Origin of the sequence: Actinokineospora iranica (assembly GCF_900101685.1) — a bacterium.
Taxonomy (GTDB): Bacteria; Actinomycetota; Actinomycetes; order Mycobacteriales; family Pseudonocardiaceae; genus Actinokineospora; species Actinokineospora iranica.
On the sequence record NZ_FMZZ01000013.1, the window covers coordinates 115,344 to 171,921 of the forward strand.

Annotated in this window: 57 protein-coding genes (2 of these 57 only partly in view); 37 read left to right on the forward strand and 20 right to left on the reverse strand. The window is 66.6% G+C overall.

All coding sequences use genetic code 11. From position 1 onward, the window contains the following. The 4 genes from BLS56_RS23655 to BLS56_RS23670 all read right to left on the reverse strand — a co-directional run. A protein-coding gene (locus BLS56_RS23655; protein WP_091454977.1) for a benzoate-CoA ligase family protein crosses the window boundary here: on the reverse strand, window positions 1-1,395 show its 5' portion. Its footprint begins 231 nt before the window's first position; the window shows 1,395 of its 1,626 coding nt (coding positions 1-1,395); the start codon lies at window positions 1,393-1,395; the stop codon falls past the left edge of the window. A 49-nt stretch (window positions 1,396-1,444) separates the two neighbouring features. Then, entirely contained in the window at window positions 1,445-2,173 is a 729-nt protein-coding gene (locus BLS56_RS23660; protein ID WP_175483004.1) for a nitroreductase family protein, read from the reverse strand. Beyond that, window positions 2,170-3,504: a salicylate synthase gene (locus BLS56_RS23665; RefSeq protein ID WP_139190941.1), complete on the reverse strand. Its 1,335-nt coding sequence runs from the start codon at window positions 3,502-3,504 to the stop codon at window positions 2,170-2,172. The genes BLS56_RS23660 and BLS56_RS23665 overlap by 4 nt, the downstream gene beginning before the upstream one ends. Before the next feature lie 121 nt (window positions 3,505-3,625). After that, window positions 3,626-4,138, reverse strand: a complete 513-nt coding sequence (locus tag BLS56_RS23670; protein ID WP_139190942.1) for a hypothetical protein — start codon at window positions 4,136-4,138, stop codon at window positions 3,626-3,628. Window positions 4,139-4,536: 398 nt separating this feature from the next. On the opposite strand from BLS56_RS23670, the gene BLS56_RS23675 reads away from it, so the two are divergent. Further along, complete coding sequence (locus BLS56_RS23675; RefSeq protein WP_091454986.1) at window positions 4,537-5,850, forward strand: hypothetical protein; 1,314 nt, start codon at window positions 4,537-4,539, stop codon at window positions 5,848-5,850. 64 nt (window positions 5,851-5,914) lie between these two features. Here BLS56_RS23675 and BLS56_RS23680 read toward each other — a convergent pair whose 3' ends face one another. The 3 genes from BLS56_RS23680 to BLS56_RS23690 form a co-directional block, all read right to left on the reverse strand. Continuing rightward, window positions 5,915-6,475, reverse strand: a complete 561-nt coding sequence (locus tag BLS56_RS23680; RefSeq protein WP_091454989.1) for a transposase — start codon at window positions 6,473-6,475, stop codon at window positions 5,915-5,917. A 9-nt stretch (window positions 6,476-6,484) separates the two neighbouring features. Next, a complete protein-coding gene (locus tag BLS56_RS23685; protein WP_091454991.1) occupies window positions 6,485-6,871 on the reverse strand; it encodes a hypothetical protein in 387 nt (128 codons plus the stop codon). Between the two features lie 90 nt (window positions 6,872-6,961). Continuing rightward, window positions 6,962-7,264 carry a VOC family protein gene (locus BLS56_RS23690; RefSeq protein ID WP_091454993.1) on the reverse strand — a complete coding sequence of 101 codons (303 nt, stop codon included), beginning with the start codon at window positions 7,262-7,264 and terminating at the stop codon, window positions 6,962-6,964. An 83-nt stretch (window positions 7,265-7,347) separates the two neighbouring features. On the opposite strand from BLS56_RS23690, the gene BLS56_RS23695 reads away from it, so the two are divergent. The 4 genes from BLS56_RS23695 (at window position 7,348) to BLS56_RS23705 (ending at window position 10,445) form a co-directional block, all read left to right on the forward strand. Beyond that, the gene (locus BLS56_RS23695) at window positions 7,348-7,614 is read left to right on the forward strand and encodes a hypothetical protein (protein WP_091454995.1); all 267 of its coding nucleotides are present in this window, start codon (window positions 7,348-7,350) and stop codon (window positions 7,612-7,614) included. A gap of 166 nt (window positions 7,615-7,780) precedes the next feature. Further along, window positions 7,781-8,335, forward strand: a complete 555-nt coding sequence (locus tag BLS56_RS30890) for an HNH endonuclease (protein ID WP_139190943.1) — start codon at window positions 7,781-7,783, stop codon at window positions 8,333-8,335. A 987-nt stretch (window positions 8,336-9,322) separates the two neighbouring features. Beyond that, complete coding sequence (locus tag BLS56_RS23700; protein WP_091454997.1) at window positions 9,323-9,841, forward strand: DUF6545 domain-containing protein; 519 nt, start codon at window positions 9,323-9,325, stop codon at window positions 9,839-9,841. 103 nt (window positions 9,842-9,944) lie between these two features. Continuing rightward, window positions 9,945-10,445 (forward strand): phosphatase PAP2 family protein, encoded by a 501-nt coding sequence (locus tag BLS56_RS23705; RefSeq protein ID WP_324187535.1) that lies wholly within the window; start codon window positions 9,945-9,947, stop codon window positions 10,443-10,445. A gap of 11 nt (window positions 10,446-10,456) precedes the next feature. Here BLS56_RS23705 and BLS56_RS23710 read toward each other — a convergent pair whose 3' ends face one another. Next, a complete protein-coding gene (locus tag BLS56_RS23710; protein ID WP_091455002.1) occupies window positions 10,457-10,648 on the reverse strand; it encodes a DUF397 domain-containing protein in 192 nt (63 codons plus the stop codon). A 38-nt stretch (window positions 10,649-10,686) separates the two neighbouring features. Continuing rightward, entirely contained in the window at window positions 10,687-11,568 is an 882-nt protein-coding gene (locus BLS56_RS23715) for a helix-turn-helix domain-containing protein (RefSeq protein WP_091455005.1), read from the reverse strand. 522 nt (window positions 11,569-12,090) lie between these two features. Between BLS56_RS23715 and BLS56_RS23720 the strand changes: the two genes are divergently transcribed. From BLS56_RS23720 to BLS56_RS23760, 9 genes are all read left to right on the forward strand, one after another. Beyond that, window positions 12,091-12,474 carry a hypothetical protein gene (locus tag BLS56_RS23720; protein ID WP_139190944.1) on the forward strand — a complete coding sequence of 128 codons (384 nt, stop codon included), beginning with the start codon at window positions 12,091-12,093 and terminating at the stop codon, window positions 12,472-12,474. Between the two features lie 279 nt (window positions 12,475-12,753). Further along, on the forward strand, window positions 12,754-12,933 hold the full coding sequence (locus tag BLS56_RS23725; protein ID WP_091455010.1) for an albusnodin family lasso peptide: 180 nt from the start codon (window positions 12,754-12,756) through the stop codon (window positions 12,931-12,933). Between the two features lie 82 nt (window positions 12,934-13,015). Next, window positions 13,016-14,833: an albusnodin/ikarugamycin family macrolactam cyclase gene (locus BLS56_RS23730; RefSeq protein ID WP_091455012.1), complete on the forward strand. Its 1,818-nt coding sequence runs from the start codon at window positions 13,016-13,018 to the stop codon at window positions 14,831-14,833. Further along, window positions 14,797-15,600 (forward strand): lasso peptide biosynthesis B2 protein, encoded by an 804-nt coding sequence (locus BLS56_RS23735; protein WP_091455015.1) that lies wholly within the window; start codon window positions 14,797-14,799, stop codon window positions 15,598-15,600. Before BLS56_RS23730 ends, BLS56_RS23735 begins: the two co-directional genes overlap by 37 nt. Next, window positions 15,578-16,168, forward strand: a complete 591-nt coding sequence (locus tag BLS56_RS23740; RefSeq protein ID WP_091455017.1) for a GNAT family N-acetyltransferase — start codon at window positions 15,578-15,580, stop codon at window positions 16,166-16,168. Before BLS56_RS23735 ends, BLS56_RS23740 begins: the two co-directional genes overlap by 23 nt. 120 nt (window positions 16,169-16,288) lie before the next feature. Continuing rightward, window positions 16,289-16,540, forward strand: coding sequence for a hypothetical protein (locus BLS56_RS30895; protein ID WP_139190945.1), 252 nt, complete (start codon window positions 16,289-16,291; stop codon window positions 16,538-16,540). A 150-nt stretch (window positions 16,541-16,690) separates the two neighbouring features. Next, entirely contained in the window at window positions 16,691-17,011 is a 321-nt protein-coding gene (locus tag BLS56_RS23750) for a hypothetical protein (RefSeq protein WP_228771870.1), read from the forward strand. Further along, a complete protein-coding gene (locus tag BLS56_RS23755; protein ID WP_175483005.1) occupies window positions 17,008-17,373 on the forward strand; it encodes a hypothetical protein in 366 nt (121 codons plus the stop codon). The genes BLS56_RS23750 and BLS56_RS23755 overlap by 4 nt, the downstream gene beginning before the upstream one ends. A gap of 504 nt (window positions 17,374-17,877) precedes the next feature. Beyond that, on the forward strand, window positions 17,878-19,245 hold the full coding sequence (locus BLS56_RS23760; protein WP_139190946.1) for a pentapeptide repeat-containing protein: 1,368 nt from the start codon (window positions 17,878-17,880) through the stop codon (window positions 19,243-19,245). Between the two features lie 392 nt (window positions 19,246-19,637). On the opposite strand, the gene BLS56_RS23765 is transcribed toward BLS56_RS23760, so the two are convergent. Continuing rightward, a complete protein-coding gene (locus BLS56_RS23765) occupies window positions 19,638-20,807 on the reverse strand; it encodes a site-specific integrase (protein WP_091455027.1) in 1,170 nt (389 codons plus the stop codon). Further along, entirely contained in the window at window positions 20,804-21,481 is a 678-nt protein-coding gene (locus BLS56_RS23770) for a helix-turn-helix transcriptional regulator (protein ID WP_139190947.1), read from the reverse strand. Before BLS56_RS23770 ends, BLS56_RS23765 begins: the two co-directional genes overlap by 4 nt. Window positions 21,482-21,585: 104 nt before the next feature. Here BLS56_RS23770 and BLS56_RS23775 point away from each other — a divergent pair, with 104 nt between their 5' ends. From BLS56_RS23775 to BLS56_RS23795, 5 genes are all read left to right on the forward strand, one after another. Then, window positions 21,586-21,786: a helix-turn-helix transcriptional regulator gene (locus BLS56_RS23775; protein WP_228771871.1), complete on the forward strand. Its 201-nt coding sequence runs from the start codon at window positions 21,586-21,588 to the stop codon at window positions 21,784-21,786. A gap of 6 nt (window positions 21,787-21,792) precedes the next feature. Beyond that, on the forward strand, window positions 21,793-22,185 hold the full coding sequence (locus tag BLS56_RS23780; protein ID WP_407640549.1) for a plasmid mobilization protein: 393 nt from the start codon (window positions 21,793-21,795) through the stop codon (window positions 22,183-22,185). Beyond that, on the forward strand, window positions 22,182-23,207 hold the full coding sequence (locus BLS56_RS23785; protein WP_091455038.1) for a relaxase/mobilization nuclease domain-containing protein: 1,026 nt from the start codon (window positions 22,182-22,184) through the stop codon (window positions 23,205-23,207). Before BLS56_RS23780 ends, BLS56_RS23785 begins: the two co-directional genes overlap by 4 nt. A gap of 800 nt (window positions 23,208-24,007) precedes the next feature. Continuing rightward, a complete protein-coding gene (locus BLS56_RS23790) occupies window positions 24,008-24,985 on the forward strand; it encodes a PGN_0703 family putative restriction endonuclease (protein ID WP_139190948.1) in 978 nt (325 codons plus the stop codon). A 52-nt stretch (window positions 24,986-25,037) separates the two neighbouring features. After that, window positions 25,038-25,568: an NUDIX domain-containing protein gene (locus BLS56_RS23795; RefSeq protein WP_175483006.1), complete on the forward strand. Its 531-nt coding sequence runs from the start codon at window positions 25,038-25,040 to the stop codon at window positions 25,566-25,568. A gap of 15 nt (window positions 25,569-25,583) precedes the next feature. Here BLS56_RS23795 and BLS56_RS23800 read toward each other — a convergent pair whose 3' ends face one another. The 8 genes from BLS56_RS23800 to BLS56_RS23835 form a co-directional block, all read right to left on the reverse strand. Further along, window positions 25,584-26,423 (reverse strand): class I SAM-dependent methyltransferase, encoded by an 840-nt coding sequence (locus BLS56_RS23800; RefSeq protein WP_091455043.1) that lies wholly within the window; start codon window positions 26,421-26,423, stop codon window positions 25,584-25,586. Between the two features lie 19 nt (window positions 26,424-26,442). After that, a complete protein-coding gene (locus tag BLS56_RS23805) occupies window positions 26,443-27,363 on the reverse strand; it encodes a DUF2797 domain-containing protein (RefSeq protein ID WP_091455045.1) in 921 nt (306 codons plus the stop codon). Window positions 27,364-27,394: 31 nt separating this feature from the next. Further along, the gene (locus BLS56_RS23810) at window positions 27,395-28,090 is read right to left on the reverse strand and encodes a dTMP kinase (RefSeq protein WP_091455048.1); all 696 of its coding nucleotides are present in this window, start codon (window positions 28,088-28,090) and stop codon (window positions 27,395-27,397) included. Window positions 28,091-28,110: 20 nt separating this feature from the next. After that, the gene (locus tag BLS56_RS23815) at window positions 28,111-29,154 is read right to left on the reverse strand and encodes a hypothetical protein (protein WP_091455050.1); all 1,044 of its coding nucleotides are present in this window, start codon (window positions 29,152-29,154) and stop codon (window positions 28,111-28,113) included. Then, window positions 29,151-29,969, reverse strand: a complete 819-nt coding sequence (locus tag BLS56_RS23820; protein ID WP_091455052.1) for a hypothetical protein — start codon at window positions 29,967-29,969, stop codon at window positions 29,151-29,153. The genes BLS56_RS23815 and BLS56_RS23820 overlap by 4 nt, the downstream gene beginning before the upstream one ends. Then, window positions 29,969-30,583: a GTP cyclohydrolase I gene (gene folE, locus BLS56_RS23825; protein WP_091455054.1), complete on the reverse strand. Its 615-nt coding sequence runs from the start codon at window positions 30,581-30,583 to the stop codon at window positions 29,969-29,971. The genes BLS56_RS23820 and folE overlap by 1 nt, the downstream gene beginning before the upstream one ends. Window positions 30,584-30,653: 70 nt before the next feature. Further along, window positions 30,654-31,358, reverse strand: a complete 705-nt coding sequence (locus tag BLS56_RS23830; RefSeq protein ID WP_091455059.1) for a 7-carboxy-7-deazaguanine synthase QueE — start codon at window positions 31,356-31,358, stop codon at window positions 30,654-30,656. Further along, window positions 31,355-32,047 (reverse strand): 6-carboxytetrahydropterin synthase, encoded by a 693-nt coding sequence (locus tag BLS56_RS23835; protein ID WP_091455063.1) that lies wholly within the window; start codon window positions 32,045-32,047, stop codon window positions 31,355-31,357. Before BLS56_RS23835 ends, BLS56_RS23830 begins: the two co-directional genes overlap by 4 nt. A gap of 265 nt (window positions 32,048-32,312) precedes the next feature. On the opposite strand from BLS56_RS23835, the gene BLS56_RS23840 reads away from it, so the two are divergent. The 3 genes from BLS56_RS23840 to BLS56_RS23850 all read left to right on the forward strand — a co-directional run bounded on the left by BLS56_RS23840 (window position 32,313) and on the right by BLS56_RS23850 (window position 34,459). After that, on the forward strand, window positions 32,313-32,846 hold the full coding sequence (locus BLS56_RS23840) for a GntR family transcriptional regulator (protein ID WP_091455066.1): 534 nt from the start codon (window positions 32,313-32,315) through the stop codon (window positions 32,844-32,846). Between the two features lie 33 nt (window positions 32,847-32,879). After that, a complete protein-coding gene (locus tag BLS56_RS23845; protein WP_091455071.1) occupies window positions 32,880-33,614 on the forward strand; it encodes a GntR family transcriptional regulator in 735 nt (244 codons plus the stop codon). A gap of 554 nt (window positions 33,615-34,168) precedes the next feature. Beyond that, a complete protein-coding gene (locus BLS56_RS23850; protein ID WP_091455075.1) occupies window positions 34,169-34,459 on the forward strand; it encodes a hypothetical protein in 291 nt (96 codons plus the stop codon). Window positions 34,460-34,506: 47 nt separating this feature from the next. Here the strand turns inward: BLS56_RS23850 and BLS56_RS31730 are convergent, their stop codons facing one another. Then, a complete protein-coding gene (locus tag BLS56_RS31730; RefSeq protein ID WP_175483007.1) occupies window positions 34,507-34,644 on the reverse strand; it encodes a hypothetical protein in 138 nt (45 codons plus the stop codon). Between the two features lie 912 nt (window positions 34,645-35,556). Here BLS56_RS31730 and BLS56_RS23855 point away from each other — a divergent pair. The 15 genes in view from BLS56_RS23855 to BLS56_RS23925 are tightly spaced (at most 11 nt apart) and all read left to right on the forward strand, a layout consistent with a single transcriptional unit that may run on beyond the window. After that, complete coding sequence (locus tag BLS56_RS23855) at window positions 35,557-36,837, forward strand: N-6 DNA methylase (RefSeq protein WP_175483008.1); 1,281 nt, start codon at window positions 35,557-35,559, stop codon at window positions 36,835-36,837. Continuing rightward, a complete protein-coding gene (locus BLS56_RS23860; protein ID WP_091455083.1) occupies window positions 36,828-38,177 on the forward strand; it encodes a restriction endonuclease subunit S in 1,350 nt (449 codons plus the stop codon). The genes BLS56_RS23855 and BLS56_RS23860 overlap by 10 nt, the downstream gene beginning before the upstream one ends. Then, entirely contained in the window at window positions 38,174-38,920 is a 747-nt protein-coding gene (locus BLS56_RS23865; RefSeq protein ID WP_139190949.1) for a hypothetical protein, read from the forward strand. Before BLS56_RS23860 ends, BLS56_RS23865 begins: the two co-directional genes overlap by 4 nt. Next, a complete protein-coding gene (locus BLS56_RS23870; protein ID WP_091455091.1) occupies window positions 38,917-39,294 on the forward strand; it encodes a hypothetical protein in 378 nt (125 codons plus the stop codon). The genes BLS56_RS23865 and BLS56_RS23870 overlap by 4 nt, the downstream gene beginning before the upstream one ends. A gap of 11 nt (window positions 39,295-39,305) precedes the next feature. Next, complete coding sequence (locus BLS56_RS23875) at window positions 39,306-41,300, forward strand: HsdM family class I SAM-dependent methyltransferase (protein ID WP_091455093.1); 1,995 nt, start codon at window positions 39,306-39,308, stop codon at window positions 41,298-41,300. Further along, the gene (locus BLS56_RS23880) at window positions 41,297-42,733 is read left to right on the forward strand and encodes a restriction endonuclease subunit S domain-containing protein (RefSeq protein ID WP_091455096.1); all 1,437 of its coding nucleotides are present in this window, start codon (window positions 41,297-41,299) and stop codon (window positions 42,731-42,733) included. The genes BLS56_RS23875 and BLS56_RS23880 overlap by 4 nt, the downstream gene beginning before the upstream one ends. Further along, entirely contained in the window at window positions 42,730-43,188 is a 459-nt protein-coding gene (locus BLS56_RS23885) for a hypothetical protein (protein WP_091455099.1), read from the forward strand. The genes BLS56_RS23880 and BLS56_RS23885 overlap by 4 nt, the downstream gene beginning before the upstream one ends. Beyond that, window positions 43,185-44,321, forward strand: coding sequence for a serine/threonine-protein kinase (locus BLS56_RS23890; RefSeq protein WP_175483009.1), 1,137 nt, complete (start codon window positions 43,185-43,187; stop codon window positions 44,319-44,321). The genes BLS56_RS23885 and BLS56_RS23890 overlap by 4 nt, the downstream gene beginning before the upstream one ends. Next, window positions 44,318-45,544: a hypothetical protein gene (locus BLS56_RS23895; protein ID WP_091455105.1), complete on the forward strand. Its 1,227-nt coding sequence runs from the start codon at window positions 44,318-44,320 to the stop codon at window positions 45,542-45,544. The genes BLS56_RS23890 and BLS56_RS23895 overlap by 4 nt, the downstream gene beginning before the upstream one ends. After that, a complete protein-coding gene (locus tag BLS56_RS23900; RefSeq protein ID WP_091455107.1) occupies window positions 45,541-47,808 on the forward strand; it encodes an EVE domain-containing protein in 2,268 nt (755 codons plus the stop codon). The genes BLS56_RS23895 and BLS56_RS23900 overlap by 4 nt, the downstream gene beginning before the upstream one ends. Further along, on the forward strand, window positions 47,805-48,980 hold the full coding sequence (locus tag BLS56_RS23905; protein ID WP_091455109.1) for a hypothetical protein: 1,176 nt from the start codon (window positions 47,805-47,807) through the stop codon (window positions 48,978-48,980). Before BLS56_RS23900 ends, BLS56_RS23905 begins: the two co-directional genes overlap by 4 nt. Then, window positions 48,977-53,056 carry a hypothetical protein gene (locus BLS56_RS23910; protein ID WP_091455111.1) on the forward strand — a complete coding sequence of 1,360 codons (4,080 nt, stop codon included), beginning with the start codon at window positions 48,977-48,979 and terminating at the stop codon, window positions 53,054-53,056. Before BLS56_RS23905 ends, BLS56_RS23910 begins: the two co-directional genes overlap by 4 nt. Continuing rightward, entirely contained in the window at window positions 53,053-53,961 is a 909-nt protein-coding gene (locus BLS56_RS23915) for a hypothetical protein (RefSeq protein WP_091455113.1), read from the forward strand. The genes BLS56_RS23910 and BLS56_RS23915 overlap by 4 nt, the downstream gene beginning before the upstream one ends. Next, window positions 53,958-55,097 carry a hypothetical protein gene (locus tag BLS56_RS23920; protein WP_091455116.1) on the forward strand — a complete coding sequence of 380 codons (1,140 nt, stop codon included), beginning with the start codon at window positions 53,958-53,960 and terminating at the stop codon, window positions 55,095-55,097. The genes BLS56_RS23915 and BLS56_RS23920 overlap by 4 nt, the downstream gene beginning before the upstream one ends. A gap of 2 nt (window positions 55,098-55,099) precedes the next feature. Further along, window positions 55,100-56,578, forward strand: the 5' portion of a protein-coding gene (locus BLS56_RS23925) for a helicase HerA-like domain-containing protein (RefSeq protein WP_091455119.1). 216 nt of this gene lie beyond the right edge of the window; the window shows 1,479 of its 1,695 coding nt (coding positions 1-1,479); the start codon lies at window positions 55,100-55,102; its stop codon lies beyond the right edge, outside the window.

Here is a 56,578-nt window from a genome sequence, read left to right on the forward strand (position 1 = left end):
GGCCACCGGTTTGTCCAGGCCGTCCGCGTCCGGTGCCGCCACCACCGCCGCCTGGCCGACCCCGGGGTGCCGCAGCAGGTGGGCCTCGACCTCGGCGGGCGAGACCCACAGGCCGCCGCTTTTGATCACCTCGGTGGTCCGGCCGAGATAGGTGTAGTGGTCGTCAGCGCCGCGGGTGACCAGGTCGCCGGTGTTCACCCACGCGCCGTGGAAGACGCGCCAGCCTTCCGCCACCCGCCCCCAGTAGCCGGTAGCCGCGGACGGGGCGCGCACGTGCAGCGTCCCGGGCCGCCCGACCGGAGCCGGGGAGCCGTCCTCGGCGACCACCCGCAGCCGGTAGCCGGGCACGGCGGCTCCGGTGCTGCCCGGCCGGGTCCGCCCCGGCCGGTTGGACAGGAAGATGTGCAAAGTCTCCGTGCTGCCCAGCCCGTCGACCAAGTCGACGCCGAACCGGTCGCGCACCCTGCGGTGCAACTCCGCGGGCAGCGTCTCCCCCGCCGACACGGCCAGGCGCACCGAGGCGAACACGTCGGCCGCGATGTCCGGCTCGCGCAGCAGCGCGGCGTAGGAGGTGGGGACTCCGAAGAACACCGTGGGCCGGTCGGCGACCAGGCGGCGGGCCACCACGGCCGCAGTCGGCCGGGCGGGTTCGAGCACGGCCGCCGCGCCCGCGGCCAACGGCAGGAAGCAGGAGTTCCCCAGGCCGTAGGCGAAAGACAGCTTGGCCACGGAGAAGCAGCGGTCCGTCTCGCCGAGCCCGAGCACCTGCCGCCCATAGGACTCGGCCACGAACCGGATGCTGCCGTGCCGGTGCATCGCGGCCTTGGGCGTGCCCGTGGTGCCCGAGGTGTACAACCACAGCGCCGGTGAGTCCTCTGTGGTCCGGTCCGGGGCGGCGTCGTCCGGCCCGCTCGGCGATTCGGCCTGCCGCAGGAACTCGCGCCAAAGAAACCACGTCAACCGGTCCGGTGGGCGGAACTCTGGTTCACCGGTGAACACCACCGCGCGCAAATCCGGGAGGTCCTGGGCCAGGGCCTGGCGCGTCTGCTCGCCCTGGGTGTCGCCGACGACGAGGACGCGGGCCCGGCAGTCGTGCAGCACGGCGGCCAGTTCGCCCGCGGTGTAGAAGGCGGGTGCCGGGACGGCGATGGCGCCGCAGCGCAGCACCGACAGCAGGGCCACGAGCAGGTCAGCGGAGTCAGCGGCGTAGAGCACCACGCGCTCCTCCGGCCGCAGACCCGCGGCGCGCCACTGGCTCGCGGCCGATTCCACCCGGCGGTGCAGGGTGCGGTAGTCCAGGCGCCCCCCGGCTTCCACGACGGCGGTGCGCTCGCCGAGCCCGGCCTCGATTCGGCGGTCCAGCAGGTATGCCGAGGCGTTCATCGACTGGCTCATGGCGACCTCCGGCTCGTCAGGGAATGCTTGCGGGTGAAGGACTTCGCGGTCAGGCGGGTGTCCACGGGCGCTCCCATCGGTCGGCGTAGGCGACCTCGCGCACCGGGTCCCTCCGGTTCACGGTGAGCGGCTGGGCGGGCCAGCCGAGTGGGACCACGGCGGCGGGGACGACCTCGGCCGGTATGCCGAGCAGTGTCCGCAACTCGTCGGCGACCCCGTTGCCCGCGCTCAGACAAGCCGCTTCGGGAAGCTCGTCCACCGCCTGCAGGGTGGTCAGGGCGCCGCCGAGCCCGATGGCCCGCGCGGCCACCAGGAGGTTCTGCACGGCGGGGTAGATGGACGCCCCGCCGTAGAAGTTGGCCGGGTTGGCCGGAATCGGGAGGAAACAGGCCACGACCACCACGGGGACCGCGTCGAGGGACCGGGCCAGAAGCTCGCTTTCGCGCACTTGGGCCCGCCGCCGGTCGTCGGCAGGGAACAGCTCGGGGCGCGCGGCGTCGAGGGCCGCCAACTTCCGCAGCGAGCGGCGGTACCAGACGGTCAGCTCGGCCAGGACGCCTGCGTCGCGCACCACCACGAATCGCCACGGCTGCCGGTTCTTCGCCGACCCGGCCCGGGTCGCGTGCTCCAGCACGAACTCGATGCTGCGCTGGTCGACGTCGGCGGCCAGGAAGCGGCGGACCGAGCGCAGGCTGCGCAGGCAGTGGGACACGGCGCTGACGGCAGGCGCGGGAAGCGCTTCGCCGCCGGGTTCGGCGCTGGGCTCTTGGCGGCTCACGGCGCCTCCAGCGGCACCACATGGGCGGCGATGCCGCGCAGCTTCTCGCAGGTCTCCTCGTACTCGCGCGCGGGCGTCGAGTCGGCGACGATCCCCGCTCCCGCACGCACCCAGGCCCGGCCCTGCTCGTGAAAGACCGTTCGCAGCACCAGGATCGCGTCCATCGTGCCGGTGTGGTCGGCGACCAGGACCGCTCCCCCGTAGAGGCCGCGCGGGCTGTCCTCCAGCTCCGCGATGCGCGACAAGGCGTCGACCTTGTCGACGCCGGTGACCGTCACCGCGGGGAAGACCGCGTCCAGCGCCTGCCACGCGGTGCGGCCGGGGTCGAGCCTGCCGACCACCGACGAGCCCAGGTGCTGCACCGTGCCGCGTTCCCGGACCGAGAGGAAATCGTGGACCGCGACCGAATGCGGCGCGCAGACGGCGACGAGCTCGTCGCGGGCGGCGCGAACCGTGATCGCGTGCTCGTAGATCTCCTTGGGGTCGGCGAGCAGGGTGGCCCGCAGCTGCCGGTCGCGCTCGTCCCCCAGGCCGTGCGCGCGGGTCCCGGCGAGGGGTTCGGCGCAGACCCGGCCCCCCGCGGTGATCTCAAGCAGCCGCTCCGGGGAGAACCCGACCGCGTGCCGGTCCCCGAGCCGAACCAGGAAGGAATGCGCCAGCGGGTTCGCCGCTCGGCCCTGGATGTAGGTGCCCACCAGATCGGGGGTGAACTTGACCGGGACGCTGCGGGAGAGCACCACCTTGTGCGCTGCGCCCGCGCGGATCTCGGCGACGCAGCGGCGCACCATCTCCTCGAACGCGCCGCGACCGCGGTCGACCTCGACCGGGCGCGGGGTGTAGACCCGGCACGGGTGGGGACCGCTCAGAAAGTCGACGACCTCGACAAGCGTGGCGTGCTCGGCACTGCGCACCACGAGCCGGTCGGCGTGGATGACCACTTCGGTGTGCGGGACGACGACATGGACCAGCACCCCGGTGGGCGGCGGGCCGCCCAGCTCGGCGCGGCCGTGGGAGTAGTCGAACCCGATCCAGCCGTAGGCGGTCCAGTCCCGCACCGGGGAGTTCGCCAGAGCCTCGCGCACGGCGTCCAGCGCCGCCCTCGGCCTCGGTCGGCGCTGGACGCCGTCGCCGGTCCAGCAGCGGATCTCGTCGTGGTCAACGGTCACCCGCACCACCGCGCCGAGGCCCACCCGGCACTCGCCGTCGCGTTCGACAAGCACAGCGGAGTCGAACAGGCCGCTCTCGGTCAGGTGGGCCGCCAGAATTCCCGGGGTGAACCGGCCTTCCAGGCAGGCGGAGACGAAGTTTCGAGATGACGGTGCGGATTCCATGCGTTTGTCCGTCCTGATTCCACCGTTGTCCGTCAGCTGTTCCGACACCGCCGATCGGGCGGCGGCGTCGGTGGGGCGCCCTTGCGAGCGCGGGGCGGGCAAGGGCGCCCTGCGCCGAGCGTCAGGAGGTGACAATGTAAATCGGCTCGAAGACGGCGCGAACCCTGGTGACCTGCACGGTGACGCAGTCCTCCAGCGGGTTGGTCGCCTGGGCGATGGCGACCGAGTTCGCCTCACCGGTGAACGTGGCGGTCAACTCCCGGGTGGAGATGGCGAAATCACCCCGGACCACCTGCGGCGGGCTCGTGTTCAGCTGCAGTATGAAGTGCCCGGTGCCCTGGCCCCACGAGCACGATGCGACGCCCGTGGCCTGGTAGGTGAGAACGGCGTCGACCCCGCTGAACGCCGTCCGGCCGACAATGCCCGAGCAGCCCGACGCCGTGCCCCGGCCGCTGGCCGCAATGGGGGCGGTCGTCACTCCCATTCCCGGGTTGAAGTCGAGAACCGCGCTTCCCGTAGCGCAGGTCACATTCGCGGGCGCGGCGGCGGCGGCCTGCGCGCTCGGCCCGGGAACCGCGAGCAAGCCGAGTGCCGCCAGTGCGACCGCCGACACACCGAAACGCAATTTCCTCATGAGTTGTCCTTTTCCTGGGTTCATCGTCGACGCGCCGGGGACGACGCGACGGAGCTGATCACCACATGTCGACCCGCGTGGACCGAAGATCGACGCGGAAGCCGGATACCTTCTTCATGACAGCAGGCAGAGCACCGTTTCACAACGGGCCGATGTTGAAAGCGTTCACGCTCGAAGCAGCGTCTCGTCGTTCGCGGAGGCGAGGGGACGCACTGACAGTCACATCCTCAGAGAACAGGCCGGCGGCCATAAGTGAGGAAATGTCACTCCATTGCCGGTCGCGGCTCGATGATTGGCCATGCGAGTATCGGTGGGCGAACATCGACAATTGGAGTCATGACCGCCAGACGCATGAATCTTCACCACCATTACGCCCGCCCGTTTGTCTCGGGAGAGTCATGACGTCGCAAACCCGGAAACGCAATGACGCGCTGCGCGCGCTGCTCACCGAAGCGCAGTGGACAAGCCACAACTTCGCCGCCGCGGTCAACCGCGTCGCCGCGGAGGCAGGCCTCACATTCCGCTACGACCGCACAGCGGTGTCGCACTGGCTGTCCGGAAGCAGGCCGCACCCACCGGTCCCCACGCTCTTGGCCGAGGCGCTGTCGCGCCGCCTGGGCAGGCTCATCGCCGTGACCGAGACCGGGATGGCCGACACGCCGGTGGTGGGCGCGGCCCTGGTGGACGAGGCCACAAGCGCCGACGGCCTACGCCAACTCGTGCTGGCCGACCTGGACCCGGTGCGCAGGACGCTGCTGCGCGAACAGCCGTTCCGGCCCGACTGGGCGGTCGCCCCCGACTGGCCGCAGGCCCCGACGGCCCGCGCGGCCGACCCCGGCCCGAGCGAGCGCGGGGTCCTGGCCGCCATCGGCGCGATGACCTCCGCGTTCACCGCCGCCTACCAGGCCTTCGGCGGCGGCCACGGCCGTCTCGCGCTCGCCGCCTACCTGGCGACCGACATCACGCCCCGGCTGCACCTGAGCGGAACCGAGCCCGCCCTGCTCGGCGCGACGGCCCGGCTCACCCACCTGCTCGGATACATGTCCGCCGACAACCTGTACCACCATCTGGCCCAGCGCTACTACCGCCTCGCGCTGCACCTGGCAGGCGAAGCGGGCGACCCGGTGGGCCAGGCGGCCGTCCTGGGCAGCATGAGCGCACAAGCACGGTTCCTGGGCCACCACCGGCAGATGATCCGGCTGGCGGACACCGCGCTGTCCCGCGCGGGCTCGGCCGCGCCACCCGGCGCCCGCGCCGCGCTGCTCGGGCAGGCCGCCGTCGCGCACGCGCGGCTCGCCGACCGCGGCGAAGCCCTCGCCCGGCTGGCCGAGGCAGAAAAGCACCTCGGCGGGGCCCGCGCGGTCGACGCCTGCGCCAAGGCCGACCTGGCCGACCACACCGGCCAGGTGCTGGCGCTGCTCGGCGACCACCGCGGCGCCGCCCGCGCGTGGCGGGACTCGCTGCGGGACCGGCCCGAGACCCAGCGCCGGTCCCGGGTCCTGACCACCCACCGGCTCGCCGAACTGCACCTTCGGCACGGCGACCTGGAACGGGCGTGCGACACCTGGCAGGGATTCCTGGACGCGTACTCCTATGTCCGGTCCGCCCACGTGGACTTCGCTTTCCACAGATTTCGGCGGCAACTGCGGTCGCACGCGGACAACGCCTTCGCCCGGCACGTGCTGCAGCGGGCGGACCGGCTGAGCGAATGATCGAAATCCGGCCCGCCCGGGGGACTGTTCCAAGATCGGCTCTGGCGCACTTTGGGTGGTGGTGTTATCCGAGGAGGATGCGGTGGCGCAGGAGAGCATGGCCTGCTCGTCCGTACATTTGCCGTTTGAGTAGCTTGGTTTTGTTGTTGACGCCTTCGGTGCGCCCGTTGTGGTGGTTGAGGGTGATGGCGGCGGTGACGGCGTCGATGTCCTGGTTGATGCCTCGGGCGAAGGAGTGCACGTGAGGCAGATCGGCCTCGCGTGCGGCGGTGATCCATTCCACCAATCGGGCTGGGTTTTCCTCGTGGGGAGCGAGTAAGGCTGCGAAGGAGCGCGCAACGCCTGTCAGCGTTGTCATCTGGGGGCAGGCCGCGGCCAAGCCTTCGAGTCGTTCGTGTTGACGTTCGGTGAGATTCTCCGGTCGGGTCAGCAGCAGCCTGGCGGCTCGGCGTGGCGACAGGTGCGGGTGGTCGTCGAGATGGCGTCCCTGGTTGAGGTAGCGCACGAGGAGGTTGTGGCTGCCGTTGTAGCCTATGGCGCGGATCTCGGCTAGTAGCGCGGTGGCGCCCACGCCTGGGTCTTGTTCGCGGCGGGCGCGGAGGTGGTCCCGGTAGGGGTCGATCATGCAAGCCCGCTATTCGGGGACCCGCTGGATGCGCTGCGGTGTGGCGGCGCGGGCGTGTCGCTTGACCGTGTTGAGCGCTAGGCCGAGGCGGCGTGAGCAGTCCAGGAGCCCGACCCCGGCCTCGAGCAGGGCATGGATCTTCTGCCACCGCTGGAGGGTGGTCTCGGCGAGCTTGCCCTCGCGCAGTCCCGTGGCCGTGGCCCAGCAGGCACTGTGGGCGGCGACGCCCGCCCGCGGCGCGTGCAGGTTCGCTGGCGGGCCTTCGAACTCACGTGCGTGCCTTGTCGGCGCCCCGGGCTCCGGCTCGGCTCCCACCGCGACGACGGACTCGAACTTCTCGGCCGCCATGGGCAACGCCCGCGGCCCGGCCGCGGAGGAGTCGATGGTGGTGGGCATCCGTCCCTCCCCGCTTCCGAGGCCTCACCGCCATCGTCGCACAGCGTGCGGGGGTGTTACGCCACACGGACTGCTCGGCGTCCCGGTGGCCTACCAGCCATTCGCCGCCAAACAGTCAGCGATCTGCTGGACGAGCTTCATCACCGGTCCCAGCGACCAGAGGTAGCAGTGCCACTGGCCCCACGGCTCGTCCCGGCACTCCTGCACGACCGGCACGCCCGCGACGACCAGCCGGTCGATCTCCGCCCGGACGTCCTCGACCACCAGGGCCATCACCGAGCCGGAGACGGCCGGGAGACCCGGCGGGTTCGCAGGGTGGCCCACCGCGACGAGGTCGGCCGTGAAACCTGGCAACGACGGGTGCCCCAGGTCCACGTACCACCCCAGGTCCACGACGACGGTGCAGCTGAGGTGCTCACGGAAGAAGCCCCGCGCTGGTCGGGTCGGCGGTGGCGGGGCCGAAGGACCGAGCCGCGGTGACGGCGCTGATGCACGACCTGTTCGCCCGAATCACCCGGGAGCGCAATAGCTACCTGGCCCTGCTGGAGCTCCGCCTCGACGCCGCCCGCCACCCCGACCAAGCTCGCGTTCACGCCCTCGCCGACCTGGGAGCCAACATCGTCTTCCACGTAGACAGCGGCTTCCCGGCGACGTGGACACCGTGCGGCTGCTGCACGGCGATGCGGCCGTTCAGCACTGCCGCAGCTACCAGAACATGGCGCTTCGGTGCAGGCGCGCCGTAGAGACGCTTCGTGCATGCGCGGACTGGTACACGGGAGCGGTCGGCTGACGATCAACCGCCATGTGGTCTGCCGACCGCCGTCAGCCAGGAACTCACCGGCCTCGCAGCAAGTGGTGACATGCGCACCGTCACGGTGATCGACCTTTGGGTCAGTGGATGATGGTGTTGTGGGAATCAGCGAGAAGAGCCGCAAACTGCTGTGGGGCCGCTCGGGCAACAGATGCGCGCTGTGCAGGCGGGTGCTGGTCGCCGACCGCACGGACACTGATGCCGAAGCGGTGGTCGGAGACGAGGCGCACATCGCAGCGAGATCACCGGGTGGCCCTCGTCATGGCGAGTGCGATTCCGACCAGGTCGACGACTACACCAACCTAGTGCTGCTGTGCCGAGTCGACCACAAGAAGGTCGACGACCAGCCCAACCACTACACCACAGAGGTGCTGCGCAAGACCAAGAACGACCACGAACAATGGGTCAACGACAACCTGGACAAAAAAGCAACACAGGTTCACACAACTCTCAAAAACTCAGGAATAGTCGACCTGTCGCCATCGGAAACCGGCGATGCGGCCTGGAACGTCATCGACGGCGCCTGGGAATTTCTTTTCCAAGATCTCGATGAGACGTCGAAAACAATGACGACCTCGACTGCTCAGCGGAGTTCCTCACCAACGCCAGAGACTGGGGCGAAATCTCCGAGGACGTCCACGCCAATGGCATGACCAGCGTCCGTCAATCCAAACGTGCCCTCTCCGCCAACCTCACCCAACTACGCGAACGAGGCCTCACCGTCCTCGGAGGCCGCTACCACGCCGCCATCACCGGCGGGGCAACCCCAGATCTCCACATCACCGGCACCGTACTCATCGTCCTGCAGGCCACAGACCCACGCACCTCAACCACCCGATGGTCCGTCCCCCGCGCAACGGCGCCGGGCCAAGCGCCGTAGATCAAGAACGAAGACGCCACGCTACGGCTGCCACCTTGGAGAAGGGCCAGCGCGGCCGTCCTCGCGCCGCGAACACAGAACGTGAACTACTAGATCGACCCATTTCCAGACATGATCGACTTCATCTAATCCTGGCATCCTTTACCCGATGTGATACGCTCAAGAATGACCAGGGAAAACACGCCTTGAGCACAGCGCTTGCGAAGGTGATACTGGGGGTCAAGGGGTCGCAGGTTCAAATCCTGTCAGCCCGACGGTCGGGACACTGTTTACGCAGGTAGAGAGCGTCCCAAGTGGAGAAAGCGGCGAGACGCCTGATGTTGCATACAACATATGTGCAATATCGTATCGGGCGTCTCGCCGCTTTTTTCATGCGGCTGCGGTCATAGCCACCTCGTCCAAACTGTCCGGCCAGAGGAATCCGGTCAGGCCCGATGACGAACAGACCATGATCGCAAAGACCGACCAGCCGATGCTGCCCCGTGAGGGGCCTCGCGGCTTCACGCGGCCCCTCAACAGCAATCAGCCCGGCTTAAGCGGGTTGTGCCGGTACCGAACGTGCTCCCCTGGGCACGTCCAGTAACCAGCCTCGACCACCTCCCGTGGATAGAAGAAGTCAGGGCACATTGGGCAATAGGGCCACCTGGTCGAGTCAACCTCCGGTTCCGTCGTCCCGGGCGTCGGCGTCCTCTACACCATCGAGCGCCTGGCCTCGGCAGCCGCGCACGCGGCGGGGCTCGGGTGGCCCTGGCGCGGTGAAGTGAGCGCGGTCATCGTCATCGTCTCGATCACCCTGCTCATGGCCGGGGTCCTGGTTCCTCCCATCGGCACCCGCTGGGACGCCTATCGGGCTCGCCGCGACCTGCTGCCCCTCTGGACGCTGATGACCGACCTCGCGCCCGAGCTGGTCTTCGGCCACCGAGACCTGCGAGCGCTCGTCACCGAGATCCGCGACATCTCCATCGGCCCCCTACGCCCCTACCTCGACCCCCGGGTTGATCACCACGCCCGCACGATGGCCGGAGCCGAGCACGCCTCGGCAGAGGCCCGCGCCATCGGTCAGGCCGCCGCCATCATCGTGGCCATCCGCGCCTTCCGCGACGGACGACCACCGCTTGTCGCCCGCCCCCCGCTCATCATCGGCATCCCCGACCAGAGCGAACACCCGGCCAGCGAAGCCGACGAGGTCGACGCCTTGGTCCGCATCGCCAAGGCCCTGCCCAACCCGATCGTTACCCACGTCGTGAAGGAACTCGGCCATGTCCACGACCACGCCTGACGCCACCCCCCGCACCCCACGGCGACGCCTCGCGCGATGGACCACCGAGCTCCTCGCCCCCTGGGTGTGGGTTCTGGGGCTCCCCTTGGCGGTCGCATGGAGCGTGACCCATCAACCAGGCCCGACCCTCCTCTGGGGTCTGATCGTCGGCATCACGGGCTCGGTCATCCCGATGGTCGTCATCGTGCGCGGTGCCCGACGCGGAGCCTGGGACAGCCACCACGTGAACAACCGAGAGGGGCGCGTCGTCCCGTTCGCCGCCTGTGTCAGCTCGCTCGCCCTCGGCTGGGTCGCGTTGGCCTTGGGCGACGCCCCAGACCAGATGATCGCTCTGACCGCGGCCATGTTCGCCACCCTCGTCGTCGCCGTGGTGGTCACCTTCACCGCTCACTGGAAGGTGTCGATGCACGCGGCCGTCGCCGCCGGGGCGACGATCATCCTGATGGTCACCTACCACCCGCTGATCGCCCTTGCCCTCGGCCCTGCCGTGCTCCTGGTCTGCTGGTCCCGCGTCGAGCTCCGCGACCACACCACCGCCCAAGTCCTCATCGGCGCCGCTCTCGGCGTCCTCGTCGGCGGTGGTCTCTACTGGCTTCTCGCGTGACTCCCGTCGAGCTACAGCCTCGCCCGGAAGGTTGCCCACTCGCGGGCATCGACAAGGAGGGCTCCGCCCCCGGGGTTCTTCGAGTCGCGAACGGCAATGGCCTCGGGCTGAGCAGGGTCGAACCCGACTTCGACACACTGCCCTTGGTTGCCGCTGTAGCTGCTCTTGTGCCAGCGGTACTGGCCCATCTCCCTGGTAGCCATCGCTGGCTCCTTCCTTCTCGGCTGTCTACAGAGGATGTCTACACGTACTGCCGCGCAACCCTAGCGATCAGGTCGCGGGACGCTTTGAGGTCCGCCGACGCGGCGCGAAGCCGCTGGAAGGCGGCGGCATAGCTCTGGATCAGGGCGACATCCTCGGGGTAGTTCGCGCCCGCGAAGTCCTCCAGGTAGAGGACCGTCCCGCGCTCCGGAAGCCTGAGCAAGGTGAACCGCTGCGGCGAGGTGAACGCCTCGTCATAGTTGCGGGTGGGGATAGGCCGAAACGGCAGGATGCGCAGCTCGATCTCCGGGTACTCGCTGAGCTCCAAGAGACGCTGAAGCTGGGCGTGCATGACCGAGTCGTCGCCGATCACCCTGTGCAAGCACAACTCGTTCAGAACCACGTCGAGCCGTGGAGGCGGCGGGTCGGTCCGCGTGAGGATCTCTTGACGACCGGTCCGCATGGCGACCTGACGATCCAGCTCAGCCGTACCCGCAAGGGGTGCGCCTGCCCTGAGGAGGACTCTCGCGTAGTCCTTCGTTTGGCAGAGACCAGTGACGGTCTCATGCTCGTAGATCGACATGTCGCTCGCTTCGCCTTCCAGCACCAGGAACCTGCGAAACCAGTTCGGTACCTCATCCCGGTACGACGCGCTTCGACGTCGGCGTCCGGACGGCCGAGGAACCGCAGCGAGACGCAGCGCTTCGGCCGCATCCCTGTCGCTCGCGCCGTAGAGGTCGAGCAGCACGGCCACGTCCTCGGACTTGATGGCCTGCTTGCCGTTCTCGTACCGGCTTATGCTCGCTGTGGATGTGCGCAGGTGTTCTGCGGCCTCGGCTCCCGTCAGACCCGCGGTCTCCCGTAGCTCACGCAGCAAGATCCCGAGCTGGATCTGGGCGACTACAGGGTCCCCTGGCGTCATGTGGCCTCTCCTCAGTCACAGATTGCGGCGGCGAGCGCCCTAATCGTAACGAACTGTCACCAGGCGATTCACCCGTTTGATGGAACATTGCGGCGTAAGTTACGTGTAACTTTCCATGTACCAGCCGATGCAAGTACGTTGACCTTAGACAGTGAGACCAGCAAGCCGAGTGCGGGGGGCGAGATGCACGACGAAGGCGGCGCCACCCAAGGCGCACCAACTCGAACGCGGTGGTCATCCATGCCCCCTGCGGGCAGGGCCGTTCTTGACACGCTCCTGCTCGCGGGGTTTCAAGCTCGACAGTCAAATGAGTGACCGCAAGCAACAACGCGGCGCAGTGGAGGCGGGCGGAGCACGGCCCGCCACAGAGGTGCTCCTGACCACTGCGTGTCCCTGCAAGGCGTGACGAGCACGCGACGAAACCCCTACGTCGCTTCGCGCCTTGCCCGGACCCGCGCGGCTATCCCCCAGAAACCGCGCGGGTCCGGCCTCGATCCAACCGCTCAATCCCGGAGGTAGACCGTGACCACAACTGCCGAACAGGTGGCAAGGCTTCGTGAGCACGGCTTCGGGATGCTCCCTCTTCTGAGCAGCCCCTCATACATGATCACCGGGTTGCACTTCTACCGCTTTACGAGAGATCGCCGGTTCCTCGACACTGTTGTGATTCGCGCTGACGACTTCACCATTGCTTCGCGACTACCGAACTCCTTCAATCCGGTTTTCCCGATGGGAGAGTCGCGGGCAGTGTGGTCGCGACAGGGAGAATTGATTGTCGTCATTAACGACTTCTTGGAGAGGTACTACCGGGGCGAAACGGAGAGGACTCAGTCCCGTTTTCAGGGGGAGCTAGAACTGCTGCGCCAGCTAACACAGCAGTCGAAGGTGGGTGCAACAAATGGCTGAACCGCAAGCCGCATGGCGTCCCGGCTTCTTTACCACCGACCGGTTCCATCGAGCACTGGAGAGCGCGAGAGCACCGCTAGTTTTTCGTGGAACACCGATCGAATGGTCGGTTTGCGGCGCTCCTACCGTCCTGCTCGACGGACCAGGTTCAGGTAAAAGATGTAAGACCTGCGAGCAACAGTCATCTTAACGAACCCATGCGGTTATCACCATACCCACTCGGTCGCCCTTCTTATCGCGACCGTGGTGTAACGAAAAATAACAATGGAGAGGAAAGTAATGGCGACAAACTCCAGCACTGCGATCACGACCTCGGCCGGTTTCAGCGACGAGGCCGAGACGACTCGGCGAAGCGAGGGCATCGCGCCAGCGGGCCTGGTCAGCGTCGGTAGCGTGACCGAAATGACGCAGGGCGGCGACGGCGACGGCTCGGAGGACAAGCGCAGGGAATACGCCTAGTCGTTCTTTTCTCTGCCGGGGTGCCTGGTTCTGCGGAGTCAGGCACCCCGGCGGGGTGAATAGAGGAGAAAGGTCATCGCTGATGTTGTGGTTCGGAGGGTTCAGCGGGACGACGGAGCCACCACGTATTCCGCATGGTTCTGAACAAACTTGGCCCACTGTACGTTGCGGCTGGCTGGTTGGGCCGTGGCCGAAATATGAGATCAGAACCTCTCGAACGGCATGTCGGGCTGTCGCGGTCATCGGACCATGCAGCTTGGAACGCAGCGAACTGGCGCGACTTGCCGTCCACGGCGTGCCCGATGACGCGGGACTGCTGTGGTCGGGTAGCTACACCATCATCCAGACCGACGATGATGGGACAGTAGTTTGGACTGACGTCGGTGGAGCATGGCCGATCTACACGTCAGTGGCTGACGGCGGGGTGTACTGGGCATCGAGTGCACGTGCCTTGGCAGCGCTAGATCGTCAGGGCGTCGATAGAGATCGGTTGGCCGCGGGACTACTCGCCCCGGCCGTCCCCGTGTTGTCTACAGGTCGATCAGCGTTCGAGAGAGTGTCCCTGGTCCCGGCCGGGCATAAACTATTCTTGCCTAAAGCTAAACCGCCATTCGCTCAGCGCGTATGGCGCCCTCGTGCGCTACCCGGCGATCATAGCTCCCGTCTTCGTACTGAACTCGCTGCTGCCGTCGCCACCCGGGTAGACCCGGTGTCCTCGCCGACCGTGGATCTATCCGGGGGATACGATTCGTCGGCTCTGACGTTGTTGGCGGCTGAGCGGTTGAGTCCAGATAGAACGATCACAGCGGTGACTGTCCACGCGAATGGCACCACCGAGGAAGGTGATCTGAAGTATTCGCGTGCGGTCGCGAAATATCCGGGTATCGCGCACCGACTCATGGCAATCGGTGAGACCCATTTGCCGTACAGCAGCCTTGGTAGAGTTTCGGTGACGGACGAACCGGCACCTTCCACCATCGCGCACGCACGGTTCTCGGCGCAACTTCTTTGGATGCGTGAAATGTGCCGCTCGGACAGTCACATGACTGGCGACGGGGGAGACAGCCTGTTGTGTTCCCCGCCAACGATGCTCGCAGACCTGCTGAACGCGGGTTCCTATCGTCGCATGGTTGCTGAGGCACTGGCGTGGGCACGGCTACGCCGCGTCTCAGCACTACCGTTGCTGGCATCAGCACGCCGCACCGCCCGCACGGGCCGACCTGCCGCCCTACGCGCATGGGCAAACAACCTGTTGACAGATCGCCGGAGTTCAGTGGCCGATGTTGGATGGCTCCCGTCAACCCGACACCCGAGGTGGGCTACGTCCGAGGCTCGGGAGCGGGCCGCGAATGTGGCGGCAGCCGTCGCCGACCAGGCGGACCAGGTCCCAGCGCGCGGCTTCACCTCGTATCTCATCGCTGAGGCCATGACGGAGGTGGGCCGCACAGCGCGCGCCGACGCGCAACTAGCCGAGGCAAGCGGGATTGCACTGCACAACCCGTTCACTGACTCCCGCGTTATCGACGCCTGTCTGTCTGTGCCGCTGCACGCCCGCCCCGGCCCTGCCGTCTACAAGCCGATCCTGCGCCAGGCGATGGCTGACCTGTTCCCCGCCGAGCTGGCGACGCGAACCACCAAGGGCAGCTACACCAGCGACTACTACCAGGGGATACGCGCAAATCTCACCAACCTGAGCGCCTTGATGGACGGACACCTGGCCGCGCTCGGATTGATCGACCCCGCCGAGTTCCGGCATACGCTCAGGCTGGCCGCGGCAGGCATCCCTACCGCGTTCGTCACCGTGGAACCCGCTGTCCGGACCGAAGTGTGGCTGCGGGCAGTCCATGCGGCCCCGGAGGTGCAATGGACCTCTCCGCAGAGAACGCAGGCAGCAGCGTGACCTACCTATACGTCACAGCGCCCAGCGACATCGCAGCGTGCGATCTCGGCGCCGACACAGCAACCGTACTGGTGAACTACCGCACCGGAGACGTGCATACGCTGACCGACGAGTCCGCGCGATGGTGGGCCGAGCTGTCCACGACCGGCAACCCGGCCAGTACCAGCGTGCTCGACTCCCAGTCAGCCAGCCGCCTTGTCAACCAGCTCCGCGCGGCAGGACTGCTCACCGGGACCACGCAGCCGTGCCCGTGGCCCGCGCCGATTCCAGGCAAGCCCTGGCGACTCAGCTTCGGCACGCAAGAATCGCAGGCCGGACGCGCTCCTCTGCCGCACGTCCGGGTTCGCGCCCTTGCTGGGGGCGCGCTGGCGGTCGCCGTTGTACTGCTCACTCGGCACATCGGCCGCAGAAGCACAAGCATGGCCCGTCTTCTGCGGCTACTCACGTGGGCACACCACCTCGGCAACCACCCAGCCACTCCCGTTCAAGCCGAGCAAGCCGTCAACGCTGTGCGCCGCGTCTGCCTGCTCGTTCCTGGCCGCGCGGCCTGCCTGGAAGAATCAACCGCTGCCGTCTTGCTGCTCGCCGCATACCGCCTTCAGGTGACATGGTGTCACGGAGTCGCGGCAGACCCCATCAGACTGCACGCATGGGTGGAGACTGACCACGGGCCGGTGTCCGAACCGGCATCGACAACGCGCTACACACCGTTGCGCACGATCCCGAACCGAACCAAGGGAGACCATGACCACCAACCAGAGCGGTGACCCGATCCTCTACCTCCGCGGAGAAACGGCCGCACTAGGCCCGCTGGAAAGCCGACTGGCCGAATCATACTGGCGTTGGGAAAACAACCCGCGCGTTCGAGTCGGCTACGGCCAGCAAACACCAGAATCATTGGAGGCGCGCACCGAAGGACTGACTCACCAACTCAAGAGGTCCGCTAACCAGGCCAGGTTCACAGTCTACGACCTTACCGGCGACCAGCCAGTACCGGTCGGAATATCGTCACTGACGATCGACCACCCACGCCGAAACGCAGAGTTCTTCATCCTGATCGGCGAGGACGCGAGCACCGGCAGGGGAATCGGCACAGAGGCCACGCGGCTCACGCTGGACTACGCCTTCCATGTCACGAACTTGCGGTGCGTCTACCTGTCCGTTCTCGCACCGAACACGGCAGCCATCCACGCCTACGAGAAGGCGGGATTCCGTCGTATCGGAGAGCGCCGCTTGTCCGGCTACTGGCTCGGGGAACCGGCCAACGAACTATTCATGGACGCCATCGCATCAGACTTCCCAGGCCCGTCCGTTGTCAAATCCATGATCAGCTAAACAACTCACTGAACACGTATTTTTGTGGCGACGCATCGCGACCCGCATACGGAACCACGACCTTCACACCGACCAGCCGCACCGACTGAATCTCCTCAACCCCCACGGAAAGGGCCAGCCATGAGCGGACATCTCGAAGAAGCCGTCGCCACGCTCAGCGCCGCCGCAGACCAAGTCCGCAGCCAAGCCGCCGCCGCCGTCGACCACCACCTCAACGCAGTCAAACAACAGATCAGCCAAGTTGGAAGCACCCTCCGCGAGCGCCTCGTCCAAGAAACCAGCGCCGCCCAGTCTCAAGTCCTTCAGATACTCGAAAGGCTAGGACAGAGCATCGAGGAAAACGCCCAGCAACTACGCCGAGTCGGTGCTTGAAGAGACGGCGCTGACGCCAGCACGACTACTGCGTCAGCGCCGACTGCTTCCGCGGCCTCCGCCAGTCCACCGCGCACATCACCGCCGGTCGACCCGGCACTGGTCGCCGAGGTGCAGCGAACCGGGGCGAAGATCAGCCCGGGAGAAGTCGTGCGAATCGGGCGAGACAAGGACGGGCGCGTGGTGTGGCTGGAGACAGGGAACGACGCATCCGGCCTCGGCCACATCACCAAACCCGACCGTGTCAACGACTTCGCTGGCCACGGCATTGATGAGGCTGACATCGCCCAGGTCGTCTTCACTGCGGCGACCGAAGGCCGACCAGTCGGGATCTCGGGGCGAGACCGGATCGTCTATTCCACAGAACACAAGGGCCGCAGCGTCCTGATCGCGGTGACAGTCGCCTCAAACGGCTATATAGTCGGCGCATATCCCTACAGTCATAAAGGAAAGTTGAAACCGCTGCCATGACCACACCACTCCCCCGCCCCGACCACATGGTTGTCAAACTACGGGCCGACTGGGACGCGGGCCCGCTGTGGGTGTCGACTGGCGACGACGTCCCCGAACCTTTCACCGCCGAGGACATCACCGAAATCGCGCCGCTCAGTCATGACTTGCAAACAGCAATCACGGCATGGGACACGCGGTTCCAAGGCACCTACGACGAGGACACGCCCCAGAACTCCGGCTTCCAAAACGACGCCGAGCGCACGGCCTTCATCCAAGATGGCCGCGCGCTGGCGCGGCGTCTAGCGGCCGAATTGCCGACCGGCACCAAGGTGGGGTACGTGCCCTTGGACACGGGAACATGGGAACCCGTCGAGGACTAAACCACCTTTCACGCACCTCCCGAAATTGCCGATCCCTGAGCAACCGGACGGCTTGAGGATGGACTGCGATGGCCCCGTGCGAGACTCTGCTCCGTACGGGGCCATCGCTCACTCATTGCATTCTCGGCGTTGGTGGGCTGCACTGGCGCCGGGTGCCCGCGGACCTCGGGCGGTTAGCAACGCGGGAGGCGACCACGCGATGCTGTCTGTGTGACAAACGAGGAGACGCCCTCTACCGCGCGAGCGCGGACGAGATGGCTGGGTCGGTCTAGGGCTGCGGTGACCGGTCAGCGGGGTCTGACGGCCTCGGCTTGGGGGTTCGGTGTAGCTAGTGCGATGACCGCTGGGTGGGCGGCCCGGTCTTGGTGGTTGCCGGTATGGGGTTGGCTTGGCCGATGGTGGCCGATTCCAGTGGCCGCAGGTTTGGCTGCCGTAGCAGTCGCAGCGGGAACAGCGCGCTCACGCCGCACCCCCGCAGAGGCACCGCCCGACGAACCTCCGGTGATGCGGGCACTCACGCCGCGAGAGATCACTCTCGGCGCGCTGGTCCTATTCGGCATCGGGATCACTGCGGCGGTGGCCCTGTTGACAAACTTCTCCGGAACGACCCCGGCCGAGCGTTTGGATGCGATTCGGACCTCGGCGACGTTGGTGGTGGGCACTGGCGGGGCTGCGGCGTTGTGGTTGGCCGCGCGTAGGCAGCGTTCAGCCGAGTTGACTCTGGCTCACCAGCAGAAGGTGGCGGCCGACGACCTTCTTGACGCGAAGGAGCGCCGATTGACGGAGCTCTACGTCAAGGCAGTCGAACAACTGGGCTCGGACAAGGCCGCGGTACGCTGCGGCGGGCTGTACGCCCTGGAGCGGGTGGCGCAGATGAACCCGGACCAGCGACAGACGGTGGTGGACGTGATCTGCGCCTATCTTCGAGGCCCCTACGCCCTGCCCCCGGACAAGCCGGGAACCCGCCGATTGGGCGTGCCACGCCCGCTGGTCAACTCACCCACCCGCATCATCGCGCCCGAGGCTGCCCGCCGGTCGGCCAACACCTCCCCCGCACAACGTGACCAAGAGCGGCGGCAAGAACGCGAGGTCAGGCTCACCGCTCAACGCATCCTTGCTTGCCACCTGCGCCCCGGCACTGACCCGAAACACCCTGTCGGCACTTTCTGGAACGATATCGACATCGATCTCACCGAAGCCACCCTGATCAACGCTGACTTCACAAACTGCCACATCCGCACGGCCACCTTCACCAGGGCCGACTTCGCAGGGGAAGCCTCGTTCAGACAGGCGACCTTCACCGGGAAATCCTGGTTCGACGAGGCCAGCCTAGCCGCTAATGGCAACTTCGAAAAAGCGACTTTCACCGAGAACGTCTCGTTCGCAGGAACGAGCTTCTTCGGAACCGCCTCGTTTAGGGGGGCGAGCTTCGCACAAGACGCCTTGTTTTACGAGACAAGCTTTACCGGACTCGTCGCGTTCGATGGTGCGAGTTTCACCAGGGTCACCTCATTCGCCGACGCCCGATTCGGCGGACCAACCACTTTCCTGGGTGCAACCTGGACTGCATCGTCCGAAGAGATGAATTACGGTGCGATAGTCACGTTCCAGGGAGCGAGTTTCGCAGGGATCGCCGTATTCCATGCAACCCGCTTCGGCGACTTCACTTCGTTCCAAAGCGTGAGTTTTGCGAGAGAAGCCCTGTTCGAGAGGGCACATTTTGCCGGGGAGGCCATATTCGATGAATCGAGTTTCGGCGCCACTCCACGCTTGGCCGACACTCATTTCACCCGCGATGTACCGCCCGAACTACGGCTCGCACATGCCGACCAGAACGAGGCCAAGCCAGGCTCGCCAGAGCTTGGCCAATGACCGCCGAGACCACATGCAGCACGTGCTGACCTCCAGGTTCCTGACCACGAGCCTGGTTGCACAACAGGTGAAGTTTCACCTAGGACGAAGTGTCCTTTCAGGATGATCGCGTGCAACATCCATGCAACATGACCTCCACAGACGACCACAACCATTGACAACCAGAAACAGTAACCTTGCAGGTCAGAAGCTGTTTTAGGACGTAAGCCGCAGGTCGCATAGACGGCGAATTAGGTCAAGGGGTCGCAGGTTCAAATCCTGTCAGCCCGACGGTCGAAAGTCTGATGAAAGCCCAGGTCAGGGCCTTGTTTCACTGCGGTGAGACGGGGCCCTGACTTGCGTCTGAACCCGCCACATCTCACATCTTCTCACGAACGCTTGTACTGCTTGATTCAGCCCAGCAAGAGATCGAGTTGGTCGGCCGCCGCGCGCAGGTGCTCCGCGTCGGGGTGGACGTAGACCCGCTTGGTGAAGCTGAGGTCCGCGTGCCCCGCCCAGGCACTCACGATCACGTCCGCGACGCCTGAGGTGGCCAGGTAGGTCAGGCAGGCGTGCCTGGCGTCGTAGGGGCGCACCTTCCGAACCTCCGCCAGCGCCATCAGCTTGTAGATGGCGCGCCGAAGTTGGTCGGTCTTCCACGGCCTGCCCAGCTCATCGACCAGGACGTAGCCGGACCTGATGTATGCCTCCCCTGCTGCTCGTCTCTCTTCTCCTTGGCGCTCCTTGAATGTCGTGAGCGCCGCGTGAACCGGCTTCGGCAGCGGCAGCTTCCGCTTGCTCTTCTCCGACTTCGGCCCCTTTTCCTCGACCTCGCCGTCCACCAGGGTCCTGGTCAACGCCACGGTGAGCGTCTTGGCCTCCAGATCGATGTCCGACCAGCGCAGCCCGCAAACCTCGGCCGGTCGCATCCCGATCAGCGACAGCAACACCGGCGCGAACAGCCGGTGCTCCCTGACCGCACCGACAAACGACTTCACCTCCTCCGTGGTCCAGGGCGTCCGCTCCGCTGCCGCGGCGACCGCCTTCTTCCGAGCCTCGCGCGGGATCTGCGTGTACTGGGCGACATTGCGCACCACGAGCTTGCGCCGCACCGCCACGTTCAACGCCGTCCGCAACCGGCCCAAGGTGAGCTGCACCGAGCGGACGCTCAACCCGGACCCCGGCTTGCCGCCACGGCGCCGACCGGACGTGAGCATCCATTGCACGAGGTCGTCAACGTCCTCCTCGGACACGTCCTGCAGCTTCCACGTGCCCAGCCGCTCGCGCACCGGGCGGAGCGCGTCGGCGTAGTTGCTCGCTGTCGCCTTCTCTACGTCGATCGTCGCGGACTTGAGCCAGGTATCCAGCCAGCCCGAAACAGTCACCTTGGCCGGAGCGACGAAGGTTCCCTCGGCGAACTGGTGCCTGATCCGCGCCAGCTCGTTCCGCGCTTCCTTCTTCGTGTCGTAGGTCTTGGTCAACTGCCGCCGCTTCCCTGTCTTGGGGTCCCGGCCCACGTCGACCACAAACCGGTAGCGGACCTTGCCACCGGCTAACTCGATCTTCTTGATCGGGTCGCTCACCCGTCCTCCTTCTCCTCCTCTGCCTGTGACGGGCCAGAAACCGACAACTCGTCTTCGACCTGCTGCGACAGCTCCCGCGTGATGTGCCCGCGGTGCGCCTGCCGCTCACCGGTCTCCAAGTCATCCCCCAAGCCGACGACACGGGCGTTCCGCTCGTCGGTCAGCGTCCGCCCCCACAGACGCAGCGAGGCCGCGAGGACCTCATCGACACTCACGCCCAGCCGCCGAGCCAACAGTTGGTCGGCCTCCGTCGCCTGGGCGAGCTTGTTTCTGGCGTCGATGATCTCGAACAACCGCTCCACGTCCTGGTGCTCCCTCTCCTCGGCCTCCTGTTGGGAGACCTGCGGACGTGGGAACTCCGGATAGTGGCCCTGGATGATCGCGATCACCGAACCCCTGGGGACAGGGGACAACTGGTCGGCCAGGATGACGTCGCCGTCACCCGCGAAGAACTCGTCGATCGACACCTTGAAGACGAAGGCCAGCAGCAGGACATCCGCCAGGCTGACGGTCTCCCTGTCGCCCGCCTCGATGGCCGCGACCTTGCTGCGGCTCCATCGCAGGCCGTACTGCTTGAACAGCCTGGCGGCTTCGTGCTGTGTCATCCGGCTCTGCTCGCGCAGTCGCCGCAAGTTCTCCCCGACCACCGAGCCCACGGTCCGTGGCCCTGTCACGACCCCAGCGTGTCACATCACGTGCGCGGTTGACAAGGACTCGACGGTCATGGAATCTCGATATGGAGTGCTCGGAATACGGGCAGTCCATTCGGGGGGAAACGATGAAACCGACCTTGTCAGACATCCAGCGATGGCCCGCCACCGTCGACGTCCCGACCGCCGCCACGGCGTTCGGCATCTCGACCAGCCACGCCTACGAGCTGATCAACCGCCACCAGTTCCCGGCCAGGACGATCCAGCTCGGCGCTCGCCGGGTGGTGATCACAGCGTCCATCATCGAAGTCCTGTCCGGCCAAGCGTAGGCCGCGATGAGCTCGGACAAACCAAGTCGGCAGCGACGGGTCCAAGGTGGATCGAAGTCGAGGATCAACGTCCGCGTCACGCCCTCGGTGTACGACGAACTCAAGTGGAGAGCCAAGCTCGCGGGCCTGTCGCTGCCGCGCTACCTGGTCGAGTGCGGCCTGCGCAGACACGGCGGCTGGTCCCTGCTGGAACAGCGGTTCTGGACGGCCGAATGGGAAGCCGTCCGCACCAAGCTCGGCCGCTCGGGCGGCGCGCTCAACCAGTTGGCGGCGCGCGTTAACAGCGGCCAGCCGGTCACCGACCAGCAACTGACAGCCGCCCTCGACTACCACACTGCGGCCGTGAACGAGCTGCGCGACATCCTCGAAACCGTTGCCCCACGCCGCTCCCCACAGTGATCGCCAAGGTAGCCAACAAAGGCCGTCGCGGCCGCGACACCGCCGGACTCCTGCGCTATCTGTTCGGCCGCGGCCGCCACAACGAGCACATCGACCCGCACGTCGTCGCCGCCTGGGACAGCGACTGGGTGCGCGGCGAGGCATGGGGTGCCGAGGCCGAGCACTCTGCGGGCCGCTCCCGTTTGGCCGCCGAACTTGACGCCCTCATGAACGGCCACCAGGTCATCCCCCCGGAGGGCCACGTCTACCACGTGGTCCTCTCAATCCCACCGGCTGACCTAAGCGAGGGAGAACAACGCCTCCCCGACGCCCAGTGGCGCGCACTGGTCGAATCAGCGGTAACCCACATGGGCCTCAACCGGGACGGCTGCCGCTGGGTCGCCATCCACCACGGCCCCTCCATCGAGGGCAACGACCACATCCACCTGGTCGTCAACACCGTGACCGCGGACGGCCGCATCACCAACCTCTACCGAGACTGGACCCGCTGGCGCCGGTGGTGCCGTCAAGTCGAAGACCTGCACTCCTGGACCGCCACGGCGCCCGCAGGCGAAGGCCAGTCACAGGCCACGTCCTACCCCGAACTCGTCCGGGCGAGCAAGGCGAACCAACCCAGCGAACGCGACAGGCTGCGAGACCTGGTCAGCCGGGCAGCCGCCGGGACGGACTCCGAGATCGCCTTCGTCAGCCAGCTCCGCAACCAGGGAGTCTTGGTCACCGGATGCCGGTCGAAGGCCCCGTCACCGGCTACAAAGTCGCCTTGCCCGCCGCCGAACCTCTCTGGTTCGCAGGCAGCACCCTCCGCCGCGACCTGTCACTCCCCCGCCTTCGAGCCCGATGGCCTGACGCCCGCATCTCAGAACACCTCCAAGCCCGACTCTGGCGAACCGACACAGCACTACCGATCGCGGACACATCCACCAGCCCATCCGAGCGAACCCTGCTTCGCCAGCTCAGAGCAGCCCCACCCGCAGTCGCCAACGATCTCGCCGACAATCCGGACGCCGCACTGTGGCACCTGATCGGCGAACGAACCGCCGACGCCGTCAGCGCGCTCGCCAACCAAAACCCCCACCGCCCCGAACTCACCCTGGCGCACAACCAACTGACTCGCGCCGCTCAACTGCCCGCCACCACATCCAGGCGAGCAACATCGCGGCCGCCAAGCAAAGCCCTCCGCCTCATCAGCGACCTCGCCTACCTCGTCTCCGCGACTCGAACACTCACGCCCGCCGCCCTCGTCCTCGCCGTCATCGCCGTAGCCGAAATCATCAAAACATTGAGAAAAACGGCTGAGCAGCGCGCGATCCGAGTCGCAGCCCGGAATCAGCTAGACACCGCCCTGAACCACCTGAATACCCACCCTGCCATGGCGCAAAAACCCCTTCCGCGACCAGACACTCCGAAACCAGTCCAAGCGTCACCACCCAAGTCTAGGAAATCCCTTTCACCCCGCCCGCCCTCTCGGGCGCCCCTGGCGAGTAATCAAACCTCGGACAGAGGTAGAGCCAGATAGGACATGGCCGCGTCGCAGCAGGCGACAGACCACCGTCGAACCACGCGCACCTCGTCCGGCCTCGCGGCCTGAGCGCTCCAGAGCGGCCGCAGGCTGCTCGTCGGATCAGGGCACCTGATCTCTAACTTGCTGCCGTGGCTACGGCCAGCGACCCACCCCCACGTGTGCTCAGGCGCAAGCTGCCGACACGGACGTGGAACGAACATTTGGCGAGGCCGTACGTATACTTCCAGCGTTCGGCCGGTGTGGTTTGCGGACCGAAATCGGATACAGCCGGACGCGGTCGTGAAAATGAAATGAGAGGGCATGCCGAAGTTTGACGTAAGCAGCGATCTCGTTCGATCGGACACCGCAGTCAAAGCGCGGCACCGTGCGCACCAAAGCGCCTACCGCGCCGATGTCCTGGGTCTCCCTTCCGGGCCGCCCCTTGGTCAAGCCCGGCACCACTATGCCGCGCTCGGCAATTTCCTGCCCGAATACCACGACGGCATCAGTGCTGCCGAAGCAGGCTGGAACCTCATGTCTGCGGCGGCACGCACTTACGCGACCGCCCGGCTGGACGTGATCAAGGCAGCAGGCGGTATGGCCGAATCCGGCCGCCTATGGCGAAACATGCTGTCCAGCCAGCCGTTGGCCTTCAGCATCGTTGGGGAGTTCCGCGCTCACGAACGGGCAGCGCTGTCGGTGCTGGAGCGCCTCACCCGCCTCGACCTGGTCGAGTTCGGCCATCTTGACAGCGGCAAGCCTGCCGCTATCGACCCGTGGGTCTTGAACGGCCTGCAGGCCGAGTGGGCGCCGCCGATGCGGCAACACACCGGTGACCGCTCCGGCTTCGACATGGCGGCGGTGGTGCGGACGAAGGCAGGCGACCGAGTGCTGGTCACCGTCGAGGTCAAGTATGTGGATTCATTTTCACCTCAGAAACTCGACATCCCGAAGTACGCCAGCCACCTCGAAGAAGCAGGCATCGCCGAAGCTGACGCCAACGATCTGGTCAACCTCGGCGCCAGCCAGTTTCTACGCTCGCTCCTGCTGACCAACTCCGTTCGGCAGCGTGGACTCCGCGGCGACAGCCACTTCGACCAAGCGCTCGCGGTCATCCTGTGCCGCGCAGACGATCAGCGAGCACACAAGGTGGTCGAGGCAGTCGGCCAGGCGTGCTCTGCTCCGGGTCTCACCGTGGGGATGTGGAGCCACGAGCAACTGCTCTCCAAGGCCGCGGCGGAGCCCGCACTCCACGAGTGGGCGCAGTCCATGCAACGGCGCTACGTTCTGGGGCCGTAGGTCTGCGTGTGGCCAATCCGAGTCGGCCACTGCTCGTCATAGGGTTGGCCAAGTGATTGATCAGAGGTCTGTGGAGGCGGCGGTCGTCGATGCTCGTCTTGCCGCCAGCGAGTTTGATGACGCCCGGGCATGGCTTCGCGCTAGGCCGACGCTGACCGAGCCGCTATCGGCCGAGGTTTGGGTCACCGATCCGTCCTACAGTCACGTCTTGCTCGTGCGCCACCGTGTTCGGGGGTGGGTGCCACCTGGTGGAACGGTCGAACGCGGCGAAACGCCCCGGGACGCCGCCGTCCGTGAGCTAGCGGAGGAGACCGGGGTGGCGGGCAAGTTGCTGCCCGCTCCGGCCGCTGTCTCGGTTCGCTCCTACCGGGCGGACTGGGCCCCGACGCTGGGCCTGTCGTATGGCGCCGTCGTCAGCCGTGACGTGCCGCTTGGTGGAGAGGCTGGCCAGCCGCCGAAGTGGGTCGACCTGGATGAGGAGTGGGAAAGCGCGTTCCCCGAGGACCGAGACCGCATCCGCGCATATGTGCGTCGACTGGCGGCGGACCACTTGGCCGGAACGGCTACCTGGTCACAGAAGTGAAGGGCGGGCCACCGGCTACGACCGTTCCGCGGGACGGTGGGCGACCACAACGAGCCAGCTCGTCACCGTTGGCGTGTCGGGCGTGGTCAGGGCGTACGCCTTGTTCAGGATGTCCATCCGTTGCGAGTGAGTGAACTTCCCACCGGGGCGGGCGAACACCGGAATGGACAGCCATGCCTTCTTCTCGGCCATCGTGCTGTGCTGCGCGACTACCTCGGTGTCGAGCACGATAAGCCCGGCAGCGGACAGATGTTCGGTGACCGCGTCCAACGACAGTTTGGGAGGCTTGTCCTCGGCCTGCGGCGGCACGTAGCCGTAGTCGCGGGCCGCGACCTGGTGGATCAGGGAGTTCAGCGACGGCCCGGTGCGCGTGGCGACCTCGTCGGGGTGCCGGACCCCGGCGAAGCCACCGCCGATGTTGAACACGAACCGGCCGCCTGGGCGAAGGACTTGGTGTACGGCGGCGAACACCCTGGATACGTCGGTCTTCCAGATCGCGGAGTTGCACACCACGGCGTCTGTCAAGCCGGGAACGTGGTTGGCCAGGTCTTCCGCCGGGGCTGTGACCCACATCAGGCGGGAGTCGACCAGGTTGCGGTGGCCTACACGCTGCATGGCGGCGGCGTTGTCCAGGGAGATGACCTGAGCCTCGGCCGGGGCGAGTTCGAGGATCGCCGCCGCGGTTGCTCCGGCTCCGCCGCACAGGTCGACCACCAGCTTGCTGTCGGTGAGGTCAGCTCGGCGGGCCAGGTCTCGGCTGGTGGTCGCGTACATGGGGAAATCACGGGTGAAGGCGGCGTATGCCTCTGCCGTGGCGTCCTCGTCCCAGCCGAGAACGGCGTCTACGGCTGCCATCGTGGGTACCTCGCTTCGGTCAGAAGAGGGAGTTCTGGACAGCGACGGCGGGCGACTCGAAGGGACCAAGGGTGATGCGACAGCCCTTGAGGCTGCCGAGGTCGAGCACGTAGTCCACCTCGTCGTCGGCACCAAGAACAGCCAGCACTTGGGTGCCGACGCAGGCGACAATGGTGAAACCGTGTTCGCCCGCGCGTAGATCGTGTGGGTACAGCACCCGGGCGCCGCTGGCGGCGCGCATTCGGCCGCCTTCCGCTGGCGGTACCCATTTCTCCAACACCGCTGGGGTGTCCATGGTGGCGAGCGCGGCGGTCAGACGGGCGACGTGCTGATCGTGGGTCGCGCTGGCGGCGGTCAAGTCCGTCATGTTGACCAGTGCCTTGAGCTTGGACGCGGCCCGGACGGTCTGGGGCATCCGGAGGTCGCGGGTGATGGCGTCTTCGAGGTAGCGCACAGTCCGGCCGTCAGGGCTCTCGGCCAGGTAGGTGGCGAACACGGCTCCCTGTTCGTTGAGCCGGGATCGCTTGCGTGGTCCGGCGGCGGTGCCGACCTTGGTGGCGCCGTCGGCGAAAGTGGCCAGGTACAGCCAATGCGGCTGGTCCATGTACCGGCGCAGGGCCTCGGGGACGTTGCCGTCCCGGTGGTACTGGTGGGCGAACCGGAACTCGTCCTGGCTGAAACACCGGCGGCATTGGCCGCTCTCCCCTGCCGGAGCGCGATCAGGGCAAGCGACCGCCTCCACCCTGACGGTGTCGACAAACCGGTACCGGCCGGTGCACCACCTGCCGGTACCGGTCGCGAAGCCGAGACGCTGGTTCATGATCTCGGCGTAGACCAGTGGCCCGTTGGGCAGCGGGGCGAGCAGCAACCGCGGGTTTCCGGTCGCCCAGGTGACACCGTGGCACACGTACTCGCTGTCGTCCGGTCGGGTCACTGGCATTGGTTTGGTCCTTGTGGTGGGTGGGGGCGAGTCAGAGGGAGAGCCGCAGGCGGTCGGCGAGGGCTTCGATTGCGGTGCGGAAGACCGCGTCGCGGTCCATGTCTGTGACGTTCATCGACAGCCATCCACCGCGCTGCTCGTGCTCGCGCAGTTTGGCGAGAACAGTGTCCTGGTAGCGGATGAAGTCCTCCTCGGCGCCGCCGGTGTGGCCGCTCTCCAGGGAGCTGAACTCGCCCTTGCGGGCCAGCGCCGTGCGGGCGTCGATGTGCAGGAAGAACACCAAGTCGGGTTCGGTGAGGTGGGCGAAGACCTGCTCGGCGAGGCCGGTGGACACAGCAGGGTTGACCGCGTACCGGGCCAGGATCTTGTGGTGGGCGTTGTCGAGGATCACGTGCGTGCCCGCGGCGAGCGCGGGCTGGATCACGACCCTGTCCTGCAGGCTGTACCAGGCGGCCAGCGCCAGCAGCCAGTAGTGGTCACCGCACGCCTGGGCGACTCGGGAGTCGCGGCGGTAGACCAGCGCGTTGAGCTGATCAACGTAGGCGGACAACTTCGCGTCCATGGGGACGTCCGTACTGTGCTTGCCGACCAGGATCGCCTTGTGCCCCGCGTCGATGAGGGCCTGGTGCAGGCGAGTGGCAAGGGTGGACTTGCCCGCGCCGTCGATGCCGACGATCGTGATCTCCCGGCCTCGCACAGGGACGTCGGGCAATGCCGCGTTCAGCATGGGGTTTCCTCCGTGAGGATTCAGGCCGGGCAGACGGCGAGGCGGGCGGCGATGATGTCGCGGATGCGGGTGATCAGGGCTGTGCGCCGATGGACAACGTCGCGGTGACGCTCGTTGGACAGGTCCGCGGGGTAGTGGCGGGCGAGATTGTTGGAAATGACGTGCAGGTAGCCGAAACCGATGTCCGCGTTCCGAGCGGCTGTCCCCATGGGACCGATCTCCGGGTCGACGAAGGCATGGTTTGCGTGCTGGGACAGCCACTCCCGGTTCTCCAGCAGGATCGAGGGCGAGGTGACGTGGACACCGGCGTGCACGCCTGGTTGGGCTGCGGCGAAGTCACCGAAGAAGTCGTGCCACGTGACGGGGGTGCCGCCGACGAAGCTGGTGTTGCCGGTGGCGAGCAGGGTGTTTGGCTCGATCTCGGGGGTCAACGCGCCGACCTTGCCGACATAGACGACGTCACGGGCGCCGAGTTCGGCCAGGCGCGTGACGACCCGGCCCGCGACGTCGCCCCAGATGCTGTGCAGGAAGCCGAGGTAGACGACCCGGCGACCGTGGACGTGGGTGCGTTGCCAGGCGTAGCCCTGCCCGTAAGTCCACACCCCGTGCGGTGGGGCGAGGTGCGCCAGTCCCCAGCCGACGATCACGAGGTCGCCGTCGAGGTCGAGGGTGAGTCGTCCCACCGCGTCACGGGACACCGCAGGGGCGGGTAACTCATAGCTGACGATGTCGGCGGGTTTGCCGGTCATCGCCAGGTAGGTCGCGAGGATCAGCCCGTAGTGGTGGACGTAGTCGACCCCCGGGAACGCCTTGACTATGAGGCTTCGACCGTGCACCTCGGCAGTGGGGCGTTCGATGTTGAACAGCTTGCCGGTCTTCTCGTGGGCGGAGACCACGGCGTGGCGGTCGTAGCCGCCGACGACCCGGATGCTGTCCCAGTCGTGGTCCTGGATGAGGTGGTGCACCTTGATCTGGAGGTAGCGCAGCAGGCGATCCGGAGCCATCGTGTGCCCGTTCACCTCGATGGGTTCGGCGCGCAGCGCCGTGCTGGTGAGGAGGTTCATCGGGTGGTCTCCGGGATGCGCACGTTGCTGCCCGCCGCCTCGCGGACGACGTCGATGTTCCGCCGGATGAGGGTGAAGCGCTCCTCTGCGATGGGGCCCAGGTTCTCGATCCGAGGCGTCGCGGGCTTCTCGTAGGGGCCATCAGGCTCCATGGCGATCCCCATCGCCCCGAGGATGACGGGAGCGGCGCCGTCGACCGAGGCGATCCATTCATGCTCGCGTTGTTCGACAAGTTCCAAGTGCCCAGTGCGGCCGAGGCCGAGCAGTCGGTAGACGATCCGGTCCTCGATCAGGCCGTGGTCTTCCAGGAATCGGGTTGCCGCCCATCGGGTACGGCACAGCGGATTCTCCGGCGCGGGACGCCGGGACGCGGGCAGCGCGATCGCCCCGACATAGTCGCTGGACGCGAAGTGGTCGTAGCAGCGCAGCCACTCCTGATCGTTCGCCGCGTGCAGCACGGCGCACAACCGGAACTCGTCGCCCAAGTTTCGGATCTCGCGGGCGGCCTTGTCGCTGGCCTGGATAGTGGCGGGCCCGTCACGCATGACGTCGGGAAGGATGATCTCGCGGGCCTCGACCGCGCGGGCCGCGGTGACCAGGTCGGCGGCGGGCAGCGCGTGGCCGAGGTCGAAGACCCCGTTGTCGATGACGATCTCCGCGCCGCGCTGAGCCTCGCGGTGAAAGAACTCGCGGTAGGTGTCATCGGTCAGAACCCGTTGCGCCGCAACGTGGTGGACCCGGGCGGGGTCCTGGGCCACGAAGGCGTCCAGGTAGGCGGGCGGGGCGATCACGGAGAAGTCGATGCTCTTGGCCATCAGGCACCCCGCCTCCGGTCGGTGGTGAGGGTGAGGAACTGTTGGGAGAGCACGAAATCGCTCTCGAACCGGCCGCGGGTCTCCACCGTGGTCGTGCGGGCCGCGTCCATCCGCACGCCCCGCGCACTCATGCACAGGTGCGTGCCGCGGACCGAGACCGCGACGTTGTCGCCGCCGATCGCCTCGGCGATCTCGTCGGCGACCTGCCGGGTGAAACGTTCCTGCACCTGGAGACGTGCGGCATGCCGCTGCGCGACGCGTCCGAACTTGGACAGGCCCACCACCTGCCCTTCCGGCAGGTAGCCGACGGAAACGTCCAGGTTCATGGGCAGCAGGTGGTGCTCGCACAGCGACCAGACACTCATGCCGCCGACCACGACCAACTGGCCGCTCAGGTGGTGCTCGGTGAAACAGGTCGGGGCCGCCGACGGTTCCGGGGAGAAGAACTCACGCCACCAGGCGGCGACCCTGGTCGGCGTGTCCGCCAGTCCTTCCCGTGTGGAGTCTTCGCCGATGGCGGCCAAGAGCTCGCCGACAAGGCCGGCCACGCGCTCGGTGTCGACTTGCCCCGGCGGCGCCAGGATCTGGGCTGTGTTGTGGATGATGTTGGTCATTGGGCTGTGCCTCGCTTCCGGGGCAAGGGAAAGGGGTAGCAGCGTCGACTGGAGGTTCGTTGCACCGCTGTCAGCGGACGCCAGCAAGAATGTGGAGGCGAGTGGAGACGTTCCACCCGCGTTCAGCGGCAGGGCCGTGGAGCGCGTCCATACCGGCGAGGACCGTTTCCCGAGTGGTCCCTTCGGGCATCACCCAGACCGGCTCCAGTTGGCACTCTTCGGCGAGCTGGGCGATCTCATCGAGGTCGCTGCCGGGGTCGGTGACGACGAACTTGAACACGGCGCGGCCCGTCGCGGCCAAGGCGGTGAGCGCCGGGGGCTTGATCCGAACCGAGTAGTCCATGCCGGAATTGGCGAGCTTCGGGCTTACCACCCAGAGATCGATCAGGGAGGCCAGTTCCGGGGTGGGCTCCATCGTGCCGTTGGTCTCGACCTGTATCCGCACGCCCGTCAAGCCGCGGGCGAGAGCCGTCATGGCGGGCTGCTGCAGCATCGGCTCACCGCCGGTGATCACCACCAAGTCCACGTCGCGCTCACGCACCCACGTCACCAAGTCCGCGATGGGGACCCTTTCGCTCACCTCTGTCGGGTTGTATCGGCTCCAGTCCCAACTCTCCGGGGTGTCGCAGAAGCCGCACTTGAGATTGCACCGGGAGAACCGGATGAACACGCAGCGCTGCCCGGTCCATGGGCCTTCACCTTGGAACGACTCGAACTTCTCGGTCAGGACCGCTGTGCCCTCGGCACGCCCAGGTAGAAACGCGAGCGGTGTCACGAGGCATCGCCTCGTTTGCACAGCGCAGTCGTTGTCCCGGAGATGACCTGGATGGATACGAGGCGGCCGCGGATCTCCGGCTCGATGTTGTCGATGAACCAGCCAGCCAGATGGTCAGCCAGCGCGGGGCCAGTGGTAGCCAAGCCCGCCTCAGCGGCAGCAGGCCCACGGAGGTAGGCCGCGAACGGCTTCAAGTCGCCGAAGTCGGTGACGAACCCGACCTCGTCGAGTCCGTCCGCCCCCACAATCAGGGTCACGTCGCCGCGACCGGACTTGAACGTCTTCGAGATCGTGATCTCGCCAGTGACGCCGTCACAGCGGGCCGAGGTGGATGACGTCTCCGAGACCGTCATCGCGAGCAGCGAAGCGGGCATCGCCGACTTGATGTTGCCGTGGAACCACCCGGCGAGATGACCAGCGAGCAGCTCGCTCGTCGGATGAAAGTCGACCTGCTCGTTCAGCAGACGGTGGTCGAACGTCGAGGTCAGGTAGTCGCCGAGCGGCGACAGGTCGCTGTGGTCACCGTCGCGCACGAGGGCGGTGGCGGTCACGGTGTAGTTGTGCCTGTGGTTGCGGCGGCACTTGTGGCTGGTCGGCAACAGCCTCAACTCGTGGCTGGCGCTGAAGCCGAACGACTGCGAGACGGTGATCTGTCCGCGTGCGGCAGATGTTTCGTCATTGACCTTCATGTAGCTCCCTTCGGTCATGCCGAATGGCGCTCGGTAGATGAGCGCTGGCGAACCACCCATGCCGGGCCGGTCACTGTGGTGACTGGACCGTGGCCGCAAGCCAGGCGGTGACGTTCTGTAGCCCATTCGCTACACTCGCAACCTTACTGCGATATCCGAAAGGTGACAAGATGGTTGTGGGTGTCGAGCGTGACCTTGCTGCCCTACGGCTAAGGTCGACAGGTGGGAGCGCACCCGTAGGCCGCGCGACTCAAGGAGGCAAGTGATGGCCAGCACTGGCCGTTGGACGAGCGTGTCAATGCCGTACGCGAGCGGCCAGCGCGGCGACGTCTGGGCAGCCGAGGCGGCCGAGCACGGCGGTTCCGGAACGCAGAAGCTGCTGAGCGTCGAAGAGGTGCCCGCTTCCGCGGTGGTCAGTGACATGCTCGACCTGAACCCTGGCGAGCCGGTCGTCGTGCGCCGCCGCCTGATGCTGTTCAACGAGCACCCGGTCGAACTGACCGACTCGTACTACCCGGCGACCATCGCTCGCGGCACCAAGCTGGCCGAACCCCGCAAGATCCGCGGCGGCGCCGTCGCCCTCCTGGCCGACCTCGGCCACCCACCCCGCCGCGTCCGCGAAGACGTCAGCGCACGCTTGGCCACGCCCCACGAACAGGCCGCGCTGGAACTGGACGCCCTGGCCTGCGTGCTACTGCTCGCCCGCGTACTCCTCACCGACAATGATCGGCCCGTCGAGGCCAGCATGATGACGATGGTCGCCGAGGGGCGGCGCTTGCGCTATGAGCTGACACCATGACCATGATCGCCCTGACAACTCCGGGAGCCGACCTTGCCCCGCGCGCGTGACCTGCGGCCCAGGCACCAGCAGATCGCCGCGGAACTGCGCGATCTCATCATGCGCGGTGAGCTGAAGCCAGGTACGCAACTGCCCTCCACCGCGCAACTCGTCGCGCGCTACTCCGCCGCGAACGCCACCATCCAGCACGCGCTGAAGGCGTTGAAAGACGAAGGCTTCCTCGACAGCCGTGTCGGCAAGGGAGTCTTCGTCCGCGACAGGCAGCCGTTCGTCATCGACGCCTCGGCCTACATCCCACCGGAACCAGGCCGGTTCCGCTACCAACTACTCACCGTCGACAACGTCGTCCCACCGACGGACATCATTGAAGGATTGCGGCTGACACCAGGCGCAACCACGATCGTCCGCACCAGACTGCTCCTACACGACGACCAACCTGTAGAGCTGTCCGCGTCGTACTATCCCGCCGAGATCGCCGAAGGCACCAGCCTCGTCAAGGCAGCGAAGATCCGAGGCGGTGCTCCCCAGGTGCTCGCCGACCTCGGATTCCCTCAACGGACCTTTGTCGACCGGATCTCGGCCCGCCCTCCTACTGTGGAGGAGGTCGAAACACTGGACCTGCCCGACGGGACGCCGGTGATCCGCCAGTTGCGTGTCATCTACAGCCACAACGAACAACCGGTCGAAGCTTCCGTTCTGATCAAAGGCGCCCACCTGTACGAACTTCTGTACCGCCAGATTACAGAAACCGAGTCGCTGGAGCCGTAGTAAACTCCCAGTGACGCCCGGTGCCGACAGCGAGCGCGAGCACCGCCCGCGAGCCGACTCAGCTGACCTCAGCGTTAACATCCCCAACCAACTCCCGCAGCTCAGCCAAGCCGGTCAACCGGGACAGCCAATGATCTTCCACGACGCTGTCGCTCACAATATACCCGAAAGCACGCGTTGAATCAGAACCACACAACCCCGCTTTCTGCGCATCCCAATGTCGTTGCTTCAGGCACCGAGAGCCCGGGCACTCACGGCGCTGAAGGCGCGGCTGGCCAAATGTGACACCGGGAACAGGCAGTTGCAGAATGACACCTGGCGGTAATCCTATCCGCGCAGGTTGAAGCCGCGTCGAGTGCATGGATGCGGGTACAACCCAAACGGAGAAACTCCAGAATAGGAATGCCTCATTGAGACACCCAAGACCACTTCCGCACGTTGTAGGTGTCCAGCGACGAGAGAAGATCAAGCCGATTAGATTTGCTCGCACGCTCGCTGTCAATACGGTTGAAGTTGCACCGCGGAGCCGTTCCGCATGATTTCGGAGGGAGACGGTGCCGGTCCTGGTCGACTACACGCCCGCCGACGGCCCGGCACCGCGGGCGCGCACCAACCGTGTGATCGCCGCATTGGAAGCAGGCTGGCCGGTCAGCGCCATCCAACTCCGGTACCTGCAATCGTTCATGGCCACGTTGACCCGCAAGGCACCGGCCACGGCGCCCAAAGCCGCCGCGGGGAATGGTCAGGCGCTGGTGGTGGGGAACACCACCGATCACGCGCGAGGCGTGTTCCGCGTGTGGGAGCAGATGCTCAAGACCGGGGCGATCGACTCCCGGACCACCTGAAGCACTTGCGCGACGCGCGTCAAAGAGACCCGAGGCGCTTGGGTTGGTCAGGAGGCGGGCAAGGCCGTCGCCACTACCTTGATCAGGATGAGCACGTCGGCGCGGCGTCCTGGGTCGCCGTGCCGCCGCCAGCCGTTGGAGGCCAGGGCAGCGAGAGCGTCTACGCGCAGCTGTGACGGCCGCATCGTTCAGGCCGGTCGGCTCGGACCCTGTGTCGAAGGTCGTCGTCGCCACCGTGCTGGAGGCGAAGCACTCGGTGAGCGCCATGGTGCGCTGCTCGGCCCGCCAGGTTCCGGCGTCGCGAATGGGCCATCAAGTCGAGCGGCTGGCACCCCGCCGCGATCGTCGTGTCGAATCTTGTCGCCTTGTTGCAGATCCCGGCTGCCCGACCGCGCCCCCGCCGACCCGAAACGGCTGCACGCTCGCCCTCGCCCTCGCCCTCGCCGCTGGCGGTGTATTCCGTCCGCACCTGCCCGGGAACGACCCGGCCCGCAGCCGCGTTCAGCGCAATCCCAGCCATCCCGGCACCCAGGCCGACTCCCGCCCTGCTGGCTATAGCCGTGGGCACCGTGTTCGTTTCGTCGCGCCGGACGCGCGGATCCGGGTGCGCCGCCAAACACCATGCCCCGCAGGGTAGGGTTAACGGACGATTGCGGACGCCGACCGCCACGACAACGCCGGCCCAGCTCGGCTGGACCGCGCCGGTCACCACGCCCAGGTCTTCGTGCTGGACACGGTGCGGGCATTGGGCGCCGTCCACCGATGTACCAGGCAGTGATTCGGTGCATCGGCCAGCGTGCCGCCCTGACGCCAGTCCCCAGCGGCCCGGTTGCCACCGCCTGATGGAGGTCGTCGGCGGCGTGGACGACGCCTCGCCGGCGCGACTAGTTCCATGAACTCACCGATGGCTAGTCCGAATGTCCGGGTGCCGGTCGTGCGCAGCCGCGGACTGGAACTATTGATGACCCCGCTATGGCGATGCGGGCCGTCTCTGGAGTCATTGGGAAGGTGAGCGCGTGATCCCTCTTGACTACACTTCTCGACCTGACTACCTTCGAGACCCAATGGGCGCGTGAGCGCGTGACGGAGAGATGGTCTTGGACGCGAGCGCCTACCTCAGCAGCCTCGGGATCGACGTAACCGACGCCGCGCAGCCGGTCATCGGACGGCTGGCGCTCGCTGGGGAGTTCGTGCTCGGCGGCGAGCGCGGTGTGCTGCTTCGCCCCAAGCGCGGTGATGTGTCCGACCGCTCCCTCGAGCTCCTCGCGGGCAAGGGCTACGCATTCGTGATCGTCGACGGCGGCAGCTATCCGTCGTTCTATGTTCGCGAGCAGGAAGGGCTCGTCCCCGTGCGGGCACTGCCCGTCGCCGACCGCAGCCACTTCCCGTCGGCTGGAGTCCTCGGCGCCTGGGGGCAGTTGATTCGCGCGGCCGCCGGTCACGGTGATGCGGCGAAGCTGGGCGTCGCGCAGATGGTCGCTCGCCTGGATGGCGATGAGGTGTTCGGGCCGGACCTCGTCCGCCCCACGGGCGGCGTGCCCGTCTCGCGTCTCGGTGGTGACGAGCCGGTCGCAGTAGAACTGCTCCGCACGGCGGCTGCGCTTCTGGCCGGCTTTCGACTCCACCCGAACGCGTCCGATGAGTTGGTCCGTCTCGTCGTCGCGCTGTCCTCACTGCTTCCCGACAAGGGGCAGTTCTCCGGGCTGACCGAGAGCGTGGCGCCCTTGGTGCGCGCACATCAGCTCAGCGCTCGTCGTCTCCTGGTCTCGGGCGGAGCGGGGTCGGAGATCGCCGCGCTCCTCGGCGCGGAAGGCACGATCTTTCTTCCGGCTGAGCTTCGCCTACTCGAGCCGCTGCTGGAGCGCCTGCTTCCGACCGTCGAGCTCGTGTTTGCTGACTTCCTGCAGACGAACCTCGACAGGTCCTACGACGGCGTGATCGTCGTTCCGCCGTTCGGCCTCCAGCTGAGCGGAGTCCAGCTGGGCCGGTTCGAGTTGTCGAAACGCGGGGGCAAGGCGCGCAGCCGCGTGCCTGCAGAGCTGCTGTTCATCGAGCACGCGCTTGCGGCGATGGCCCATGGCGCTCTCCTCGTCACCGTCTTGCCCGAAGGCCTGCTCTCCAGCGCCGGGCAGGCGGACTTCCGCGAATGGCTGCTCGAACGCGCACGTCTGCTGGCGGTCGTCAGCCTGCCTGCCGGAACCTGCTTCCGCGGCACGGGGGTGAAGTGCTCCATCGTGATGCTCCGCAAGCAGGCGCTCGCCGACGACTACCCAATCCTCATGGTCGACGTGGAGGCGCACGACCTCCTCGACGACATCCGCGCGGCGCGGTCGAAGCTCGACGACTTCCTCGAACGGGAGGTGGCCACATGCGCGTAGCCACACTCTCCCGCGCCGACCTCGGCAAGCAGCACGTTCGCCTCGACCCGGCCTTCTACCTCGGGCGCGAGTTGGTGCGGTCGACGATGAGCTCGGAGGGCAGTCGACACGTTAGCCTCGAGGATATCGTCGAGGCCATCCACGACGGGGCCCGTCTGCCTTCGGCTGCATCGGGGATCCCGATGCTCCGCTTGAATAATGTGCGGCCCTGCGAGCTGGACTTGAGCGGCATGGCCCACGTCGACGGCACCGCCGCCAAGTGGATCAATGTCCAGGAGAATGACGTCCTGTTCACGCGGGCAGCCCAGCCGTTTCGTGCGGCCGCGGTCCAGTCGGGAATGCCTGCAGAGTTCGCCGTGTCGTCGGAGCTAACCATCATCCGGCCCCGGCCGGCGGTCTTGCCCGAGTACTTGGCCGCCGTGTTCTGCACGCCGACGCTGAACCGGATCCTGTGTGACCTCGCGTACCGCGGTGGCTCGTCGGCGCTGCCGCGCCTTCGCCTCTTGGACATCGCGCGCCTCCCGATCCCGCTGCCCCCGCGCAGCCTGCAGAAGTCGCTCGGGCTGCAGTACCAGCAGGCCGTCGACCTGACCGCGAGCGCCCGCGCCGAGTTCAACGCGGTGGTGACGGCGATCCACACTGAGATAGACCACCGCGTCTCCGGGGTCAAGCCCCCCAGCAGCGCCATCGAGGTTCTCCGATCGCATCTGGCAGACCGATGGGACGTCCCGTTCAACCGCGGGCGCGTGTTCCGCCATTCTTCGGGAGCATCATCGGCCATGCGGCCGTTGCTCCAGCTTGCGAAGCCCGCTGGCACGAGCCTCCGTGGCCTCACCGATGACGAGGAGGTCTTCGCCGTTCAGGCCGACGACGTGAACGAGAGCACTTTCCTCGTCGAGGGCGGCGAGGTTCGGCCCCTGTCCGACCTGTCCTCTCGCATGCGGCAGCGGCTCGAGGTGGGCGATGTCCTGCTGTGCACGACGGGCTCCGGCGACCAGGTCGCTTACCTCGACGAGGAGCTCGGACCCGAGGAGCAGCCGCTCCTTGGGAGCGCCACCTTCACCGCCCTCCGCTTCCACGAGACGCCCCGCGTCTTCGCCGTCACGCTCGCCCATCCCCTCGTTCGCACGCAGCTCCGGCTGCTCTCCTCCGGGTCCGTGCAGCGATTTGTCAACAAGCGCGACCTCGACGAGTTGCTCGTCCCGGTGCTGGGTCAAGTCTGGCGAGAGGACTTCGAGACCCGGCTCACCCGAGCGATGCAGCGTCGCCGCGAGGCGTTGCTGGCGCGGACCGCGCTCATCGAAGCTGCCGACGACTACCTCCGGAAGGTGACGCCGTGAATGCCGTGGCGACGAGCATGAGCTCTCCTGGGGGCTGGAGTCGCCTCGTGCGGCGTGGTGTGCTCACGCGGGCACTTGGGTCGGCGCGCCGCTTTGCCGTCGTGCCGGGTGACAACATGTCACTCGGTCGGGTCGAACGACAAGCCACGCAACTGGCTCTGCTGAACCGCCTCGTCGAGATGGTCGTGTTCGGCGAGGATGACCCGACGTGGCCCCAGCACAAGATCAAATTCAAGAACGTCCGCAACGTCCACTACTACCTGGCGGCCGCGCGCTGGGCCCGGCTGATCGAGGAAGATGCGATCCGCCCGACCAGTCTCGGGCGCCGCTACGTCAGCTCTCGCTTCGGGCCTCGCGTTATCCCCGAAGGGGTTCGCGGCCGCGCGATCTTTGAGGAGGTCATGCGCGTGACTGGCGACGACGTGCCGGCCCTGGACGTCGTCGCTGGCGTCCTGCGGCGTTGGAGCTTCTGTTACAGCAAGGGCACGGTCACGCGACGCGCCCGCGACTTCTGCGCGATCTTCGGCCGCATCATCGACGAAGCCGCGAACCCGAGGGAGCGCAAGCTCGTTGGTCACTCGGCGTGGTTGGATCCGCAGGACCTGCTGGTCATCGACGGCGTCGCCGCGATCTGGCCGGCCCTGCAGCTCACGCCGGTCAAGGACATCCGGCGTTTGAAGAATACTTCGCGGGGCGAGGTGACCGACGCCCAGCTGCGCCTCCCGATCAAGGAGGAAGCATGATCGGCCCAATCACCTCGAAGATCCGCGACTTCCTGATCGACCGCGGTCCCGCAACGCCAGAGCGCGTTGCGGAGGCCGTCTTCGAGCTCATGGAGGTGGGAGGTGCCGAGCGGGCCCTCTTGCTGATGAGACTCGACCCGACGCTCGAGCGGACAGGTACCGAGAAGTGGGCGGCGCGGGGAACGGCGGTAACCGACGACAGCCACGTACGAAAAGCCGTCGAGAAGTTCTTCGACGGCCGCCCCGGTGTTCCGCTAGCAAGCGCGGTGCGGGCGGTAGCAAACGAAACCAGCTTGCCAGAGCACAAGGTGCGCGAGCTCCTCATCGAGCAGTTCGTCGTGGAAGGCACCAACATTTTCAACCGGCGACGGTAGCGAGAGGACCCATGGCCAAGAGGAAGAACACCACAGACGCGCTCCGCGATGGCGCGCGGGAGAAGCTCTCACAGCTCGGCTACCAGCAGATCAAAGACGACTTCGCGCTCTTCGATCCGCTCGGCGACGGGTCCATGTCGGCGACCGCCGAGCTCGTCGCGCTCGACGAGGACGAGCCCGTCATCCTCTTCGCCAGCGGCGAGCCCGGCGATGCCTCGCGGCCTGCCGTGCAGGACGACGCGAAGTTCAAGGCCGGCCTCGGCGCCGCCGCCGGTAAGCCGTTTCGCTTCGTCTGGATGTGGGACGGCGAGAACGACTTCATCTTCGACGTCGAGAAGGACGCGCAGGTCTCGGCGCTGCCGGCCCGGGACGAGTGGAAGACCGTCGCCCGGCCGATCTCCGAGTCCCGCACCCGGCTCGTGCAGGAGGTCTCAGCCGAGTATCACCGTGGCGGCTTCCGGGCAATCCAGCGCAAGTTCGATCAGCTGCACGAGGCCATCTACTCGCGCGGCGGCGTCAAACCCACCAATGCCGCCATCGACGAGCTCGGCAAGCTGCTCTTCCTCAAGGTCCACCTCGAGAAGGCGCCCGGCTACGTGCTCACGAGCGGCGCCGCGAAGGGCAAGCGGTTCGCCGACGTCTACTCGGCCGGCCACGTGCGGGAGCACAAGAAGGACGCGGTCATCCAGCTCAAGGATGCCTTCCGTGAGATCAACAACCTCCCGCAGTACAAGGCGACTGACATCACCGGCGAGGTGCACACGATCTTCTCGTACGACGAGCCGCTGCGTCTCGAGAACCCGGAGGTCCTCGCCCTCGCCATTGAGGCCCTCGAGCTTCGCGATCGTGAAGGCAAGCCCATCCGGCTCTCCGTGCCCGACCGCGAGCTCCTCGGCAACGGCGAGAAGGCGCGCGAGATGCGGGCGCACCTCATCCACGAGGACCTGCTCGGCTGGGCCTTCGACGTGTTCCTTCGCGGCAAGTACGCGAGCGACGAAGGGCTCGCGACCTACCTGACGCCTAGCCAGGTCGTGGAATGCATGGCCCGCATGGTCTTTCACGACATCCCCGACGCGGACCTCTGGGCCCGACGGGGCGACGACGGGCAACGCGAGCGCTGGAACCCCCAAACCGATGAGGAAGCCGCGCTCCCCGCCTTCCTCGTCGGTGACATCTGTTGCGGTACTGGGCGTTTTCCCATCGGCGCGCTGCGCGAGGTGAAGCGGCGTGTGCTCGACGACCGGCACGTCGGTCATTCCGACGACGACAAGCTGCAGTGGCTCGGCGACATGAAGCGTCACAGCTTCTTCGGTGCCGACCAGGCTGCGGGCTCGATCCAGAAGGCTCGCATCAACATGCTGCTGTACGGCGAGGACCACAGCCAGCTACTGAAGGTCGACGACTCGCTCACGGACCCGCACCTCGACCGGCTCATCGGGAAGTTCGACGTCATCCTGACCAACCCGCCGTTCGGCTCCGGCAAGTACGACGATCCCCTCGGGCTGGCGCGCATGCGCGACGAGGAGCGCGGCCTCGAGCTCGGTTGGTCGTGGCCTCCCGGGAACCGGGCGAAGCGGAAGAAGCTCGTCAAGACCGACCCGGCCTCGCTGTTCATCGACCGCAACCTGCAGCTCCTGAAGCCCGGCGGGCGGCTCCTGATCGTCGTGCCCGACGGCGTCCTCTGCAATTCGGGGGACGCCTACATCCGCGAGTACTTGATGGGGACGAAGGACGAGGAGACGGGTGAGTTCCTCGGCGGAAAGGCGATCGTGCGCGCCGTCGTGAGCCTGCCTACTGAGACCTTCTCCATCGCTGGCACGGGCGCCAAGACCAGCTTCCTCTATCTGCAGAAGAAGCGGCATCCGGCCGAGAAGCAGGGGTCGGTCTTCATGGCTGTTGCTGAGCACGTGGGGTACCTGAAAAAGGGCAAGGCCGAGGTTCCGGACCCGCTTGGCAACGACCTGGTCGAGATTGTGTCGGGTTATCTCAAGCGAGGTTCCGCATGAGCGGCATCGCCTCTTGGGTCACTGCTAAGGACCTGCGACATCGTCTCGACGCGGACTTCTACCGACCCGAGTACCTGGAATTCGATCACCGCGCTGAGGCCCGTGGACTGAAGATGCGGCAGGTGGTCGAGATTTCCTCGCTTGTTACAGACGGGACCCACAAGACGCCGAGCTACGTCGATTCGGGCGTCCCGTTTCTTAGCGCCAAGAACATTCGGAACGGGTTCGTCGACGCGGGTAGCGGTCACAAGTACGTCAGCGCCGCGGAATTCGATCAGCTTGAACGATGGAACTGTGCGCCCCGACCCGACGACGTGCTCGTGGCGAAGAGCGGATCCATCGGTTCTGCTGGCCTGGCGAGCGGAGCGTACGACCGGTTCGCCGTATTCGAGAGCGCCGCAATCATTCGCCCGAGCGGGGTCAGCCCGGCGTACCTCTCGGCCTACCTCAATTCGCGCCTGGGGCAGCTCCAGATCCGACGCAACAGCAAGGGTGCTGTCATCCGCCATCTCCACCTCGAGGACCTCAGGGAAGTCGAGGTGCCGCTTCCCGATCGGCGCATCCAGGACTACATCGGCGCGAAGGTCGAGTTGGCGGAGCGCTGTCGCGCTGTCGCCTCTCGGGAGCGTGAGAAACTCGGCACGGAACTAGCGACGCTCTATGAGGGCTGTCCTCATGCCGCGCTGTCGTCGCTCACTACGATGGTCGCGCCCGCGGAGATCGACGGCTCGCGGCTGGATGCTTGGTACCACCAGCGTCGCTTCATCACGCTCACGGAATGGCTGCGCCGGAATCCTGCTTTCGTTAAGCTCGGCAAGGTCGCGAGTCTCTCCTCGGACCGGTGGTCACCGGGAGCCCACGGCCAGAGCACGTTTCGCTACATCGAAATCTCCGACGTCGACTCCTCGACGGGCCACGTGTCCCACTCCGAAGTACCGGTCGAGAACGCACCGAGCCGCGCGCGCAAGCTCCTTCGTGGCTTCGACGTGCTCGCCTCGACCGTCAGGCCGAACCGGGGTGCGGTAGGACTCGTACCGGACTCGCTCGATGGTGCGGTCGCTACGACCGGCTTCGCAGTTGTGCGGGCCGTCAGCAAGACAGACGCATTCTTCCTGTTGGCGGTACTCCGCCACCCGGCTTCCACGGCTCAGCTGATGCGGTGCAACACGGGCTCGGCCTATCCGGCCATCGAGGAGTCTGTGTTGCCGCAGATCTGGATTCCCGGGGCGAAGCCCGGGACCCGCAAGAGCCTGGGAGCGCGGGAACTCAGGCGCACGACCTTGTTGCAGACCGCGGTTGACCTGGTCGACCAGGCCAAGGCCGACGTCGAAGCGCTGATTGAGGGCACCCTCGACGCGCAGGCGATCCTCGCCGAAACGCTCAAGCCACCTACCGCGGACGACATCCCGGAGCTAGCGGAGGACGACGCATGAAGGTCCTCGGCATCGCTCCCAGCTCGACCGACCTCAAGTGGGCGCTCCTCGATGACACCCAGGCCCTACCCCGGATTCTGCCGCTTCCGTCTACGTCACAGAAGCTGCCCGCCGACGCATGCGAGGGGCACGCGCTGCTGAGCCTTCGTCGGCTGCTCTCGACCTTCCTGGCCGAGCAGGGAGTCGAGCGCATCTGCGTCCTGCAGGCGGGCTCCTCGCAGTTCCGAGGGCCGTCGGCCTCGCGCGTCAAGGCAGAGGGGATCGTCCAGTTGGTGGGCGCTGAGCTCGAGCTGGCCGTTGACCTTGTCGCGCCGCAGTCTCTCCGCGTGCAGGAGAAGCGATTCGCCTCCATCGCGTCTGCTTCTCCCGAGGACGTGTTGAACGGCGGCGCGGACTTCAAGCCGAAGACCTGGCGAGACGCGGTGCTCGTCGCATGGTGGGGGCTCGACGAATGAGCACGACCCTTCAGGACGTCCAGCAGCTCATCGCTGCGACCGGGAAGTACAGGCTCGAGGCGGAGAACACTGAGGGCGCGAACGCGTACGCCTTCCGTGCGCATCACGTACCCCTCGACCTGCCGGTGTTCCTGAAGGTCCTCTACCCCGATCCGAGCGGCGACCTCTTCGCGGAGCCGCGTCTGCTCGTGGAGGCAACCAGGACAGAGGGCAACGGAAGCAACCTCGTGCGCGTCCACGACGCACAGCGCCTCGGCGACGACTTCGTCCTCGTTGCCATGGAGTATGTCGACGGCGGCAGCATCCTCTCGCGGCTGAGCTGCGGGCCGCTCCCGATGATGGAGGCCGTCTGCACGGCGATCGGCATACTCCACGGGCTCGCGCTGCTTCACCAGGCGCTCCTCGTTCATCGGGACATCAAGCCGGCGAACGTGCTGATCTCGCAGCGACACGGGCGCATCTGGCCGAAGATCACCGACTTCGGGTCGGTCGCTCGACTGGCTTATGCGAGTGCGAGCGTGACCGCCTCGCGCCACAGCGCGCTCTACGTGCCGGCCGAGGGGTGGGCGACGCCGAGCCGCTACGACCTGCGGTCGGACCTCTACCAGGTTGGCCTGGTGCTCTTCGAGATGGTGCACGGCCCTCTGCCGTACAACGACGACGCCTACCTGAACCGCGAGGCGAGGAAGGAGCTTCGCGGGTTGGCGGAGGCATCGGGCGGCGGCGTCGACGACTTCGACAGGCAGAAGGTGGTCGACCGCGCGCTGGCCCGGGCCGCATCCGGCAAAGGCGTGATCGCCTTCGGGCGGATGCAGCCATACGTGCCCAAGAGCCTGGCGCGCATCATCAACAAGGCGGTCGCGCCCGACCCCGCCGCCCGATACCAGACGCCGTCCGAGATGATCGGCGATCTCGAGGCGCTCCGGCTGCCCGACTGGAGGCTGGCTCCCTGCGGTGAGCAGTACGCCGCCAACGGATGGTCGGGCTGGGACTGGAGCATCGGGAAGGATCCGAAGAAGCTGGAACAGTGGGTCGTCCTGCGTTCCCGTCAGGCGGCGACGAACTTCCGCCGGTGGGCCGCGGCCGACAGCGCACGAGCGGCCTGTCAACTCGTCATGGAGGCTGCGGCATGAGTCTCCCCGCCCGCCCGAGCGACGCGGTCGTGCTCTTCGAGCATCTTGCCCAGTGGGGCGAGGTGTCGGCTTACGAGGCTGCGGACCTCGGCGCTGGGCCGTGGGTCTCGGTGTTCGAGAACGCAGGAGCCCTCGAGGCGGTCCACGACGAGCACGGTCGTCCCGTGGCCTGGTACCTGGCGCCACCCTTCGTGCACCTCCTCGAGTGCGACGCGCAACAGGTCGGACGTCGTCTGTGCTTCGCGGTCCCCGAGTACCGCGCCTACCTGCTCAGCATCCTCGTCGAGGGGCTGGTCGATGCCGGCCGCGCGGGCATGACCATGGAGCTCGAGGAGTGGACGAAAGGCGACCTCGCGCCGCTGGTGGCCGAGCTCAACGCCTTCCTCGCACCTCTGGAGGGCGGCAAGCGCCTAGTCGATCTCGCGCCCACGGAGCTCGAGGCCCGCTTGGCCGACCTTCCCGAGCGTTCGCGGCCGTTCGCCAGCTGGGATAGCTACGCACTCGGACACTCCATGCGTCCGAAGGGACTCTTCGAGTTCGTGCTGCGGCGCTTCGGGCCTGCCTGCGTGGCGCCGCCCATCGCCGTCGAGACCGCTGCGGTGCTGCGTCCGCTGCCGCTCAATCGAGAGGAGGGCTCCGGGCTTGGCAGCGCCTCTGTGCCCCGGCCGTGGAACACGCAGCGCTTCGGCGTGCTGAGCGGTGCCCCGATCGTCGATGCTCGTGGCGAGCGCATGTTCGACGAGGATGCGCCGCTCAACGAAGTGCTCCTAGAGCATCTTCGTGATGCCGTGGTGGAGCATCCGTTCTACGCCGCAGTGATCCACCTGGGCATCTGCGCCTGGCGCACGCTAGCGTCGACGATGCCCACCGTGGAACTCTACGTGCCCGCGTCTGGCGGCCTGCACGACGTCTCGGTGCTCGTGGGCTCCCGCGGGGTTGGCCGCGTGGCCGAGCTGCTCGGCGACCTCGTTCGCGCGCAGGGCTACGCACCCTTCGGCCTCGTCGACGGCCGAGTCTCCGACGAGCTCATGGGCAACCTGCTCCGGAACCTCCTTGAGCTTCGAATCCTGCGCCACCAGGACGAGCTCCTGGTGCTCGACGACGACTACCAGTCGTCACTGATGGCGGCGCGCCTGCGCACCGTGTTCCGGCCCGGCAAGGAGCTGCAGAGCCGCATGGTCGAGGAGCTCGCGCTTCGCGCATCGGAGGGAGGTGCCGCATGAGGCCTCGCAAGATCGATCTGGCATTCGACTGGATGCGCAGCCAGCCGCGGCGGGCCTTCCACTACCGGGACGAGGTACGGGCGGCGCTGGCGGAGCTCCATTCGGACGAGTTCGCCGTGAGTGACGATCGCAAGACGCCGTGGTTTTCGCTGCATCGAGACATGACGCAGGACCCCCGTTTCCTTCGAGGTGACAAGGGAATGATCGAGCTCGTCGAAGGCGCCATCGCTGAGGTCACCTCGGCCGAGGTCGCTGCCGTGCCCGACGTGAAGGGACCAAGGGTCTGGATCTTCCAGGCCAATCCCAAGTTCTACCGGATCCTCGAGGCCCTCCAGCACCTCGACCGGATGCAGTTTCTGACCAACCGATACAAGGACCGCATCCACGTCGGCGACATCGTCCTGCTCTGGGTGTCGGGCAATCACGCGGGCATCTACGCCCAGGCTCGTGTCGTGGAGGGCGTCGCGGATCGGAAGTCCGATGGCGACGATGCAGCATTCTGGGCGGATCCGAGCCGCGGAGCCACGACCGAGCCCCGCGTCGTGCTCGCGATTGAGAAGCGGTTCCTCGGCAACCCGCTCCTCAAGACCACCATCACGGCCACGGAGGGGCTGGCCAACCTGATGATCCTCCGACAGCCGAACGGCACCAACTTCCCCGTCGACGCTGACGCGTGGGAGCTGTTGCGACCGCTCCTGCCTACCGAGGAGACCCACGAGCCGGCGCGTGAGGTCCTCGCGTGGGCGACGAAGCGGGCCAGGGCCGGCAAGATTTATGACGAGAGCTGCAACGAGCTGCTCGAGCGCTTCGTCGCCGAGACGTTCGCCGATGGAGAGGAGCACCCCCGGAACGAGATCACAAGCTGGTTCGCAGCGAACTACCCGCTCTTCAAACCGATCACCGTTCAGTGCCACATCGAGAAGTACACGACTAACTTCCGCAGTCGCGTCCACTACAACGCGACGCCAGAGCACGACCTCCTCTTCCGCGTCGACGACGACTGGGCGCGCCTTCGCCTCTACCGACCGGGCGACGATCCCCCGCCGATCCACGACAAGCCTGACGCGCCGAAGGGCTCGAAGGCCAAGACGTCGACGAAGGCGAAGCAGGTCTCACCCCTCGACCGCAATCGTCGGCTACTCGCGCATCTCGCCACCCTCGGCGAGCTCACACCGGGTGATCTGGAAGACCTCGGGCTGCATGAGGCGCACCTGAGCGACTGGCTCGACTCGCTGCTGGCGCGTCGTCCCGAGGCACACGTGGTCACCCCGCTCTTCCTTCACCTCATCGACGGAGACGCGGGCCCGTCCGCGTTCACCACCCGGCTCGCGGCGCACTTCATGGGCGAGCATCTCCGGCGACACGCCTCGGAGCCGATTCCGGAGCTCGAGGAGCACGTCTGGGCACGGTTCGGACGTTGGCACCCGACGCAGCCCCACGGCGGCGATCAGAAGACGCACGCCTACCTGAGCGTGCCCATCCGCGAGCCGCGCGACGTGGCGGCCTCGGAGCGACTCGACCTGTTCACTCAGCTTCCGCCGAAGGTGATCGGGGACCTGATTCGAGAGCCCGAGTTCCTTTCGGAGCAGCAGTCCTGGAGCGCCGACGCGGCGTCGAAGTCGTCGGAGGGGCCGCTCAGCACGCAGCTCCGTCGAAGCTGGAAGCGCCCGTTGCTCCTCAGCACCGTGGAGCTGCTCGTGGCCGACGACGGCCGGGTGCTGATGGGCGAGATGGAGCGCACCGACGTGATCGCCCGGAGCTACGTCGTCGCCGGCCTACCGCTCTGCCACCACGGCGAGTGGGAGCCTGCCGCCGCGCTCGGTCGCGAGGCCGCCGCAGAGCGACTCCTCCAACACCCCGTCGCGGCGGCGCTCCTTCAGTTCGAGGTGCACCGCCTGTTCGCCAGCCTGGCGGGCGATGTGGCGGCGCTGATCCACTTCGGTGGGGGTGTGGCGCATCTCGAGCTCGACGGCGCCGGGCGGGGCCCTCTATGGCGCCACGTCCGCTCGATGCTCAAGCAGGTCGGCTACTGGCCGGTGGGGTCCAGCACCCAGGATTCGCTCTGGGCGGGCGCTATACACGTGATGCTGAAGAACCTCGAGCTGCTCGATGTGTTCAAGCGCGACGGCGACGTCCTGCGTCTGACCGACGATTACCAATCCAAGATCAAGGCTCATCCGGGACACCTGCAGAACCGGGGCGAAAAGCCCTACCGCGTTCGCCTGTCGCAGTTCCTGGCGGCTCTCCACGGAGGGCAGGCATGAACACGCCGTTGGTGCGCATCGCGCTCCCCAAGCTGTTTCTATGGAGCGAGGCGGCTCGCATCCAGGAGTACCCGGAGGCGGCGGCGCGGGCCGAGCCAGGCCGCGTCTACTCGCGGGTCGATCTCGAACGCGTGGTCTTCGACATCGCCCCCACCATGGAGTTCCAGGGTGGGGCGCCGCGCGGCAAGGGGACCGACGGCGTCATCAACACGTACGGGATGGAGCGCAGCGGCGCCCGCTACCGCATCAACGGGATCAGCCTCTTCGAGCGGGTCGACAAGGGCCTCCGGGCCACCGCGGAAGGTGTCGAGCTGGGGAAGGCGTTTCGCGAGGCGGACGCTGACGTCGACTGGGCTCGTGCCCTCGCGAAGCAGCTGCTTCGACGTGACCCTCGCACGCGCTTGGTGATCGGGCTTTGTCTTACGGGCTGGCAGCTGGGAGTCGAGGCGCCGTGCGGTATCCCCACGGGTGCGTTGTCCCTCACGTCACCCGAGGGCGATGTCCTCGAGATCGCACAGCGCAACTGCGACGGCTTCAACACGCTGCTGCGCGACAACGCCGAGCTCGCCCTCGGGCCGCGTTGGCGCGCTGACCTATCGGCTCTGGGCGAAACCGCAGCGGTTGTGTGGGAGGGCGTCCAGGGTGGAACACCCTCGACGAACGACCTGCCGACCGCGCTCAAGAAGGCCCTGGCCGTGTTCTTCCACATCCGAGCCTTCGATGGTGGTCCCTCGACCTGGGGCCTGGACGCCGGTGAACTCGCTGGTGCGCTGGCGGTGGAGAGCCTCGTCGAGCTCGGGTTCGAGGGAGCAGCGCCTGTGCGGCTGACCGACGACGAGGCGTTCGCGCGGGCGCTTCGCGATTGCGCGGACGCCGAGGGCTTTCTCATCGTGAGTCAGCTCGGCGAGCGCTTCGGCGAGCTCCTTCAGGTGCCGGATGAGGATCGAGCCGTCGTCCTCGACAGCTACATCCGGACGGTGATGTACCACGAGAAGCTGCGATTGCTCGACCGCCACCCAGGACAGCCCCGCATGGGACGAGGGCTGTTCGGCGAACCCGACGCACGTCGCGTCCGTATCGAGTTCACGGCCGTCCACAAGACCATGAACGTCGAGACTGCGGAGCAAACCCCCGCGGGTTGCTCCAGGGAGATGCAGGGAGAAGACCGATGACCATCACCAAGCCGTGGGCCGCCAAGGGAGTCGCGCTCTATCCACCTTCCTTCTCGATGGTGGGTCAGAACCAGGTGTTCAACGCACTCCACCAGTTCCGCCGGTCCTTCTGGGACGGTGCCGCGAACGACATCGCAGGCTTCTTCATCGCGTTCGGCGACTGGGGTCTGGGCAAGACACGGCTTGGCTACGAGCTCATTGCGGAAGCGACGAGTCGCGTTGACCGGTGGCTACTCAACAAGAACGAGTACGTCATCCCGCCCTTCCATCAGGCCGACAAGAAGCCGCGCGTGCTCGAGCCTGCGCTGCAGGATGGGGTCCTGCCGCTCTACATCCGCTACAGCACAGTGTGCGACGACGAGCTCGACGCTGCGACGTGGGTGGCTCGGCTGGCGGTCGAAGCCCTGCGACACACGTTGCACGCCGACCCTGCCGCTGGCGGGCCGCAGGACCTCTACGAGGACCTCAAGGCTGCGATGCAGGCCAAGGGCGTGAACCTTAAGGCGCTCTCGCTCGTCGACGACGACACGCGGTCGTTCGAGGACCGGCTTCGCGATGCGAAGAAGGTCTTGCGTGATGCTGGCCTGAACCACCTCTGGATTATCGTCGACGAGGTCGAGACGCCCGGTGACCTGAAGCGGGGCCTTCGCGAGGACACGCAAACCAAGGTCGACGACGAGTACCTCCTGATGGTCTCAGAAGTCATCAAGCACGAGAACTGGCGGAACCAGCATCCGGACGTGAACTTTCTGCTGCTGTGCAGCGTGGGCATGCGCGACCAGATCCATATCGGTCCGAACCTGCGCCGAGCGAGCTCAGTCACGATCGAGCCGAACCAACTGACCGACGTGCAGAGCTACGTCGACCACATCAAGGGCAGCCTGGTCGACCCGCACGCCGTCGACTACCCCGTGGGGACGCTCGAGGGCGCGTTCCTTTCGGCCAACCGGAATTTCGGCTGGCTGAACGTGATCATGGCGTCCATCCACGAGACGTACGCCCGGCACGTGGAGCGCGGCGACGGCTCGAGCGCGTGGGAGCTCCTGAGGGACTTCGCCAGGACGGATGCCCGTGCCAAGCACATCTTCAACGACGACGCCGTCCTGCCCCTGCTCGGCGAGGTGACCGGGGTCCCCAAGCAGGAGCTGGAGCGGCTCGTGTACAGCCAGCTGCCGGCTCCGGTCGGCGGGGTGGCGAAGGCGGCGTTGACCGAGGAGATGGCCGATGCCCTGCTCGCCCACGAGGTCGCGGGCCGCGGACACACCTTCGCGGAGCTCTCTCAGGTTCACATCGACGAGCGCGCGCTCGCGAACGAGCTGACCCGTCCCGAGTTCGGCTTCAAGGCGAAGGAAGGGAAGACGGACACATACTTCACCCCGAACTGCGAGGTGTCCGTCGTCGGGCTGCTCGAGGCCTTGCGCGCGTTCTCCGTTGCGGTCGGGGGAGCGCCGGGCGCCGCTGGTGACTTCGTCGTCTACGCCGACCTCGAGCAATGGGGCGAGCAGCTGGCGGCGCTCTACCCGCGAGAGGGCATCGAGTTCGCGGCCGAGTCGCTCCATCGCATCTTCTCGAAGCCGGAGTACCGGGTCGATGGGACCCGGTTCATCGGGATGTCGTTCCGGCTCTGGCGCGAGTTCAACAAGCTCCTGATCTCGGCGGCTGAGAACGTTCGCTTCTTCAGGGACGGCAAGTACGAGGCTTCGCTCGATGAGTACGTCCGCGGCGTCAGCCAGACGAAGGCGAAGCGCGGGACAGCGATCTGCCTCGGCCTCGCAAAGCTCCTCGACGACCACCTCAAGGATGAGGAAACCAGGCAGATCTCGGGGCTCAAGGACGTTCCACACAAGGCGCTCACCTCCGCGTTCAGCTCGCCGTCGCTCGACGGGCTTCGGGTCACGCCGGATGGCCGGTGCACGGTCGTGTACTGCCTGGACGCGCAGGAGACCCTCGACAAGCTACGCGCCTACATCGGCCTCGAGCGGGTCCACCCGATCCTCGTCCTGTTCCCGGCAGGCGCGGATGTGGCCTCGTTCGAGCAGCAGCTCGATGCGTCGCCAGCCCTTCGCCGCTGCGTACTGACGCGGCGCCTCGTGTCGCAGGAGGAGGAGTTTCTTCTCAAGTACTCGGGCCGGGGCTCCGCCTACAACGCCCACGAGGCACGCCTGAGCAAAGTCGCGAAGGGGCTCGAGGGTTCCTACCGCGACGAGTGGCAAGCGAAGAGCCGGGAGTGGGCAAACGGCCTCCGCAAGACCGGCTATCTCCTCGCGCCCATCTGGAGCCGCAAGACCGGCAACAACACGGCCGATTTCGCGAAGGGCTACCGCCACATGTTGGCGAAGGACTGCTCGCTCGATGCAGCCGTCGACACGGCCAGCGGACCCCTGAACAACGTGGAGTTTGAAAACTGCCGGCAGGCGGCGAAGAAGAACATCGATGCACCTGCCGCGTGGAAGTACGGCGACCTCCTCGGCGTGCTGACGACCGACGGCAGCCTGCATCCAAAGGTGCCCCGGTGCTTCTTCGCGCTCCTCCAAGAGCTCAAGACGCAGTCGGCGGTGAGCAAGCTCGCCAACAGCTTCTTTTTCGCGGTGCCCGACCGCGAGATGAAGGCACCGCAGCAGCTCGAGCAGATCCTCGAGGTGCTCATCGGCATCGGACTCGTCCGCAAGACGAACGACCTCTACAAGGCCGTCGACCGGACAATGCTCGAGAGCCGCCGCCAGTCGGCGTCGACCTGGCTCGAGGGGGAGTGCAAGGACTCGATCAAGACACTCCGCGACCTGTTCCCCACGCAGGCCAACATCCTGCTGGACAACAACTACCCCACGGCCAAGCAGCAGCTGGTGACGGCGGAAAAGCAGATCCAGCAGGTGAGTTCGGACCACCTGACCGCCGACATCGACAGCCTGACCGAGGAATCGCTCAAGACGGTCGTCGCTCAGGTCCTCGATATCGAGGAGCGCATCCTCGGTGTGTGCCCGCTTGAGATCGGCGAGACGACGCTCCACTTCGACTGCTCGCCGGCGCGAATCCCGTCCTACGAGAACTGGTATTCGACGCTCTCGCTGTGGGAGCGCGTCGCCTTCCTGGCATGGCTGAAGAAGACGTTCCTGGAGACTCGGGACGAGATGATCGAGGAGATCGACCATCTTCTGGGCGAGGCGGCCACGCTCGATGAGGCCGAGGGCCACCCGTTCCCCATCGCCCCGGTCACGCTGCCGCTCAAGGCCATCAAGTCGGAGCTCGAGAACGCGGTGAAAGGGCCCGCCGCGGCAGGCACGCAGACGCGGATGGCGACAATCCCGGTCGCGTCGTACACGCTGATGATCGACCAGTACCTGGTTAACTCGCAGTACGAACACGCGTGGAAGCGCATGGACGCGCTGAAGGATCTGATCAGCAAGGAGCGACCCGGTAGCTTCTTCGCGCGGTTCAAGGAGCTCCATGAGCAGTGGGCGAAGGCGGTCAAGGACTACAAGGCCGCCGCCTCCGCGTGGCAGTCGCTGGGCGACTTCACGGCCGACGCTCCGCAACCGGTGCAGGACTCGCTCAACCCGCTCAAGCTCGAGGTCCAGAAGTTCCGCGGCCTCGTGGAGGAAGGCCTGAAGCAGCAGGTGCAATCGCTGATCGATCAAGTGCCGGAGACCGAGCTCTTGAAGAGCCTGGAGACCGAGGTCGTCGCGACCACGCAAGCAGTCCAGGGGCTCCCCCAGCAGGTCACAGAGAAGCTCGACGAGCTCAAGACGGAACTCCGGCGGGTGATCCGGCAGAAGGAGCTGCGCGCGCTCAACCGGGTCCTGAAGTCGAACGGAAAGCCGGCCAAGGAGGAGCCGACGCCAGCTGCAACCTTCGGGACCACGAAGGCGCGCTACGAGGCGTTCAACGGCCAGGTCTCCCAGGATGGCGCACGTTTCTTTGAGGGCGCTGGCAAGGACGTCCACTTCGGTCTGTGGGTCGACATCTCCGGCGACCTGGAGGCCAGCACCTACGACGAAGACCGACACCCGGACCACGCCGACGCGATTCGCGAGCTCAAGGAGATGAAGCTCATCCGCTCGAAGCTAGAGCTCCGGTGAACGCGCGCATCGTCGAAGCACAGGCTGACCTGTTCGAGGTCGGCGTCCTCTCGCAGACGGCAGAGGTCGACAGCGTTCCCATGGATCGGCTCCTGGCTGATCCGTCGGGGCCTCCGCTCGTCGTCGTCGGGGGGCTGCTGGGTGCCGAGCGCCTCATCGCCATGCGCAAGCTATCGTCCGCGCTCGCGCGGGCGCGGGTCGCCGTCATCGTCGTGCCGCCGTTCACGGATCTGGACCTCGGCCGCTACTTCGAGACGCCGGTCCAGCTGGGAGCCCGACGCCGCTCCGCGAACTCGACTGCTCGCATCACCGACGGTGCGCTCGAGGAGGTTCTCGGCGGAGAGGTGAACGTCCGGTCGGATTACTTCTTCGACACGGTGCTCGGCGCAGGCGTGCTCGCTGTGGATGCCCAGAACAAGCCCGTGCTCCTCCGGTACCAAGCAACCAACACCGCAGGTCCGGTGTTCTTCTCTGCGCTCCAATTGCTCACCTACACGGCGCTCACCAACGAGGCGCATCGCCAGAGCCTGCTTGGACACCTCTTGTCGTGGACTCCGTCGGTCACAGCGGAGGCTAGGGAGATCGCACGGCAGCCGTCGAGCCCGCCGAAGGCCGAGGCAGTCGGCGAAGGGGGGCTCGTCCCCGTCGCGCTGCTCCTTGCGGCCGGCGGCCCACAGACAGCGGAGCTCCTGCGATCTCGAGCCGGGGCGCTCCTTGGCGTGGACCTGAGCGCCAACGACGTCGGTCGAGCCCTCGAGGAGCTCACGCGTCAGGGGCTCGCGGCCTTCGACGCGTCGGCACCGAGCGATCGCGGGGCTCTCGTCCGGTTTCTCGAGCAGCGCGGGATGCACCCGTACCTGCGAGAGCTTGGGGCCCTGCTCGCCTCAGAGGAGACGACGACATGAAGAGTATCGAGCTGGCTCGCGCACTCGCCGCGGCAATGAGCCTGCGGCTTCCCGGCACCGTCGGGAAGATGGCCAACAAGATGCGGTACATCGACTCGAAGGCCCCGCTCTTCGTGCGTGGCGGCATCATCCGCAGCGTCGAGTCACGCCGGTTCGATCGCGTCTACGCCGTCGGAGTTTCCTCCAAAAGCCGGAGCATACCCGCCCTGGGCGGCATTCTCTATGGAGCCGCGGCGCTTCGCCACGACATCGTCGTGTCTTGCAACCAGGCGACGGAGGGCTTCCAGGACAGCCGCGTCGACATCAATGACATGAACTTCCTGGACGCGTCCGAGCGACTTGCATGGAAGGAGTACATCCTCGTCTACCAGCTTCTGACGGACCTGCTGGATTCGGATACGAAACCGGATGTCATCTTCGTCGACATCCCGCTCCTTGTCCCGCGTGCAGAGCAGAGTCTCAGCCTCGCCGAGCCCGACGTCGAGGAGGAGTGGCGCGAGCTGATCGAGGTGATGGAAGCGTTCTGGCAGCGGTTCCTGCCGTCCATCTACCCGAACGACCCGAACGGTCCGTTCCTCGTCTCGCTTCAGTCGCGCCGCGACCTCAACGCCGCCGTCTTGAACGCGCTCCGTGAGAAGGGACACGCGGGTTCCCCCGAGGCGATCGGCAGCGAAGCTCTGGACCTCGTGCAAAGCGAGTGGGTGCAGCTGCGGCGAGTCGGTGTTCTCCGCTTCCTCCGTGGTGCCCTGCGCGCAGGGCATCGAACGGCCGCCTACTACTACGAAGCGCTGGGGCGCCAGATGAAGCGCTTCGAGCCTCGGACGGTCGCGAACCACGGGCTCATCGGCTTCCACATCCAGGTCGGCCTCCGAACGCCGATCTGGAAGATCGAGACCGTCGGTGCTCCGGGGCAGTGGGACTCCGAAGCCCTCGACAGGCTAGCCAGCATCACCGCCTTCCTGACACTGAACGACAACCCGCGAATGAAGCCACTGCCGCTCTGGTACGCCGAGCAGCTCGTGATAATGCCGCGCGAGGTCCTGTCCAACTACCTTCGTTCGGCCCTGGGCATGCTCAAGGAGCGTGCCGTTGATCGAGCCTGGCTCGAGGGCGTCGACACCCTGGATGAGGAGTGAGCATGTTCCGAGACGACGACAACTATGTTGGCAAGCTGGTCGGCAACACTGGGGAACCCAACAAGCTGACGATCGCGCTGCGTACGAGCTTCTCGGCGCGGCGTGGAGAGTTCGTGCGGGTCGCGCACCAGGAGCGCAAGTCGGAATCGCAGCTCGACGTGCTCGGCCGCGTCGTTGGGCTCTCGCGGTCGAACATCTTGTTCAGCCCAGCGCTCGGCGAAGGGATCAGTGAAGTCGAGCTGTTGCCGCAGTCGCGGCTCTCGGGCGAGACCGTGTACGCGACGCTCGAGCTGGTCGGTTATAAGGATCCGTTCACCGGCGAGATCCGGATACCCCGGCGTCCCCTGACGCCGGGGACGAAGGTCTACGGAGTCGACTACGCGTTCCTTACGAGCTTCTACGAGTTTTCCGAGGACACCAGCATCCATCTCGGCAACCTCGTCGGCTACGAAAAGGGCGAGAACATCGTCCCGGTATTCCTCGACGCGAACACCTTGGTGACCGAGCACCTCGCCGTGCTTGCGATGACCGGCTCAGGGAAGAGCTACACCGTCGGGCGCGTCATCGAGCGGCTGGTCTCGCAGCTCAACGCGTCGGTCGTGGTCTTCGACCCGCACGGCGAGTACGGCAAGGCCTTCCGAGCAGGCAAGCTCAACTTCAACGACCGGCTCGACAAGGTCGAGGATCCTCGGGACCGGCAGAAGCTCGGGGAGATCCAAGATGTCCTCCAGCAGCTGCAGGACCGCGGGGGCGGCATCAAGGTCTACACGCCGCAGCTGCGGAGCTTCGACGAGAAGTACGCGGGGAAGAACATGCGCCTCGCCCTTCAGCTCGACCACTTCGACGTGGACGAGTTCTCCGGTGTGCTCCCTGGACTGACGGAGCCGCAGCAGCGCGTGCTCGATGTCGCGCTCCGCTACTGGAAGGAGAACATCGACGAGCCTCGCGACATCCAGGAGCTCTTCGCGGTCCTCGATGATCTCGACCGCCTGAAGGAGTGGGTGACGAAGTCCGGCAGCCAGGGTGAGGCCAACGCGCTCCGCGGAGGGAGCGCCAACATCGCCGCCATCCGCCTTCGGCGAATGATCAACGAGGCCCAGAGCTTCTACTCGCGCGCGGCCGGTGAGCCGTTCGACGTCTACGAGATGGTCGGCGACGACAATGCCGAGGCCGGACGGCTCTGCATCGTCGACCTCCAAGGGCTCTCGAACACGGCGCGGCAGGTCATCGTCGCGCTCATCTCGAGCGAGCTGATGAAGGCGGCGGCCGACAAGCAGCGCCCGACCCGACCGGTGTTCATTGTCTACGAGGAGGGGCACAACTTCGCGCCCGCAGGCGAGGCTGCGATCTCGAAGAACATCATCAAGCGCATCGCGGCCGAGGGCCGGAAGTTCGGCGTGGGCTTCGCCATCGTCAGCCAGCGCCCGAGCAAGCTCGACTCCGACGTGACGAGTCAGTGCAACACCATCGTCGCGATGCGC

Bases quoted from the DNA above. Each gene is read 5' to 3' on its own strand.
- BLS56_RS23665 (WP_139190941.1), bottom strand. From the start codon at position 3,504: ATGGAATCCGCACCGTCATCTCGAAACTTCGTCTCCGCCTGCCTGGAA.
- BLS56_RS23670 (WP_139190942.1), bottom strand. From the start codon at position 4,138: ATGAGGAAATTGCGTTTCGGTGTGTCGGCGGTCGCACTGGCGGCACTC.
- BLS56_RS23675 (WP_091454986.1), top strand. From the start codon at position 4,537: ATGACGTCGCAAACCCGGAAACGCAATGACGCGCTGCGCGCGCTGCTC.
- BLS56_RS23680 (WP_091454989.1), bottom strand. From the start codon at position 6,475: ATGATCGACCCCTACCGGGACCACCTCCGCGCCCGCCGCGAACAAGAC.
- BLS56_RS23685 (WP_091454991.1), bottom strand. From the start codon at position 6,871: ATGCCCACCACCATCGACTCCTCCGCGGCCGGGCCGCGGGCGTTGCCC.
- BLS56_RS23710 (WP_091455002.1), bottom strand. From the start codon at position 10,648: ATGGCTACCAGGGAGATGGGCCAGTACCGCTGGCACAAGAGCAGCTAC.
- BLS56_RS23715 (WP_091455005.1), bottom strand. From the start codon at position 11,568: ATGACGCCAGGGGACCCTGTAGTCGCCCAGATCCAGCTCGGGATCTTG.
- BLS56_RS23725 (WP_091455010.1), top strand. From the start codon at position 12,754: ATGGCGACAAACTCCAGCACTGCGATCACGACCTCGGCCGGTTTCAGC.
- BLS56_RS23730 (WP_091455012.1), top strand. From the start codon at position 13,016: ATGTTGTGGTTCGGAGGGTTCAGCGGGACGACGGAGCCACCACGTATT.
- BLS56_RS23735 (WP_091455015.1), top strand. From the start codon at position 14,797: ATGGACCTCTCCGCAGAGAACGCAGGCAGCAGCGTGACCTACCTATAC.
- BLS56_RS23740 (WP_091455017.1), top strand. From the start codon at position 15,578: ATGACCACCAACCAGAGCGGTGACCCGATCCTCTACCTCCGCGGAGAA.
- BLS56_RS30895 (WP_139190945.1), top strand. From the start codon at position 16,289: ATGAGCGGACATCTCGAAGAAGCCGTCGCCACGCTCAGCGCCGCCGCA.
- BLS56_RS23755 (WP_175483005.1), top strand. From the start codon at position 17,008: ATGACCACACCACTCCCCCGCCCCGACCACATGGTTGTCAAACTACGG.
- BLS56_RS23760 (WP_139190946.1), top strand. From the start codon at position 17,878: ATGCGGGCACTCACGCCGCGAGAGATCACTCTCGGCGCGCTGGTCCTA.
- BLS56_RS23775 (WP_228771871.1), top strand. From the start codon at position 21,586: ATGAAACCGACCTTGTCAGACATCCAGCGATGGCCCGCCACCGTCGAC.
- BLS56_RS23780 (WP_407640549.1), top strand. From the start codon at position 21,793: ATGAGCTCGGACAAACCAAGTCGGCAGCGACGGGTCCAAGGTGGATCG.
- BLS56_RS23790 (WP_139190948.1), top strand. From the start codon at position 24,008: ATGCCGAAGTTTGACGTAAGCAGCGATCTCGTTCGATCGGACACCGCA.
- BLS56_RS23800 (WP_091455043.1), bottom strand. From the start codon at position 26,423: ATGGCAGCCGTAGACGCCGTTCTCGGCTGGGACGAGGACGCCACGGCA.
- BLS56_RS23805 (WP_091455045.1), bottom strand. From the start codon at position 27,363: ATGCCAGTGACCCGACCGGACGACAGCGAGTACGTGTGCCACGGTGTC.
- BLS56_RS23810 (WP_091455048.1), bottom strand. From the start codon at position 28,090: ATGCTGAACGCGGCATTGCCCGACGTCCCTGTGCGAGGCCGGGAGATC.
- BLS56_RS23815 (WP_091455050.1), bottom strand. From the start codon at position 29,154: ATGAACCTCCTCACCAGCACGGCGCTGCGCGCCGAACCCATCGAGGTG.
- BLS56_RS23820 (WP_091455052.1), bottom strand. From the start codon at position 29,969: ATGGCCAAGAGCATCGACTTCTCCGTGATCGCCCCGCCCGCCTACCTG.
- folE (WP_091455054.1), bottom strand. From the start codon at position 30,583: ATGACCAACATCATCCACAACACAGCCCAGATCCTGGCGCCGCCGGGG.
- BLS56_RS23835 (WP_091455063.1), bottom strand. From the start codon at position 32,047: ATGAAGGTCAATGACGAAACATCTGCCGCACGCGGACAGATCACCGTC.
- BLS56_RS23840 (WP_091455066.1), top strand. From the start codon at position 32,313: ATGGCCAGCACTGGCCGTTGGACGAGCGTGTCAATGCCGTACGCGAGC.
- BLS56_RS31730 (WP_175483007.1), bottom strand. From the start codon at position 34,644: ATGCGGCCGTCACAGCTGCGCGTAGACGCTCTCGCTGCCCTGGCCTCC.
- BLS56_RS23860 (WP_091455083.1), top strand. From the start codon at position 36,828: ATGCGCGTAGCCACACTCTCCCGCGCCGACCTCGGCAAGCAGCACGTT.
- BLS56_RS23870 (WP_091455091.1), top strand. From the start codon at position 38,917: ATGATCGGCCCAATCACCTCGAAGATCCGCGACTTCCTGATCGACCGC.
- BLS56_RS23875 (WP_091455093.1), top strand. From the start codon at position 39,306: ATGGCCAAGAGGAAGAACACCACAGACGCGCTCCGCGATGGCGCGCGG.
- BLS56_RS23880 (WP_091455096.1), top strand. From the start codon at position 41,297: ATGAGCGGCATCGCCTCTTGGGTCACTGCTAAGGACCTGCGACATCGT.
- BLS56_RS23885 (WP_091455099.1), top strand. From the start codon at position 42,730: ATGAAGGTCCTCGGCATCGCTCCCAGCTCGACCGACCTCAAGTGGGCG.
- BLS56_RS23890 (WP_175483009.1), top strand. From the start codon at position 43,185: ATGAGCACGACCCTTCAGGACGTCCAGCAGCTCATCGCTGCGACCGGG.
- BLS56_RS23895 (WP_091455105.1), top strand. From the start codon at position 44,318: ATGAGTCTCCCCGCCCGCCCGAGCGACGCGGTCGTGCTCTTCGAGCAT.
- BLS56_RS23900 (WP_091455107.1), top strand. From the start codon at position 45,541: ATGAGGCCTCGCAAGATCGATCTGGCATTCGACTGGATGCGCAGCCAG.
- BLS56_RS23905 (WP_091455109.1), top strand. From the start codon at position 47,805: ATGAACACGCCGTTGGTGCGCATCGCGCTCCCCAAGCTGTTTCTATGG.
- BLS56_RS23910 (WP_091455111.1), top strand. From the start codon at position 48,977: ATGACCATCACCAAGCCGTGGGCCGCCAAGGGAGTCGCGCTCTATCCA.
- BLS56_RS23920 (WP_091455116.1), top strand. From the start codon at position 53,958: ATGAAGAGTATCGAGCTGGCTCGCGCACTCGCCGCGGCAATGAGCCTG.